General features: G+C 73.3%; 56 protein-coding genes (2 of these 56 running past the window's edge). 34 read left to right on the forward strand and 22 right to left on the reverse strand.

The genetic code is table 11. The features are described from left to right. A protein-coding gene (locus O7611_RS28620) for a DUF4240 domain-containing protein (protein WP_269697879.1) crosses the window boundary here: on the reverse strand, positions 1–362 show its 5' portion. 226 nt of this gene lie to the left of the window's left edge; only the first 362 of its 588 coding nucleotides appear in the window; its start codon is at positions 360–362; its stop codon lies off the left edge, out of view. Positions 363–565: 203 nt separating this feature from the next. Here O7611_RS28620 and O7611_RS28625 point away from each other — a divergent pair, with 203 nt between their 5' ends. After that, complete coding sequence (locus O7611_RS28625) at positions 566–958, forward strand: ester cyclase (protein ID WP_194800275.1); 393 nt, start codon at positions 566–568, stop codon at positions 956–958. 66 nt (positions 959–1024) lie between these two features. Here the strand turns inward: O7611_RS28625 and O7611_RS28630 are convergent, their stop codons facing one another. After that, positions 1025–1759 (reverse strand): LPXTG cell wall anchor domain-containing protein, encoded by a 735-nt coding sequence (locus O7611_RS28630; RefSeq protein ID WP_269697880.1) that lies wholly within the window; start codon positions 1757–1759, stop codon positions 1025–1027. Positions 1760–1838: 79 nt separating this feature from the next. Beyond that, positions 1839–2375, reverse strand: coding sequence for an ATP-binding protein (locus O7611_RS28635; RefSeq protein WP_269697881.1), 537 nt, complete (start codon positions 2373–2375; stop codon positions 1839–1841). Between the two features lie 51 nt (positions 2376–2426). Here O7611_RS28635 and O7611_RS28640 point away from each other — a divergent pair, with 51 nt between their 5' ends. The 4 genes from O7611_RS28640 to O7611_RS28655 are packed head-to-tail and all read left to right on the forward strand — an operon-like array spanning position 2427 to position 4415. Continuing rightward, positions 2427–2732: an ArsR/SmtB family transcription factor gene (locus O7611_RS28640; protein ID WP_194800272.1), complete on the forward strand. Its 306-nt coding sequence runs from the start codon at positions 2427–2429 to the stop codon at positions 2730–2732. Continuing rightward, positions 2729–3115 carry a VOC family protein gene (locus tag O7611_RS28645; protein WP_013283243.1) on the forward strand — a complete coding sequence of 129 codons (387 nt, stop codon included), beginning with the start codon at positions 2729–2731 and terminating at the stop codon, positions 3113–3115. The genes O7611_RS28640 and O7611_RS28645 overlap by 4 nt, the downstream gene beginning before the upstream one ends. Before the next feature lie 10 nt (positions 3116–3125). Then, the gene (locus O7611_RS28650) at positions 3126–3674 is read left to right on the forward strand and encodes a hypothetical protein (RefSeq protein WP_194800271.1); all 549 of its coding nucleotides are present in this window, start codon (positions 3126–3128) and stop codon (positions 3672–3674) included. A gap of 42 nt (positions 3675–3716) precedes the next feature. Further along, positions 3717–4415: a PH domain-containing protein gene (locus O7611_RS28655; protein ID WP_194800270.1), complete on the forward strand. Its 699-nt coding sequence runs from the start codon at positions 3717–3719 to the stop codon at positions 4413–4415. Positions 4416–4418: 3 nt separating this feature from the next. Here O7611_RS28655 and O7611_RS28660 read toward each other — a convergent pair whose 3' ends face one another. Beyond that, positions 4419–5009: a dienelactone hydrolase family protein gene (locus O7611_RS28660; RefSeq protein ID WP_194800269.1), complete on the reverse strand. Its 591-nt coding sequence runs from the start codon at positions 5007–5009 to the stop codon at positions 4419–4421. Positions 5010–5074: 65 nt separating this feature from the next. Between O7611_RS28660 and O7611_RS28665 the strand changes: the two genes are divergently transcribed. Then, the gene (locus tag O7611_RS28665) at positions 5075–5665 is read left to right on the forward strand and encodes a winged helix-turn-helix domain-containing protein (protein WP_269697882.1); all 591 of its coding nucleotides are present in this window, start codon (positions 5075–5077) and stop codon (positions 5663–5665) included. A gap of 89 nt (positions 5666–5754) precedes the next feature. Next, on the forward strand, positions 5755–6702 hold the full coding sequence (locus tag O7611_RS28670) for an L-threonylcarbamoyladenylate synthase (protein ID WP_269698177.1): 948 nt from the start codon (positions 5755–5757) through the stop codon (positions 6700–6702). On the opposite strand, the gene O7611_RS28675 is transcribed toward O7611_RS28670, so the two are convergent. Continuing rightward, entirely contained in the window at positions 6699–11168 is a 4470-nt protein-coding gene (locus O7611_RS28675) for a cation-translocating P-type ATPase (protein WP_269697883.1), read from the reverse strand. The two genes, O7611_RS28670 and O7611_RS28675, sit on opposite strands and share 4 nt — an antisense overlap. Positions 11169–11328: 160 nt before the next feature. Between O7611_RS28675 and O7611_RS28680 the strand changes: the two genes are divergently transcribed. The 4 genes from O7611_RS28680 to O7611_RS28695 all read left to right on the forward strand — a co-directional run bounded on the left by O7611_RS28680 (position 11329) and on the right by O7611_RS28695 (position 14685). Then, complete coding sequence (locus O7611_RS28680; RefSeq protein ID WP_269697884.1) at positions 11329–12705, forward strand: MFS transporter; 1377 nt, start codon at positions 11329–11331, stop codon at positions 12703–12705. Positions 12706–13063: 358 nt separating this feature from the next. After that, the gene (locus O7611_RS28685; RefSeq protein ID WP_269697885.1) at positions 13064–13843 is read left to right on the forward strand and encodes an SDR family oxidoreductase; all 780 of its coding nucleotides are present in this window, start codon (positions 13064–13066) and stop codon (positions 13841–13843) included. Positions 13844–13879: 36 nt separating this feature from the next. Continuing rightward, positions 13880–14077: a hypothetical protein gene (locus O7611_RS28690; protein WP_013283252.1), complete on the forward strand. Its 198-nt coding sequence runs from the start codon at positions 13880–13882 to the stop codon at positions 14075–14077. A gap of 59 nt (positions 14078–14136) precedes the next feature. After that, positions 14137–14685 (forward strand): YbaK/EbsC family protein, encoded by a 549-nt coding sequence (locus tag O7611_RS28695; RefSeq protein WP_194800427.1) that lies wholly within the window; start codon positions 14137–14139, stop codon positions 14683–14685. A 36-nt stretch (positions 14686–14721) separates the two neighbouring features. On the opposite strand, the gene O7611_RS28700 is transcribed toward O7611_RS28695, so the two are convergent. From O7611_RS28700 to O7611_RS28715, 4 genes are all read right to left on the reverse strand, one after another. After that, positions 14722–15354, reverse strand: coding sequence for a DsbA family oxidoreductase (locus tag O7611_RS28700; RefSeq protein ID WP_269697888.1), 633 nt, complete (start codon positions 15352–15354; stop codon positions 14722–14724). A 20-nt stretch (positions 15355–15374) separates the two neighbouring features. Further along, positions 15375–15800 carry a SufE family protein gene (locus O7611_RS28705; RefSeq protein WP_194800264.1) on the reverse strand — a complete coding sequence of 142 codons (426 nt, stop codon included), beginning with the start codon at positions 15798–15800 and terminating at the stop codon, positions 15375–15377. Between the two features lie 81 nt (positions 15801–15881). Continuing rightward, positions 15882–16301, reverse strand: a complete 420-nt coding sequence (locus O7611_RS28710) for a CBS domain-containing protein (protein ID WP_194800263.1) — start codon at positions 16299–16301, stop codon at positions 15882–15884. Positions 16302–16355: 54 nt separating this feature from the next. Next, positions 16356–18125 carry a proline--tRNA ligase gene (locus O7611_RS28715; RefSeq protein ID WP_269697889.1) on the reverse strand — a complete coding sequence of 590 codons (1770 nt, stop codon included), beginning with the start codon at positions 18123–18125 and terminating at the stop codon, positions 16356–16358. Positions 18126–18298: 173 nt separating this feature from the next. Between O7611_RS28715 and O7611_RS28720 the strand changes: the two genes are divergently transcribed. Together O7611_RS28720 and O7611_RS28725 are read left to right on the forward strand one after the other, a co-directional pair. Beyond that, positions 18299–18676 (forward strand): VOC family protein, encoded by a 378-nt coding sequence (locus tag O7611_RS28720; protein ID WP_194800261.1) that lies wholly within the window; start codon positions 18299–18301, stop codon positions 18674–18676. Next, positions 18673–19446, forward strand: a complete 774-nt coding sequence (locus O7611_RS28725) for a class I SAM-dependent methyltransferase (RefSeq protein WP_194800260.1) — start codon at positions 18673–18675, stop codon at positions 19444–19446. The genes O7611_RS28720 and O7611_RS28725 overlap by 4 nt, the downstream gene beginning before the upstream one ends. On the opposite strand, the gene O7611_RS31960 is transcribed toward O7611_RS28725, so the two are convergent. Then, positions 19421–19555, reverse strand: coding sequence for a DUF397 domain-containing protein (locus O7611_RS31960; RefSeq protein ID WP_194800259.1), 135 nt, complete (start codon positions 19553–19555; stop codon positions 19421–19423). The genes O7611_RS28725 and O7611_RS31960 overlap by 26 nt on opposite strands. Positions 19556–19587: 32 nt before the next feature. On the opposite strand from O7611_RS31960, the gene O7611_RS28730 reads away from it, so the two are divergent. Together O7611_RS28730 and O7611_RS28735 are read left to right on the forward strand one after the other, a co-directional pair. Further along, positions 19588–20145, forward strand: a complete 558-nt coding sequence (locus O7611_RS28730) for a putative immunity protein (RefSeq protein WP_194800258.1) — start codon at positions 19588–19590, stop codon at positions 20143–20145. After that, positions 20142–20657: a putative immunity protein gene (locus O7611_RS28735; protein ID WP_194800257.1), complete on the forward strand. Its 516-nt coding sequence runs from the start codon at positions 20142–20144 to the stop codon at positions 20655–20657. The genes O7611_RS28730 and O7611_RS28735 overlap by 4 nt, the downstream gene beginning before the upstream one ends. A 14-nt stretch (positions 20658–20671) precedes the next feature. Here O7611_RS28735 and O7611_RS28740 read toward each other — a convergent pair whose 3' ends face one another. Next, complete coding sequence (locus O7611_RS28740) at positions 20672–22072, reverse strand: PQQ-like beta-propeller repeat protein (protein ID WP_269697891.1); 1401 nt, start codon at positions 22070–22072, stop codon at positions 20672–20674. A gap of 18 nt (positions 22073–22090) precedes the next feature. Then, positions 22091–23554: a hypothetical protein gene (locus O7611_RS28745; RefSeq protein WP_269697893.1), complete on the reverse strand. Its 1464-nt coding sequence runs from the start codon at positions 23552–23554 to the stop codon at positions 22091–22093. 253 nt (positions 23555–23807) lie between these two features. Between O7611_RS28745 and O7611_RS28750 the strand changes: the two genes are divergently transcribed. From O7611_RS28750 to O7611_RS28760, 3 genes are read left to right on the forward strand one after another with little or no spacing between them, the layout of a single operon-like run. Then, positions 23808–24578, forward strand: a complete 771-nt coding sequence (locus tag O7611_RS28750; protein ID WP_194800254.1) for an SGNH/GDSL hydrolase family protein — start codon at positions 23808–23810, stop codon at positions 24576–24578. A gap of 2 nt (positions 24579–24580) precedes the next feature. Beyond that, the gene (locus tag O7611_RS28755) at positions 24581–25027 is read left to right on the forward strand and encodes a hypothetical protein (protein WP_194800253.1); all 447 of its coding nucleotides are present in this window, start codon (positions 24581–24583) and stop codon (positions 25025–25027) included. 40 nt (positions 25028–25067) lie between these two features. Continuing rightward, positions 25068–25970 carry a sulfurtransferase gene (locus tag O7611_RS28760; protein WP_194800252.1) on the forward strand — a complete coding sequence of 301 codons (903 nt, stop codon included), beginning with the start codon at positions 25068–25070 and terminating at the stop codon, positions 25968–25970. 55 nt (positions 25971–26025) lie between these two features. Here O7611_RS28760 and O7611_RS28765 read toward each other — a convergent pair whose 3' ends face one another. From O7611_RS28765 to O7611_RS28775, 3 genes are read right to left on the reverse strand one after another with little or no spacing between them, the layout of a single operon-like run. Continuing rightward, positions 26026–27219 carry a hypothetical protein gene (locus O7611_RS28765; protein ID WP_194800251.1) on the reverse strand — a complete coding sequence of 398 codons (1194 nt, stop codon included), beginning with the start codon at positions 27217–27219 and terminating at the stop codon, positions 26026–26028. Beyond that, positions 27216–27746, reverse strand: coding sequence for a SigE family RNA polymerase sigma factor (locus O7611_RS28770; protein ID WP_194800250.1), 531 nt, complete (start codon positions 27744–27746; stop codon positions 27216–27218). Before O7611_RS28770 ends, O7611_RS28765 begins: the two co-directional genes overlap by 4 nt. 15 nt (positions 27747–27761) lie before the next feature. Beyond that, positions 27762–28361, reverse strand: coding sequence for a TetR/AcrR family transcriptional regulator (locus O7611_RS28775; protein ID WP_194800249.1), 600 nt, complete (start codon positions 28359–28361; stop codon positions 27762–27764). Between the two features lie 91 nt (positions 28362–28452). Here O7611_RS28775 and O7611_RS28780 point away from each other — a divergent pair, with 91 nt between their 5' ends. Further along, positions 28453–29592 carry an FAD-dependent monooxygenase gene (locus O7611_RS28780; protein WP_269697894.1) on the forward strand — a complete coding sequence of 380 codons (1140 nt, stop codon included), beginning with the start codon at positions 28453–28455 and terminating at the stop codon, positions 29590–29592. 16 nt (positions 29593–29608) lie between these two features. Here the strand turns inward: O7611_RS28780 and O7611_RS28785 are convergent, their stop codons facing one another. After that, positions 29609–30688 (reverse strand): IS110 family transposase, encoded by a 1080-nt coding sequence (locus tag O7611_RS28785; protein WP_194802082.1) that lies wholly within the window; start codon positions 30686–30688, stop codon positions 29609–29611. A gap of 452 nt (positions 30689–31140) precedes the next feature. Here O7611_RS28785 and O7611_RS28790 point away from each other — a divergent pair, with 452 nt between their 5' ends. From O7611_RS28790 to O7611_RS28825, 8 genes are all read left to right on the forward strand, one after another. Further along, complete coding sequence (locus tag O7611_RS28790; RefSeq protein ID WP_269697895.1) at positions 31141–32934, forward strand: HSP90 family protein; 1794 nt, start codon at positions 31141–31143, stop codon at positions 32932–32934. Beyond that, positions 32927–35770 (forward strand): hypothetical protein, encoded by a 2844-nt coding sequence (locus O7611_RS28795; RefSeq protein ID WP_269697896.1) that lies wholly within the window; start codon positions 32927–32929, stop codon positions 35768–35770. Before O7611_RS28790 ends, O7611_RS28795 begins: the two co-directional genes overlap by 8 nt. A 71-nt stretch (positions 35771–35841) precedes the next feature. After that, positions 35842–36456: a TetR/AcrR family transcriptional regulator gene (locus O7611_RS28800; protein ID WP_135242640.1), complete on the forward strand. Its 615-nt coding sequence runs from the start codon at positions 35842–35844 to the stop codon at positions 36454–36456. A gap of 77 nt (positions 36457–36533) precedes the next feature. Then, entirely contained in the window at positions 36534–37871 is a 1338-nt protein-coding gene (locus tag O7611_RS28805) for an acetyl-CoA carboxylase biotin carboxylase subunit (protein WP_269698178.1), read from the forward strand. Between the two features lie 25 nt (positions 37872–37896). Beyond that, on the forward strand, positions 37897–38817 hold the full coding sequence (locus O7611_RS28810) for a hydroxymethylglutaryl-CoA lyase (protein WP_194800245.1): 921 nt from the start codon (positions 37897–37899) through the stop codon (positions 38815–38817). Positions 38818–39007: 190 nt separating this feature from the next. Continuing rightward, on the forward strand, positions 39008–40540 hold the full coding sequence (locus O7611_RS28815) for an acyl-CoA carboxylase subunit beta (protein WP_064448130.1): 1533 nt from the start codon (positions 39008–39010) through the stop codon (positions 40538–40540). 92 nt (positions 40541–40632) lie between these two features. After that, positions 40633–41781 carry an acyl-CoA dehydrogenase family protein gene (locus tag O7611_RS28820; RefSeq protein ID WP_194800244.1) on the forward strand — a complete coding sequence of 383 codons (1149 nt, stop codon included), beginning with the start codon at positions 40633–40635 and terminating at the stop codon, positions 41779–41781. A gap of 102 nt (positions 41782–41883) precedes the next feature. After that, the gene (locus O7611_RS28825) at positions 41884–44415 is read left to right on the forward strand and encodes an ATP-binding protein (protein WP_194800243.1); all 2532 of its coding nucleotides are present in this window, start codon (positions 41884–41886) and stop codon (positions 44413–44415) included. A 268-nt stretch (positions 44416–44683) separates the two neighbouring features. Here O7611_RS28825 and O7611_RS28830 read toward each other — a convergent pair whose 3' ends face one another. Beyond that, entirely contained in the window at positions 44684–45175 is a 492-nt protein-coding gene (locus tag O7611_RS28830) for a MarR family winged helix-turn-helix transcriptional regulator (protein ID WP_194800242.1), read from the reverse strand. A gap of 101 nt (positions 45176–45276) precedes the next feature. Here O7611_RS28830 and O7611_RS28835 point away from each other — a divergent pair, with 101 nt between their 5' ends. Next, positions 45277–45858, forward strand: a complete 582-nt coding sequence (locus O7611_RS28835; RefSeq protein ID WP_262012862.1) for a YceI family protein — start codon at positions 45277–45279, stop codon at positions 45856–45858. Positions 45859–46111: 253 nt separating this feature from the next. Beyond that, positions 46112–47590 carry a glutamate--cysteine ligase gene (locus tag O7611_RS28840; RefSeq protein ID WP_194800240.1) on the forward strand — a complete coding sequence of 493 codons (1479 nt, stop codon included), beginning with the start codon at positions 46112–46114 and terminating at the stop codon, positions 47588–47590. Positions 47591–47756: 166 nt separating this feature from the next. Here the strand turns inward: O7611_RS28840 and O7611_RS28845 are convergent, their stop codons facing one another. Next, positions 47757–49232, reverse strand: a complete 1476-nt coding sequence (locus O7611_RS28845) for a hypothetical protein (protein WP_269697897.1) — start codon at positions 49230–49232, stop codon at positions 47757–47759. A 103-nt stretch (positions 49233–49335) separates the two neighbouring features. Between O7611_RS28845 and O7611_RS28850 the strand changes: the two genes are divergently transcribed. Both O7611_RS28850 and O7611_RS28855 read left to right on the forward strand, forming a co-directional pair. Beyond that, on the forward strand, positions 49336–50007 hold the full coding sequence (locus O7611_RS28850) for a PASTA domain-containing protein (protein ID WP_228531852.1): 672 nt from the start codon (positions 49336–49338) through the stop codon (positions 50005–50007). Between the two features lie 97 nt (positions 50008–50104). Beyond that, the gene (locus tag O7611_RS28855; RefSeq protein ID WP_269697898.1) at positions 50105–51016 is read left to right on the forward strand and encodes a PASTA domain-containing protein; all 912 of its coding nucleotides are present in this window, start codon (positions 50105–50107) and stop codon (positions 51014–51016) included. Between the two features lie 35 nt (positions 51017–51051). On the opposite strand, the gene O7611_RS28860 is transcribed toward O7611_RS28855, so the two are convergent. Together O7611_RS28860 and O7611_RS28865 are read right to left on the reverse strand one after the other, a co-directional pair. Then, positions 51052–51531 carry a hypothetical protein gene (locus tag O7611_RS28860; protein ID WP_194800236.1) on the reverse strand — a complete coding sequence of 160 codons (480 nt, stop codon included), beginning with the start codon at positions 51529–51531 and terminating at the stop codon, positions 51052–51054. A gap of 98 nt (positions 51532–51629) precedes the next feature. Then, positions 51630–51917: a hypothetical protein gene (locus O7611_RS28865; protein ID WP_018785581.1), complete on the reverse strand. Its 288-nt coding sequence runs from the start codon at positions 51915–51917 to the stop codon at positions 51630–51632. Positions 51918–52534: 617 nt separating this feature from the next. On the opposite strand from O7611_RS28865, the gene O7611_RS28870 reads away from it, so the two are divergent. The 3 genes from O7611_RS28870 to O7611_RS28880 all read left to right on the forward strand — a co-directional run bounded on the left by O7611_RS28870 (position 52535) and on the right by O7611_RS28880 (position 54155). Next, positions 52535–53416 (forward strand): helix-turn-helix domain-containing protein, encoded by an 882-nt coding sequence (locus tag O7611_RS28870; RefSeq protein ID WP_194800235.1) that lies wholly within the window; start codon positions 52535–52537, stop codon positions 53414–53416. Beyond that, positions 53386–53607: a DUF397 domain-containing protein gene (locus O7611_RS28875; protein ID WP_194800234.1), complete on the forward strand. Its 222-nt coding sequence runs from the start codon at positions 53386–53388 to the stop codon at positions 53605–53607. The genes O7611_RS28870 and O7611_RS28875 overlap by 31 nt, the downstream gene beginning before the upstream one ends. A 149-nt stretch (positions 53608–53756) precedes the next feature. Continuing rightward, on the forward strand, positions 53757–54155 hold the full coding sequence (locus O7611_RS28880) for a hypothetical protein (protein WP_194800233.1): 399 nt from the start codon (positions 53757–53759) through the stop codon (positions 54153–54155). Here O7611_RS28880 and O7611_RS28885 read toward each other — a convergent pair. Both O7611_RS28885 and O7611_RS28890 read right to left on the reverse strand, forming a co-directional pair. Continuing rightward, positions 54123–54725: a hypothetical protein gene (locus tag O7611_RS28885; RefSeq protein WP_194800232.1), complete on the reverse strand. Its 603-nt coding sequence runs from the start codon at positions 54723–54725 to the stop codon at positions 54123–54125. The two genes, O7611_RS28880 and O7611_RS28885, sit on opposite strands and share 33 nt — an antisense overlap. Positions 54726–54815: 90 nt before the next feature. Further along, positions 54816–55384, reverse strand: the 3' portion of a protein-coding gene (locus O7611_RS28890; protein WP_194800231.1) for a WecB/TagA/CpsF family glycosyltransferase. The gene runs 238 nt beyond the window's last position; 569 of the gene's 807 nt are visible here — the last part of the coding sequence; the start codon falls outside the window, past its right edge — the gene reads right to left on this strand; the stop codon is at positions 54816–54818.

The following is a 55384-nucleotide window of genomic DNA, read 5'->3' on the forward strand; positions in this document are numbered from 1 at the left end:
TCCGCGTCTGCCCACTCGTCGTGACTGCGGCCGGCGAGCACACGAACGGCGGGCAGGTCGGCGAGGTTGTCCGGGTTCTGGGTGACGTGATGCCACAGGCGCTGCCCCTGGCCGATCAGCCACGGTTGGAAGTACCAGAACGTGTCGCTGCTGCAGAGGCCGTCCAGGATCTGGTTCGCCGCACCCCACATGGCGTACGTGTCGATCGGGCGGCGGGCGGCTTCCAGGTTGAGCTGGAAGTCCGCGATGTGTGCGAGGGAGAGCCGGCTGAGGTGGTGGGTCAACCAGGTCAGCCGGTAGTCCGGGTCGGTCGTCTCCTCGGCTGACCGCTCCAGGAGCGTCCAGAACTCCGCCTCGTCCACGGCGAGGACGGTAACGGAGGCGGTGCCCTACCGCTCGGTACAGAAAGTGACCCTGATCATGGACCGATCGGTACAGAAGTCTGTTACGGTCGTTGCAGAACCGAGCGGTACAAAAATTCGCTCCAGCGATCGGCCCGGGGAACGGGGCCGGCATCAACAGATGAGGAATACCGATCATGAGCTCCATCGCGACGGATGCAGGCATGTCCACCCAGGAACTGCGGGACTTCTACCTGCGGTACGTCGAGCTGGCCAACAAGCGGGAGTTCACCCGCATGGCCGACTTCGCCCACGAGGAAGTCATCATGAACGGCACCCCGGTCAAGATGGCGGACATGGTGGCGGAGTTCTACAAGCACGTGGAGGCGGTGCCGGACCTCCACTGGGAGATCCAGGACGTCGTCGTCGAAGGCGATCGGATCGCGGCCCGGCTCGTCGACACGGGTACCCCGGTCAAGGAGTGGAACGGCCTGACCCCCACCGGCAAGTCGGTGGCGTTCACGGAGACCGCCTTCTACCGGGTCCAGGACGGCAAGTTCAAGTTCATGTCGTACCTGATGGACACCGACTCGGTGCGGCGGCAGCTCGCCGGCTGACGGGGGATCCGGAAAACGCGGCGCGCCCAGCCCGATGAGGCATCGAGCTGGGCGCGCCCAGGGGAACTATGCGACGAAGCGGGAACGACGTCGGCGTCCGATGACGTAGCCGACACCGCCGAGGAGCAGAAGCGCCCCGCCGACGCCGGCCACGGTCGCGGTGTCGGCGCCGGTCACCGGCAGCCCGCCGCCCTCGCCGCCACCGGGCGCGCCGAGGCTGGCGGAGGGAGTGACGGGCGGTACGACTGTCGACGTGGCGCTGGGCGTCGCGGTCGGCGTGGTCGTGGGCTGAGACGGCGTCGGAGTCGCCGTCGGCTGGGACGCGCAGTCGAGCGCGCGAGCCTCGTACAGGCCGATGTTCAGGTAGGCGAGGTAGACCTCGACGGACGGGTCGTCGAGCACCTTCTGCGCGGCGGCCCGCACGTTGGGGCCGGCGCCCGTCATCGTCTGGCCGATCCTGACGCGCAGAGCCGTCGCCCAGCGATTCTCCAGGTTCTTGAGGTATGCGCGAAGGTCGTCAGAGGTGCCCTTCAGTCGCTCCTCGATCTCGCTCGGCAGAACGGGCAGCGATTCGGCCTGCGCTTCGTCCAGAATCCGGTAGGCCAGCAGCCGCAGCTCGGAAACGGGGGCGCTGTCGAGGTCGATTGTGACAAGTTCGCGGAAGTCCTTGTACACCTCGCGTTCGACAGTCTGGCAGGACTCGTTGAGCCCGGGCGCTGCGGTTTGCGCCGCCGCCGCCGGCGCCACCGGAATCAAAAAGGCCAGCGCCACCAGGGCACCGGCCGGAATCTTCCATTGCATGTGGACTTTCCTCCCCGTGGAGATCAAAACATGCAGATGTTACCGGCGTCGGTCCGAAAAGCAAGGGGCATTGATTGCGCTAACGACGCAGTCGATCAACTACCTCTTCTATCGATGCCACCCGGTTTGCCAGTGGGCCCGCCGGCACGTCGGTGAGGTCGAATCCGGCCTCGCGATAGGTCAGCTCGTGAATCCGTTCGAAGACGAGTGACTCCTTGAAGCTGATCCGACGCGCGGCCGTCGCCTCGACGAAGCCCTGATTCCGTACGAAGAAGACGGTTCGCTCCGCCGTCATGCGCTCGATCTCATCGAACAGCGCGGGTGGCGGCGTCAGCCCCAGGTGGCGGCACAACGCGAGCGTGCAGACGGGTGAGCGGTCGTGGAACACCACGTCGCCGCCGAACATCTCGGCTCGGCACCGACGCCTCCGCTGGAGATCCAGCACCCACTCGGCGAAGCCCGGCTCACGCCACGGCTCGGGCCGCCCGAGCGCCTGGTGCAGCGCGATCACGTCGGTCGCCGCCTCTTCCACGACGGGGTGGCCGTCGATCTCCAGGTGGCGCAGGATCGCTGTCTTACCGGAGCCGGGAGCGCCGGTGAGGATGTATCCGGGCATGACGTCCTCCGATTGCGGGCAACCCCTTGATAGGCAAGCTGTTACTTGCCTATGGTGGGTGACGTGGGCGATCTGTACCAGGCGCTGGCCGATCCCACCCGCCGCCTGATCCTCGACGAGCTGACCGAGCGCGACGGTCAGACCCTGTTCGAGATCTGCGGCCGGCTGGCCACGAAGCACCAGGTCGGTTCGTCCCGGCAGGCGATCTCCCAGCACCTCGACGTCCTGGAGGCCGCCGGCCTGATCGTCACGCGGCGGCAGGGCCGCTACAAGTTCCACCACCTCGACACCCGCCCGCTGCGGTCCATCACCGAGCGATGGCTCAGGCCCGACGCACCCACCCAGGAGAACCCATGAGAATCAACCTCACCAGCGTGTACGTCGACGACCAGGACAAGGCCCTGCGCTTCTACACCGAGGTGCTGGGCTTCGTGAAGAAGACGGACGTGCCGACCGGCGAGTACCGCTGGCTGACCGTGGTCTCGCCGGACGCCCCGGACGGCGTGGAGCTGCTGCTGGAACCCGACGCGCACCCGGCCGCCAAGGCGTTCAAGGAGGCGCTCGCGGGCGACGGGATCCCGCTGACGCAGTTCGCGGTGGACGACGTGGCCGCCGAGCACGACCGGCTGCGGGGCCTCGGCGTGCTGTTCACCCAGGAGCCGGTCGACATGGGCCCGGTGACCACCGCCGTGTTCGACGACACCTGCGGCAACCTGATCCAGATCGCACAGTACCGGTAGCGGGTCGACAATGGCCGGACCGTGGCGTAACCCGGCGCTTGCCGCCGCGGTGGCTCGCCTGGAGGACGAGATCCGGGACGCCTGGGCGCGGCTGCGCGGTGAGCTGGACGTGGCGCCGGGCTCGCCCGAGGAGAGCGAGCTGGCCTGGCTCGTCGTCGACGACCCCGGAGCGTACGACTGGCGGACCGTGGACGGCGCGGTGGACCGGCTGACCTGTCCGGACTGCGGGGCGCGGCTGACCGCCGGACCGGCGACGTGCGAGACGTGCGAGTTCCGCCACCGGATGCGGTTCGGCGCCCGGGAGCGCGACCGCCCGCACGTGCCGCCCGGCAACGAGCACGCGTTGCGCGTCGCCACGGCGGTGACCCGCAGCCGCCACCGCTACTCACCCCGGGCGCGGGTCGGCTACGAGCTGGTCCTGCCGGACCTGCTGGCCGGTGCCCTGCCCACGACTCCCCAGGCCCAGGCCGCCAAGGCACTCATCAACACGTTGACCGACGACGAGTGCGACCGGGTCGCGAGCCTCGCCGAGGTCGCGGAACTGGCGAGAGGGCGTTGACTCCGCGCGAACCCGCTGGACACGATCGGTCATCCTGGCGGCATGACGGTGTGGCGGCGCCCGTACTCGCTGGACCTGACCACCTCCGGCTTCATGGTCGTGGCGGGGCTGGCGGTCGGCTTCTTCGTGCTCATCGTGTTCGGGTTCCGCAGCGGCAGACTCCTGGAAGGGGAGGCGGTGGTCCTCGGAGTGTGGAACGCCGGCGTCCTCGCCGTCGCGGTCCGCCGCGCGATGCTCGGCGTCTGGGTGAGCCCCGTCGGCGTACGCTCGCGCTCGCTGCTCCGCACGACCACAGTGCCGTGGGCCTCGGTCGTGGAGATCCACAGCGGTACGGCTTCGATAGCGGGTCTGGACATGGGACGCGACGCGATCGTCATCGAGCGGATCGACGGCGAGCCGGTGCAGACGCCGATCCAGTCCGGCGCCATCGTCCGGCCGTTCCGCCTGGAGCTGACCCGGCTGGTCACCTGGCCGGAGCACTACGACGAGATCCTCGCGAACCTGCGGGAGTGCCACCGGAATGCCCGGCCCGCGGAGCAGCGCGGTCCGGCGAGGCCGGCGAGCCCGGCGCCGGATCCGGTCCGCGTCGGCCGTCCGGACCCGCCGGAGCAGATTCGGCGGCCCGCTCCGAGTGCCGCGCAGCGGCGTGACCTCCACGCGTTGACCAGGCAGTACGAGCGTGGGGTGCTGACCGACGCCGAGTACGCGGCCGCGTTGGCGCGTCTGCGCGGTGACGGGTAGGCGTCAGCCGAGCCGGTCGAGCAGCTCGCGGCTGCGGCTCACCACCAGCGCGGTGGCCTCGGCGTCGTACGAGGGCAGCGAACTGTCGGTGAACAGGTGCCGGTCGCCGGGGTAGACGTACAGCTCGCCGCGTTCGGGACCGACGATCGACACCAGCTCGCGCGCGGCGTCCACGTCGCCTTCGAGCCCGAAGAACGGGTCCTGTTCCATGCCGTGCACCTGCACCGCCACCCCGTCGGGCCAGGGGCCGATCGCCCACTCGCCGGTCACCGGCAGGCAGGCCTCGTAGAGCAGGGCGGCCCGGGCGCCGGCCCGGGTCTGGGCGAGCCGCTGGGCGATGGCGGCGCCCCAGGAGACGCCCGCGTAGACGAGGCCGGCGGGCAGGCCGGCGACGTACGCGTCGGCGCGCTGGTCGAGGACGTCGCCGCCGATCCGCTTGATCAGCGCGGCGCCGTCGGAGATGGTGGCCGGCCGTTCGCCGTCGAAGAAGTCGGGGACGTGGACGGTGTGCCCACCGGACCGCAGCGCGTCGGCGAGCGCGCGGACGCCGTCCGTGAGCCCTTGAATGTGGTGGAAGAGCACGATCTCGGCCATCACTACACTCCTGAGTTGTCAGACCAGAGTTATCGAACGAACCAGAATCTTAGAACGGTCGAGAAATGTCGGTCAATGAGCGAATCCCGGACTACGACCTCGACGACCTGCTCGTGGTCACCGCTCCGGAGCAGTTGCGCGCGCTCGCCGACCCGCTGCGGAGCACGCTGCTCGAACTGCTGCTGGAGCGCGCCGCCACCGTGAACGAGATGGCCCGCGCGGTCGACCGGCCGAAGAGCAGCGTGGCGTACCACGTGAACCAACTGGTGGACGCCGGTCTGCTGCGCGTGGTGCGGACCCGCCGCGTACGCGCCATCGAGGAGCGGTTCTACGGGCGGGTGGCCCGCACCTACTACGTCGGCGCGCTCAGCCGGGCCGAGGACAAACAGGTGGCGTCCCGGATCAACGGGCTCGCCGAGGCGGCAGCCGAAGCGGCTGCCGCACACGCCGCCGACGAGCTGCGGTGCACCCTCGTGCACGCGCGCATCCCGATCGAGGACGTCCGCGAGTTCTGGGCGGAGGTGCAGGCGCTGGCCCGGCGGTTCGCGCAGATCCCCCGCGCCGGCGACCAGGTGTACGGCTTTGCCGCCGGCCTCTACCCCACCGACGCGCCCACGCTCCCCGACACGGACCCCGCCACCGACAGGCGCGACTGACGGCCCCGCCACGCGACGGCAGGGTCTTGCCGGTGCGGCGAACCGGGCAGGCTAGCGTCGGAAGCGTGAGCACCGGATCCCCGCGCGTCCTGCCGGCCGAGCGCGGCATCGACGAGGCAGCCGCCGTCCTGCGCGTCGGCGGGCTGGTCGCCTTCCCCACCGAGACGGTCTACGGGCTGGGCGCCAACGCGCTCGACGCCCGGGCCGCCGCGCGGATCTTCGAGGCGAAGGCCCGGCCCGGCTTCGACCCGCTGATCAGCCACCTGGCCGACGCCGCCGACCTGGCCGCGCTGGTGGGCGAGGTACCCGCGGTGGTGGCTGAGCTGGCGAAGCGGTTCTGGCCGGGCCCGCTCACCCTGATCGTGGACCGCCCGGAGATCATCCCGCCGATCGTCACCTCCGGCCTGGACACGATGGCGGTACGCGTACCGGACGAGCCGTCGGCGCGGGCGCTGATCGCGGCGGCGGGCGTGCCGGTGGCGGCGCCGAGCGCGAACCGGTTCGGCCAGCTCAGCCCCACCCGGGCCGAGCACGTGGTGGCCGGGCTGGGCGGCGCCGTGGACGTGGTGCTCGACGGCGGGCCCACCCGGTGCGGCATCGAGTCGACGATCGTGGACGCGCGCGGCGACCGGCCGGTGGTGCTGCGGCTGGGCGCGCTGCCGGTGGAGGCGATCATCGAGGCGGTCGGCCCGGTCGAGGTGCGCCAGGGCAGCTCCGGTCAGCCGGTCGCGCCCGGGACGCTCGCCGCGCACTACGCGCCGCGTACCCCGTTGCGGTTGGGCGCGGCGGCCGAGCCCGGCGGCGGCCGACGGGGATTCCTGGCCTTCCGGGAGCCACCGGCGGACGGCGACTGGGCCGCGGTGGAGGTGCTGTCGCCCGACGGCGACGTGACGGCGGCGGCGGCGCGCCTGTTCGACGCGCTGCACCGGCTCGACGCAGCAGGGGTGACCGAGATCGTCGCCGAGCCGGTGCCGGAGACCGGCGTGGGCCGCGCGATAAACGACAGGCTGCGGCGGGCCGCCGCCACCTGGCACTAAGAACCGGGCTGCGGCAGGCGGTCGACCAGCTTGGTCAGCGCGCCGTTGGCGAACGTCGCGCCGAGCGCCGAGCCGGTGGCGATGGTCCAGCCCACCGGGCCGAGCGGGGTGCAGCCGAAGAAGTGGCTGACACCGGGCGTCTGCACCACCGCCACGAGCACGCCCACCGACGCGGCGGTGGCGGCGAGCACGCTGGGGCTGGTGCCGCCGGCCAGCACGGTCTGCCCGAGCTGGGTGCCGATCAGCGAGGCGAGCGCGACGGTGCTGGCGCGCCGCTGGGTTCCGGTCCACCTGGCGATCGTCCAACCGGCGGTCGCGCCCAGCGTGGTCGCCGCCGCGCGCAGCCCGATCTCCCGGGTCATGGTGACGCCGAGCGAGGAGTCCGGGCCTTCCCGCAGCAGGTGGTCGGCGCTGTCGTCGGCGGGCGGGCGGACCGCGATGGCGAGCGCCGGTGCCAGGTCGGTGAGCAGGTTGACCAGCAGGAGTTGCCGGCCCCCCAGGGCGGACCGGCCGGTCGCGGCGGCGCTGAGCACGCTGAACGCGATCTCGCCGAGGTTGCCGCCGACCAGGATGCTCAGCGCGTGCCGCACGGACGACCACATGGCGCGTCCCTCGACCAGCGTGGCGATGATCGTCTCCAGCCGGTCGTCGGTGACCACCAGGTCGGCGGCGGCGCGGGCGGCGGGAGTGCCCCGCTGACCGAGCGCGATGCCGACGTCTGCCAGCCGGATCGCCGGCGCGTCGTTCGCGCCGTCACCGGTCATCGCGACGGTGCGGTCCTGGCGCTGCAACGCCTGGATGATCCGTACCTTGTGCGCGGGCGTGCAGCGCGCCACCACGTCGGTGGCCATCAGGCGCTCGGCGAGCGCGGCGTCGTCCAGCCGGTCCAGGTCGGTGGCGGTGACGACGCGCTGACCGCCGTCGTCCGGGCTGATCGTGGCGGCGATCGCCTCGGCCGTGGCCGGATGGTCGCCGGTGATCATGACGGTGTGCACGCCCGCGGCCCGGATCCGGGCCACCGCCGGCCGGGCGCTGTCCCGCACCCCGTCGGCGAGCGTCAGGAAACCCACGAAGACAAGCCCGTTCACCTGCTCGTCGCTGACCTGCTCGGTGGAGACCCGGCACTCCGCCACGGCGAGGATGCGGTGCCCGGCACCGGCCCGCCCGGCCAGCATGGCCTGCACCTCCTCGCGCCCAGCCTCATCGAGCGGCCGGTCCCCCTCGGCGGTGCGCCGGGACGCACAGCGCGGCAGCACCGACTCGGGGGCGCCCTTCACGCTCAGCAGCAGCCCGCCGGTGCCACGGCCGACTGTGGCGCTGTAGCCCCGGGACGGCTCGAACGGCAGCCCGGCGGTGGCGGTCCACTCCGGCGCGCCGGTCCGCTCGGTCACCCCGGCGGCGTCGGCGCCGTGGCGTACCGCCCGGTCGGTCTGCTGCGGCAACTCGTCCGGGTCGTCCGCGGCCGGGGTGGCCCGCACGGCGGCGGCCAGCGTCGACCGGAGTGGTTCGTCCAGTTCGTCCAGCACGGCGTACCGGCCGTCACCGGTACCCACCCCCGCCAGCAGCAACTTCCCCTCGGTGAGCGTGCCGGTCTTGTCGAAGCAGAGCACGTCGACCCGGCCCAGTGCCTCGATGGTCCGGGGGTTGCGGACCAGGGCGCCGTGCTCGGCCAGCCGCCGCGCCGCCGCCAGCTGCGCGGCACTGACCAGGAACGGCAACCCCTCCGGCACCGACGCCACGGCCAGGTTCGCGGCGGTCGCCGCCGTCTCGGCAAGGGGTACGCCCCGAAGCAGCCCCGCCCCGGCGACAGCGATCGCCGAGGCGGCCGCCAGCGGTACGGCGCTGCTCGTCAGCTTGCCGAGCCGCGCCTCCACGCCACTGGCCGGCGGGGCCTGCCGGGCCATCGCGAGACTCCGCCCGGCCTCGGTCTCCGCACCGGTCGCCACCACCACCGCGGTGCCGTGCCCGGCGGCCACTGTGGTGCCCTCGAACAGCATCGAGTGCCGTTCGGCGACGGCCGCCGCGACCACCGGTTCCGGACTCTTCGCCACCGGCAGCGACTCGCCGGTCAACGACGACTCGTCCGCCTCCAGCCCGTCGCTCGTCAGCACCCGGCAGTCGGCCGGTACGGCGTCCCCGGAGCTGACCGTGATCACGTCGCCGCGTACCAGTTCCTCGGCGGGCACCACCCGCTCGGCGCCGTCGCGCAGCACCCGGGCGGTGACCGCCGAGCGGGACAGCAGCTCGGCCAGGGAGCGTTCGGTGTTGCGCTGGTGCACCGCCCCGACCAGCGCGGACCCGCCCACCACACCGCCGACCAGTGCCGCGTCGACGAGCGAGCCGAACGCGGCGGAGAGCACCGCACCGGCGGCCAGCACCGGGGTGAGCGGGTTGGACAGCTCCTCCACGAACGCGCGGAGCAGCCCGGCCGGGCCGTGCTCGTCGCCGACCTCGACGCGCCGGCGGCGGGCCGCCTCCTCCTCGGCCAGCCCGGACGGGCCGGTGGCGAGCTGGTCCAGGACGGTCTGCGCCGGCATCAGGTGCCAGGCGGTGAGCGCGGGCATCGGTGCGCCGGTCCGGTCCGGCAGCCGGTGCGCCCGGACCACGCCGTGCGCGAACGCGAGCGCCGCCGCGCCGTTCACCGCCGCCAGGGTCGGGCGGGGCAGCCGCCGCCGGTCGGCGGTGAACGCGGCGAGTGCGCCGAGCCCGCTGCCGGCCATCGAGATCCGGACATTCTGCTCGGTCATCCGGCGGGCCACCCCGGCGGCGTCGACGAGCAGGGCCGGTACCCGCAGGTCGTCACCGACCAGCAGGTGCGCGCCCCACGGCGGCAGGTCGTCCGGGCCGTACACGCCGAGGCCGCAGTCCGAGGCGGCCAGCGCCGACCGCTCACCGGAGACCACCATCACCACCGCGCCCTCGCGTTGCAGGTCGTGCACCGCGTCGGCGAGCCGGGCCCCACCGGGTACGAGCAGGTCGGCGAAGTCGTACCGGCCGTCGTCCGCGCCGCCGACCACGAGCCGCAGTCCCGCCTGCCGGGCGGCCGACGCCAGCGCGTCCACGCCCGGCGCGGGCTCCGGCTCGACCCTCAGGACGGCGGCGAGCCGGCCGTTCTCGGCGAGCCCGAGCAGCCGTCCACCGTCGGCGCGCAGCCGGGCGCTGTCCGGGGTGTCACCGGGATCGTCGGCGCCGAGGCGGTCCAGCGGGCCGATCCGCCAGCCCTCGGCGGCGCGTACCGCGTCCGGCTCGGCCGGGTCGAACAACGCGAACGCCCGGGCGGCGACCTGCCCGGTGTCGGCGTCGGCCAGCGGCGCGAGGTCGGCCAGGACGCCCCGGTCCGATCCGAGCACCGCCGCGTCGAGCACCACCGTGTCGATCCGGTCCAGCTCCCGCAGCACACTGCGGTCCATCGCGATCACGCCGCGCCGGGCGAGCATCCGGCCGAGCTGGGCGCCGTACCCCTCGCGGCCGGAACCGGGCGCCTTCGGCAGCGACGACAGCGCCAGCGCGGCGGCCCGCTTCGGTCCCAGCACCGGCAGCGCCGCCGCCCCGGCGACCGCGCCGGCCGGGAGCACCCGCTTGGCGTACCGCTCGGGCTGGCCGTCGGGCACCGGGCAGGGCCGCTCGCCGTCGGGCACCCGGGCCACAGCCCGCTCCGGGTCACCGGTCAGGTGCGGTTCGGCTCGCCGCCACGCGGCCAGTTGCGCGGCGCCCTCGCCCCACTGCACCACGCGCTGCGCGCCGTCGAGCACGATGCCGGCCCAGCCGCCGGTGAGACCCTGCACCACGGCCTCGGCCAGCGGGAACAGCACCTCCGCGCGCGGGTCGGCGCGGATGCCCAGGCCGGCCAGCGCGTGCAGCTTCGGGTGCAGGTCGACGGCGCCGAGCAGCCCGGCCACCTCGGCCGGGATGGGGGTGAGCGGCAGGACCCGGGTAGCAGCGGAGATGCTCAACCCGAGCACGTCGGACAGCAGCGCGCCGAACGTCCGCGCGGTACGCGGTCCGTCCTCGGGCGGCTGCGGCGGCTCGATCTCCGGGTCCGGCTCGTACGGGCAGGTCTGCTCCACGCGCGCCACAGTGGCGATCAGGTCGCGCAGCTTCGGCGCCGGATCCCCGGTCGCCACCACCACCCGGCCCGACGGCGCGTTGACCCGCGCCCAGGTCACGCCCGGCATCGACTCCAGCGCCGCCTCGACCTGGCGGGCCAGCCGGTCGCCGCCGTCCTGGCAGACGCCGTGCACCTCGATGTGGTGGCGGCCGTCCTGCGACCACACGCGGCGGCTGGTCAGCCCGGTGAGTCGGGCCAGCCGGGCCGCCGCCGTACCGACGCTGCCCGCCACCTCGCTGACCCGGGCCGGCACGGCATCAGTGGGCAGGGCCGAACCGACGGTACGCGCGACACGCGCGGCGGTCTCCGGCACGACAGTCGGAGACAGCAGGAGGCCGGCGAACCGTCCCAGCGCCATCTCGCCTCCCGGTCTCGTCCCGGCGGCCCGACTTCCCGGCGCGGCGTCCGTCATGCCACCCCGACGGCAGAAGTTTCCGGGCGTCACCCCGCTGTTCCCGCCGGACGAGACGCGCGCCACAGTTGACCTCAACCGGGGGTGAGGTCCGAGGCTGAACGCCATGACCAGCACCACTGCCGTACCGGCTGACCCACCCGTCGACCTCTGGTCTCCGCGCCTGCGGGCGATGACGGTGGGCATTGTCGCCCTGGTGTCCCTGCTCGCGTTCGAGGCGCTGGCGGTGGGCACCGCCATGCCGACAGTGGCGCGCAGCCTCGACGGGCTCGGCCTGTACGCGCTGGCGTTCGGCGGCTCGTTCGCCTCCGGCGTGGTGGCGATGGTCGCCTCCGGCATCTGGTGCGACACGCGTGGGCCGCGCCCGGCCCTGTGGCACGGGGTCGTCTGGTTCGTCGCCGGGCTGGTGGTGGCCGGTGCCGCGACGACGATGGAGGTGCTGGTCGTCGGGCGGGTGGTGCAGGGCTTCGGCTCCGGACTGGTCTCGGTGGCGCTCTACGTGGTCGTCGGTCAGGCGTACCCGGAGCAGTTGCGGCGCCGGATCTTCGCCGCGTTCGCCGCGGCCTGGGTGGTGCCGTCGCTGGTCGGCCCGGCGCTGGCCGGACTGATCGTGGAACATCTGGGCTGGCGGTGGGTGTTCCTCGCGGTGCCGGCGGTGGCGATCCCGGCGGCGTTGCTGGTCCAGCCGGGTCTGCGGGCGCTGACCGCCACCGTGGCGACCCGCCCGCCGGCGGGTGCCCTGGCCCGGATCGGCTGGGCCTGCGGGGCGGGGGCGAGCGCCGCACTGCTGCACTACGGGGGGCAGCAGCGCGGCGTGCTCGCCGTCGCCCTGATCGCCGGGGCGCTGGCCGGGCTGTTCGTCTGCGTGCCACACCTGCTGCCGGCCGGGTTCCTGCGCGCGGCGCGGGGGCTGCCGACGGTGATCGGCCTGCGCGCGCTGGCGTCGGCGGCGTTCGTGGCCGCCGAGGTGGTGATCCCGCTGATGCTGTCCCGGGAGCGCGGCTTCTCGCCCACCGGCGCCGGCCTGGTGCTGACCGTGGGGGCGCTGTCCTGGTCGGTGGGCTCGTGGATCCAGGGGCGGATCGGCTCACCCCGTTCGGCGGCCACGCTGCCCCGGGCCGGGCTGGCCTGCATCACCATCGGTACGGCGGGCGTGGCGTCGGCGCTGGTGCCCGGGCTGCCGGTGCTGCCGGCGGTGTTCTCCTGGGCTGTGGCCGGGCTCGGCATGGGCCTGCTCTATCCGTCGCTGTCGGTGCTCACGCTGGAGCAGTCCGCCCCGGCCGAGCAGGGCCGCAACAGTTCGGCGCTGCAACTGGGCGACTCGCTCGCCGCCGCGACAGTGCTGGCGCTCACCGGCGCGGTACTGGCCGCCGGCGCGTCCCCCGGCCCGGCCGGCTTCGCGACCACGCTGGCGGTGGCAGCCGCCTGCGGCCTGCTGGGCCTGCTGCTGGCCGGCCGGGTGGTGCCACGCCCTGTCGGCTGAGCGGCATAGGCTCTGCCGTCCGTCACGTTCGGTGATGCCGCCGATCGAAGGCATCACCGGAGATCGGTATGACTCCTGGTCATATTTATGACTCAGAGGTATGTCGATCGAGGTGGATGTTGTTCGCGTGGACCTCACGCATCGTCACGGGCGAGCCGAATCCGCCCTCCGCCGTCCTCCTCGTGCCGCAGGATCGGTGTGATCACGGCGACCCGCCGCGCGGTCACGATCCGCGCCCGGCCCCCGTCCTTGGGAATGCAGCCGGACGAATCGGCTACGGCGCGAACCCACTGCGGCGTCGGTGGAGTCGGCAGGAACTACGCGCACGGCGGTTGCGGTGTGAGCGGGAGGAGCGACGATGCGGGTGCTGGTGACCGGGGCGACCGGGCGGCTCGGACGGGTGGCGGTGCCCCGGCTGCGGGACGAGGGTTTCACGCTGCGCGCGATGAGCCGCGGGCCGCGTACCGGGGACGGGGTCGAGTGGGTGACCGCCGACCTGGCCACCGGCGCCGGGCTGGCGGAGGCGGTCGCCGGGGTGGACGCGGTGCTGCACCTGGCCTCGTCGCCGCGGCGGCGCACCCACGACATCGACGTGCTCGGCACCCGCCGGCTCGCGGTGGCCGCGGGTCACGCCGGGGTGCGTCACCTGGTCTTCGTTTCGATCGTCGGCGTCGACCGGGTGCCGCTGGGCTACTACCGGCACAAGCTCGCGGCCGAGCAGGTGGTGGCCGCCGGGCCGGTGCCGTGGAGCGTGTTGCGGGCGACCCAGTTCCCGGAGTTCCTGGACGGGCTGCTGCGCGGCGCGAGCCGGCTCGGCTCGGTGATCGGGGACCGGGCGGTGCTCGCCCAGCCGGTCGACCCGGGTGAGGTGGCGGACCGGCTCGCGGTCCTGCTGCTGGCCGGACCGTCGAACCGGGTGGAGGACTTCGGCGGACCGGAGGTGCTGCGCTTCGACGACGCGGCCCGCGCCTGGCTGACGGCCCGGCGGGTACGCCGTCCGCTGCTGCCGGTCCGGATCCCGGGTCGGCTCGGGCGGGAGCTGCGGGCGGGTGGTCTCACCACGACCGCCACGCCGACCGGCGTGCGGACCTGGGCCGACCACCTCGCTGACACGTACGGGGGAACCGGCGGAAGATGAGAAACGGTCGGGTCCGCACCGGCCTACGGTGACCGCATGCTGGTCTTCGTCGCCACCGTGGTCCTGTACGTCTTCGGTTTCGTCTTCCTCTACGGCGTGATCCGGGTCGGCGTCCGGCACGGCATCGAGGACGCCGAGGCGAACCGTCCCGAGGTGCTCCGCCGCCGGCAGCTCACCACGACCGAGAGCCGGGACTTCGCGCAGGAGAACGCGTTCCTCACCAATCCCAACTGAAGGGCGGGAGCGGGGTCCGGCCGGTCGATCCGTCCGACGGGTGCGAGGATCGCGGCATGATGGGGACGCTGAAGACGGAGCCGGCCCGGACCCGGCTCGACCTGCTGGCCCCGCCGGTCGCCGCGGCCCTGCGGGAGTGGCCGGCCGAGGCCCCGGTGGACGTGGACGACGTACTGGTCGCCCCGATCGACGCCGACCTGGCCGACACCGCCGCGTTCTGCGAGGCGTACGAGGTGGGGCTGGAGGAGTCGGCCAACTGCGTGGTGGTCGCCGGTAAGCGCGGCGGCGAGATCCGGTACGCGGCCTGCGTCGTGCTCGCCACCACCCGCGCCGACGTGAACGGCGTGGTCCGCAAGCTGCTCGACGTGCGCAAGGCGAGCTTCGCGCCGATGGCCGAGGCGGTCGAGTCGAGCGGCATGGAGTACGGCGGGATCACGCCGATCGGCCTGCCGGCGGACTGGCCGATCCTCGTCGACTCGCGGGTGATCGCCACGCCGCACGTCATCATCGGCTCGGGCGTACGGCACAGCAAGATCGCCCTGCCCGGGCCGGCGCTCGGCGCGCTGCCCGGGGCGAGGGTGGTGGAGGACCTGGCCAAGCCGGCCTAGGTCCTCATCCGCATCGATCTTGTTCCACGTGAAACATCAGGCTGCCGCTTCGCGCTGCGCCACCTCGCGCAGCGCGGCGAGCAGCGTCTCCGGCTCCTGCGCGCCGGTGACCGCGTACTTCCCGGCCAGCACGAACGTCGGCACGCTGGAGACGCCGAGCTGGTGGGCGGTGCTCAGGTCGGCGGCGACCTCCCGGCGGCCCAGGTTCGACTCCAGGTACTGCCGCGCCTCGGTCTCGTCCAGCCCGGCCTCGCCGGCCAGCGTGACGAGCGCGTCGGTCGAGCCGACGTCGACGCCGTCGTGGAAGTGCGCCCGGTAGAGCCGCTCGACCATCTCGGCGGAACGCCCGTGCTCGGTGGCGAAGCGCACCAGGCGGTGCGCGTCGAACGTGTTCGCGGCCACCGCCCGGTCGAACCGCAGGTCGAGGCCCGCACCCGCGGCGACGCCGGTGACGTGCGCGGCCATGCCCTCGGCCTTGTCCCGCCCGCCGAACTTGTCGCCGAGCGCCTCCAGTAGCGGCTTCGGCTCGGTGACCGGCGTCGGGTCCAGCTGGAACGGCCGGAACCGGACGTTCACCTCGCCGTCGTACGACTCCAGAGCCTGTTCCAGCCGGCGCTTGCCGATCCAGCACCAGGGGCAGACCACGTCGGCGTAGATCTCGATGTCCATGACCAGCGACAACCCACGGGTCAGGAGATCTGTTCCCGGACCTGGCGCTTGAGCCGGGCCAGGATGGCGGTGCCGCCGCGTACGCGCAGGGGGCTGATCGCCTGCGCCAGGCCCATCCGCTGGTAGAGGTCGTCCGGTACGGCCAGCACCTCCTCGGCGCTCGCCCCGGTCAGCCCTTCGGCGAGGATGCCGGCGAACGCCCGGGTGGTGGGTGCCTCCGGCGGGCAGTCGAAGACGGTGCTCACGGTCTTGTCCGCGTTCACCTCGGCGCGCAGGAAGAACGCGGTCTGGCACTCGGGGACCTGCTCCAGCTCCTCCCGGTTCACGCCTTCGGGCAGGGGCGGGATCACGTCGGCGAACTCCAGCAGCATCTCCAGGACGACGTCGCGGGGCGCGGCGGCGAACTCGTCGACGATCTCGGCCAGCTTGGTCGGCATCTCGGGCATGGGTCGAGGCTATCCGTCGCCGAGCTCCACCACCCGGCGGTGCCGGGCGGGGCCCCGCGTCACGCGAGCGGGGCCCGCCCGTCACACGTTCGGTGCGGCCTCGCTGATGTCGCTGAGCGCCGACTGGGGGTCGAGCTGCATGGCGAGGTCACCGAGGGAGACGATGCCGACGAGCTTGCGCTCGTTGTCGCACACGAGCACCCGGCGGATGTTGCGTTCGCGCATCAGCGCCGCCGCCTCGTTCGCCGTGCAGTGCTGCTCGATCATCACCACCTCGCGGGTGATGATCGAACCGATCGTGGTGGTGCCGGGGTCGGCGCGCTCGGCCACCGCCCGGACCACGATGTCGCGGTCGGTCAGCATGCCGGCGAGCGTGGCGCCGTCGGTCACCACGACGTCGCCGATGTCCGACTCCTTCATCACCCGGGCCGCCTCGTCCAACGGGGTCTCCGCCGGGAGGTAGACCACCTGTCTGGTCATGACGTCACTGACGCGGAACATGAGAGCCTCCGAACGCTTCGGTCGATCCGTCTGCGGTACCCGGTGGCGCGATCGCTACACCCCGTCGCGGCGCGTCGCGCCCACCTCGTCCCGCAGGCGCTCCACGATGGCCTCCACCGGCAGTTCGGTGCGCTCGCCGGTGGCCCGGTCGCGCAGTTCCACGTACCCGTCGGCCAGGCGGCGGCCGACCACGACGGCGCGCGGGATGCCGATCAGCTCGGCATCGGTGAACTTCACCCCGGCGGACACGTGCGTGCGGTCGTCGACAAGCACCCGCAGGCCGGCAGCGGCGAGGCGCCCGCCGAGGTCGAGCGCCGCGTCGAGCTGCGGCCCCTTCCCGGCGGCGATCAGGTGTACGTCGCACGGCGCGACCGCCGCGGGCCAGACCAGCCCTCGGTCGTCGTGGTGCTGCTCGGCCACTGCGGCGACCGCCCGGGAAACGCCGATTCCGTAGCAGCCCATCGTGGGCCGGACCGGCTTGCCCTGGGGGCCGAGCACGTCGACCGCGAACGCGTCGGTGTACCGGCGTCCGAGCTGGAAGATGTGCCCGACCTCGATGCCACGCCGGATGGTCAGCTCACCGTCGGCGCAGGCCGGGCAGGGGTCCCCGGGCCGCACCTCGGCCGCCTCGATCGTGCCGTCCGGTACGAAGTCGCGCCCGCACACCACGTCGGTGGCGTGCCGGCCCGGCTCGTTCGCGCCGGTCAGCCAGGCGGTGCCGGGCACCACGCGGGGGTCGACCAGGTAGCGGATGCCGTGCTTGGCGAGGATCTGCGGCCCGATGTAGCCGCGGACCAGCTCGGGGTGGGCGTCCCAGTCCTCGAAGACCGCCACCGTGGCCGGGGCGAGCACCGCCTCGACCCGCTTGAGGTCCACCTCGCGGTCGCCGGGCAGGCCGATCACCAGCGGCTCGCCCTGTTCGGCGCCGGGCCGGCGGACGGTGAGGACCACGTTCTTCAGCGTGTCGGCGGCGGTCCAGCCGGTGCGCCCGCCCAGCTTCCGGGCCTCGGCCAGCTCGACCAGGGCGGCGATGGTCGGCGTCTCCGGGGTGTCGTGCACCTCGGCGGGCGGATGCGCGTCGGGGTCACCGGCGGCCGGGGGGCGGGTCACCACCGCCTCGGTGTTCGCCGCGTAGGCGCAGGCGGTGCAGCCGACGAACGTGTCCTCGCCGACCGGCGTGGCGGCCAGGAACTCCTCCGACGCGGACCCACCCATCGCGCCGGACATCGCGTGGACAGTGGTGAAGTCCAGGCCGAGCCGGGTGAAGACGCGTTCGTAGGCGGCCCGGTGCCGGTCGTACGCCGCCTGGAGCCCGGCCTCGTCCAGGTCGAACGAGTAGGCGTCCTTCATCAGGAACTCGCGCCCGCGCAGCAGACCGGCCCGGGGGCGGGCCTCGTCGCGGAACTTGGTCTGGATCTGGAACAGCGTCACCGGGAAGTCCCGGTACGAGGTGAACAGGTCCTTCACCAGCAGCGCGGCCAACTCCTCGTGGGTCGGCGCGAGCAGGTGGTCGGCGCCCTTGCGGTCGGCGAGCGTGAAGATGTCGTCCCCGTACTCGGTCCACCGCCCGCTGGTCCGGTACGGCTCGGCCGGGAGCAGCGCCGGGAAGTGCACCTCCTGGTCACCGATCGCGGTCATCTCGTCCCGCACGATCGCGGTGATCCGGTCCAGCACGAGCTTGCCCAGCGGCAGCCACGTGTAGCCGCCCGGCGCGGCCCGGCGGACGTATCCGGCGCGCAGCAGCAGCCGGTGGCTCGGCACCTCCGCGTCCGCCGGGTCCTCGCGCAGGGTCCGGAGCAGCAGGGTCGACATGCGCAGCAGCATTGGCGCAGCCTATGGTGCGAGCGGAGGGCCGGGCGACCCCTTTCGGTGTCCGCGCGGACCGATCGTCGCCGGCTCGGCGGGGTGGCGGCATCCGACTGGTGTCGATGCCGCCACCCCGCCGAGATGGTGCGGACGGGCCGGTAAATGTCGCGGGTGCCGGGTAGGAATGCGGCATGGCTGAGCGACCGCTGATGAAGCTGACGACAACGGTGCTGGACGCGCCGTCCGCAGAGGACCTGGCCGCGTTCTACGAGCGGCTGCTCGGCTGGACCCGGCGCGAGAAGGAAGCCGATTGGGTCCTCCTCGCCCCGCCGGAGGGTGGCCACTGGCTGGCCTTCCAGGACGAGCCGGCCTACGTGCGGCCGGTATGGCCGGCCGGTCCCGGCGACCAGCAGATGTCTGTCCACCTGGACATCAAGGTCGGCGACCTGGAGGCAGCCGTGGCGTACGCGGTGTCCGTGGGCGCGACACTGCCCGACTTCCAGCCGCAGGACGACGTCCGGGTGCTCCTCGACCCGGACGGTCACCCGTTCTGCTTCTACCTCTCGTGACCGGCGGCGCCAGCGCGGCGGCTCGGGCGACCAGCCAGTACGCGACGACGACCGGCAACCTGATCGCCCGCATGGCGCTGCACTCGTACGGCACCAATCCGCAGAGCTGGTTCGCCTGGCTGGGCGAGCGGCTGCCGCTGTCCGGCGACGTGCTGGAGGTGGGCGCCGGCACCGGCGAGCTGTGGCACCGGGTCGGCCACCGACCCCGGCTGACTCTCACCGACTTCTCGCCCGCCATGTGCGCGCGACTGCGCGAGGTGCCCGGCGCGCGGGTGCTGCGCTGCGACGCCACGCACCTGCCGTTCGGTGCCGGCGTAGCCGACGCGGTGATCGCCAACAGCATGCTCTACCACCTGGACGACCCGGATGCCGCGCTGCGCGGGTTCGCCCGGGTGCTACGCCCCGGCGGCCGGCTCACCGTCGCGGTGAACGGCCGCGACCACATGGCCGAGCTGAACGCGCTCGGCCCGGTGATCGGGTGTCCCGACCTGGCCGTCCGGTTCCACGACAAGAACGACGTCACCGCCGAGGCGACACCCGCACGGGTCGCCGCCCACTTCGACGACGTGACGGTCGAGCGCTACCCGGACGAGCTGGTGGTGCCCGCCGCCGAGCCGATCCTTGCGTACGTCGCCAGCATGATCGGGCCGCTCACCGCCGCACAGGAGGCGGCGGCCCGCGCCGCGATCGAGGCCCGCATCGACGCCGAGGGCGCCTTTCGGGTACGCAAGCACACGGTGCTGATCAGCGCGACGCGCGGCTCCCGCTGACCCGGACGAAGGCCCGCCAGGCGTCGGGTGTGAAGGTGAGCACCGGCCCGGCCGGGTCCTGCTGTCCCGCACCCGACCACCCCGGCCAGATCGCTCCGGTCAGCTCCACGAGGTCACCATCACCGATACGATGCCCGCGACATGACTGCGCCCGGGGACTTCGACCTGACGATGGACGAGTTGCGCGAGGTGGCGCGGTACGCGGTCCGCCACGCGGAGGACGTCCTCCCGGTCTACGAGCGGGCGGTCCCCGATGACCCGCGTCCCCGCGCGGCTGTCGACGCGGCCTGGACGTTCGCGCGCGGTGCCGCCCGGACGAGACTCCAGCGGGTCACGTCCCTCGACGCGCACCGGGCCGCCCGGTCCGCGCCCACCGAGGCCGCCCGCCTGGCCGCCCGGGCCGCCGGTGACGCCGCGGCGGCCGCGTACCTGCACCCGATCGCGAAGGCCACCCAGGTCGGCCACATCCTGCGGGCCGCCGCCAACGCCGCGCGTGTCGCCGAACTGGAGGCCGGCGGCGACGAGACCGTGGGCACGGCGGCGCTGGACGGGTACCGGCGCCTCGCCACCCCCGTGCTCGTCGACGTGCTGCGCCGCTATCCGCAGCTGACCGGCGGTGGCAGCCGGGTCGCCCGGCTGATGAGCAAACTGGACCACGACCTGCGCCAGGGCGCCGCCGGGCCGGAGGCCGCGTCGTGATCCTGCCGAAGGTCCGCGATCCCCGGTTCACCACGATCCGCCGGGGCGGCACGCTCACCGACGAGCACCACCACCTGCTGGCGCTCTGGGCCGCCACCTGCGCGGAGCACGTCCTCGGCCTGTTCGAGGCGGTCCGGCCGGACGACAGCCGCCCACGCGAGGCGATCGAGCACGCCCGCGCCTGGGTGCGGGGCGAGGTCAGGATGATGGAGGCGCGTGCGGCGGGTGGGCACGCCATGGGCGCGGCCCGGGACCTGCGCGGCGCGGCCCGCGACGCCGCGTACGCCGCCGGTCAGGCCGCCGTCGTGGCCCACGTGGCCGCCCACGAACTCGGCGCCGCCGCGTACGCGATCAAGGCGGTACGCGCGGCGGCGCCCGCCGGTCTCGCCGAGGCGGCCGGGCGGGCCGAGTGCCGGTGGCAGCGCGACCAGCTCCCGGCCGAGATCCGCGAGCTGGTCCTGGACGACCAGCGGCTGCGCAACGACATCTGCTGGTCGGTCTTCGACTGCTGACGCCGCTGCGCCGGTCAGCGCAGCACGGTGATCGCCGCGTCCGCCGTGACCTGCTTCCACGGCACCAGCACCACAGTGCCGTCGCGTTCCAGCACCTTCGCGTCGCTGCCCTCGGTGCCGGCCGACAGCGGCGCCTCGGCCACCACGCTCACCTTTCCGGTGGCCGGGTCGATCCGGACCAGCCGCGGGGCGAGGTCACGCCGGTCGCCCACCTCCCACGCCAGCACGCCCTGCTCGTCGAGGCGCACGAGTTCCACCTCGCTGTCGGTGTGCCCGGACGACACCCAACGCCGCTTCCCGGTGGTCAGGTCGATCGCCACCACCTGGTTGGCCTGGCGCATCTTGTCGCCGACCGGAGCGGACTCGGTGGGCAGGTACAGCGTGTCCGCGTCGGCCAGGTACGGCCGGACCTCCGGCCCGCTCACCGTGTTGGAGCGGTTGATCGGAAGGTCGCTGAACCGCGTACCGTCGACGGGGTTGCCGAACGTGGCCCGCGCCTTGCCGGCGGCGTCGCGCGCGACGAACGTCTCGCTGACGAGGCCGGGCAGGCTGACCAGCGGGTCGACGCTCAGCACCCCGGCGCTCTGCTGCGCGGCGGGCAGTTTCTGCTGCCAGCGCGGCTTGCCGGTGGACGGGTCCAGGCCGAGCAGCGCGCCTTGGTCGCCGTCGCAACGCGCGGTGACCACCGCCTGGTCCCCGGCGGCCTGCGCCTGGGTCAGACGGCAGTCCCGGCCGGGCAGCAGGCGGTCCGCGTCGGTCTGCCACAGCCGCTTGCCGTCGGCCAGCGCGTAGCCGAGCACGCTCTCGCCACTGCGGACGACCACCTGCCCGGCGGTCACCGACAGGTCCGGGGCGACGATCTCGGAGCGGCCCGTCCGGCGTTCGACGGGGAACGTCGCCCGCCACGTCTGCGTGCCCCCGGCAGCGTCGAACCCGACGAGCGTGTCGCACGAGTCGGCGGAACCGAGCGCCACCACGCCCCGCCCCTCGGCGAGCGTCTGCGCGGCCGCGCACAGCGAGGACGCCTGCGGCGCGGGCACGCCCCACGCCTGGCCGCCGTCGCCGAGCCGGTAGGCGATGACGCCGTCCGGCTGCGCCCGCACCACCGCGTCGCCGATCAGCCAGGCGCCGAACATGTCCTGCCCGTCGTACGTCTTCAGCCCGTTGCGCTGGAGTTCCGGGAAGTCGAGCACCCACGCGGTACGCAGCTTCTTCCCGTCGTCACCGCCGCCGACCAGCCGGGACACGCCGTAGGCGGTGCCGGCCGCGACCGCGAGCACCGCCACCAGGCCACCGGCGACCAGCAACGCCACGCGTCCGCGCCGCTTCGGCGCCACCGGCGGCGCACCGGCCGCACCCGGCCGGCCCGCCGGTGGGTACGCGGGCGGCTGCTGGTGCTGATGCTGGTACGTCATCGGTCGTCTCCGTTCCCGTCAGCGCGCCTGCGCGCGGACGTAGTCGGCCCAGCCGGCCTGGAACTCGTCGAGCGACACGCCCAGCACGTCCCGGGCGGCGCGGTCGGTCGGGGTGCCGGCGTAGACGGCCTCGACGAAGCGGAACAGTTTCGGCTCACCGTGCTTCTCGGCGAGGTGGTTCATCGCGGCGTGCCCGAGCCAGTAGTGGAAGCTCAGCCGGCCGGGGTCGTCCCAGTCGCCGTTGCCGGGCAGCGTGCCGTTCCACCCGTCGCGGACCAGCTTCCGGGCCTGCGCGGTGCGTTCGCTGGCACCGAGCGGGCGGCCGTGGAAGGCGACGTACTCGGCGAAGCCCTCGACCACCCACTCGTCGAGCTTGCTGAACTCGTCCACAGCGGTCAGGTCGGTGCGGGGCGTCATCAGGGAGTGCGCGATCTCGTGACGCAACACCATGCGGGCGTCGTTGTCCCCGCCGGAGCGGGTGAAGTAACTGTCGCTGGTGTCCACCACGATGCGGGTGCCGCCGATCGTGGCCTTGCCGTCCTTCCGCTCGGCCGCGACCATGCCCAGCGAGATGCCCGCCTCGGTGGCCTTCTCGGTGCCGATCCGGTAGAGCGAGATCATCTCGTCCTTGCCGTCGGCGAGCGTGACGACGAACTTGTCCGTCATCGGCTCGGGCGGCGCGTTGGCCCGCCACACGGCCAGGTTGCTCGTCACCGCCTTGTCGACGGCCGGGGCGTACCGCCTCGCCAGGTCGCCCCGGGCCGCGTCGGTGATGATCAGGGCGTACGGGGTCCGCTCGACGTGGATGTCCCGCCACTTGTCCCACGGCCCGGGGTAGTAGACGGTCTTCGAGTCGCCGTTGCCACCGGCCGGCGCTCCGGTCACAGCGACGACCCGGATCGGCGCGTCCTTGCCGGCGCGGACGATCGTCCACCGGTACCACTCGGAGACCGGGGCCCGGTCGAAGCCGTCCAACTGGTGCACGAACGAGACGTCGAGCTGGAACGTGACGCCCTGCCCGAAGGCGTCGCTCACGCGGCCCTGCTGCTCGACCGTCTCGTAGCGGGCCACCGACAGCGGCAACTTCATGAGGTTGCGGAAGAGCTGGGTCTGCCCGGCGATCAGATCCTTGCGGGCCGGATCGAACGCGGCCAGGTAGCCGTCCAGATCCTTGGCCGCGAGCGCCTTGCTGTGCCGGTCGAGCAGTCCGGCCAACTCGGCGTTCGTGACGGTGACGCCGTTCGCGCCGGCTGCCGCCTTCGGCGCGGGGGCGTCCTCGTCGTTGCCGCGCAGGCCCAGCCCGACGCCGACCGCCGTGCCGGCGCAGACCGCCAGCGCGAGTGCACCCGCCGCGAGCCCGATCCAGAGCCCACGGCGGGACTTCGGCGCCGGGGGCGGCGGCGCCCACGGCACCGGCTGCGCGGGCGGCGACACGCCGTACCGGGGGTCGGCGTGGCCGGGCGGTGGGTGCCCCTGCGTCATGTGGTTCCTCGCTCGTGCCGGGTGCGGGACCGGCCGGACGGTTCGCCCGGCCGGATGACGGCAGACATCATCCCCGGTCCGGGCGACGGATTCTGCCCCGCCGGTCGTGTCCGGTGGATTTGTCCCCTCGGGTGGCTGTCGTGAACAGGACGTCGAGACATCCGCCACGTCCGGGGTTCAGGGCCAGCGGGACCGGCCCGCGCGGTGACAGACTGTGCGACGCACTTCTGCCGGGACGTCTGAGGGAGGCGCCGTGCGCTGGCGCAGCTACGTGGCGGTGGGCGACAGCTTCACCGAGGGCATGGACGACGCGTATCCGGACGGCAGCTACCGGGGCTGGGCCGATCTGGTCGCCACCCGCCTCGCCGCCGAGGCCGGGCCCGACTTCGGTTACGCCAACCTGGCCATCCGCGGCCGGCTGTTCCCCAACGTGGTGGCCGAGCAGGTGCCGTCCGCGCTGGCCATGAAGCCCGACCTGATCAGCTTCGCGGCCGGTGGCAACGACGTGCTGCGCCGCAGCTTCGACCCGGACGCGTTCGTCCCCCGCTTCGACGCGGTCGTGCAGCGGCTGCGGTCCGGCGGCAGCGACGTGATCCTGTTCCGGTTCGCCGACGTGATGTCCCGGCTGCCCGGCCAGCGGCTGATGGCCCCGCGCGTGACGCTGCTCAACCGGGTCGTCGGCGAGGTGGCCGAGCGGCACGGCGCGATCCTGGTCGACCTGTACGCCGACGACACCTACCTCAACCCGCTGCTCTGGAGCACCGACCGGATCCACCTGTCGGCGGAGGGGCACCGCCGGGTCGCCGCGCAGGTGCTCACCGCGCTCGGCGTCGGCTGCGACGAGGAGTGGCTGCTGGTGCCGCCGCACCCGGCGCCCAGCCCGTGGCTCGCCGCGCGCGCCGCCGACCTGCGCTGGGCCGGCAAGCACCTGGCGCCGTGGATCAGGCGCCGGCTGACCGGGCGGTCCTCCGGCGACTTCATCACTGCGAAACGGCCGGTGCTCGGGCCGGTCGAGCGCGACTGAGCGTGCGTACCGTCCACGCCGCCGACCTGCTGCGGCTGACACCCGGCGACCCACCCCGCGCCGGGCTCGCCGTCGTGATCGCCGGTGACCGGGTCGAGGCGATCGTGCCCACGGCCGAGCTGTCCGGCGCGTACCCCCGGGTGCGGGTGCGGCGGTGGGCCGGCACGCTCGGGCCGGCGCTGGTGCACGACGGACCGCTACCAGCGGCGCCCACGCCCCGCGAGCGGGTGCACGCGCTGTTCCGGCTCGGTGTGGCCGCCGTGCTCGACGAACACGTCACCGATCCGGCGTTGCGGGCTGCCGCGGCCCGCAACGAGGTGTCGGTGCTGCCCGCTGCCCGGCCGCCCGCGCTCGTGACCGGCGGGCGCGCCGACCTCGCCGTGTTCGACGCGGACGGGTCCTGCCTGGCGACTGTGGTCGCCGGCCGCCTGGTGCACCGCCGCGCCTGACCGGCACCGCGCTCCGCGGATCCGGCGTACCTTGGGGATCATGCCTGTGCCGAGCGATCCGCATCCCCGCCTCCAGTCGTACGCCGACCCGCAGCGCCTGGTCACCACCGAGTGGCTGGCCGAGCACCTGGGCGACGAAGGGCTCGTGGTGGTCGAGTCCGACGAGGACGTGCTCCTCTACGACACCGGCCACATCCCCGGCGCCGTCAAGGTCGACTGGCACACCGAACTCAACGACCAGGTCACCCGCGACTACCTGGACGCCGCGAGCTTCGCCGAGCTGTGCGCCGCAAAGGGCATCGGGCGGGACGACACGGTCGTCTTCTACGGCGACAACTTCAACTGGTGGGCCGCGTACGCCCTCTGGGTCTTCTCCCTCTTCGGTCACCAGGACGTACGGCTGCTCGACGGCGGCCGGCAGAAGTGGATCGCCGAGGGGCGCGAGCTGACCCGGGACAAGGTGAGCCGGCCCCGCGCCTCGTACCCGGTGCCGGAGCGCAACGACGCGCCGATCCGGGCGTACCGGGAGCAGGTCATGGCGCACGTGGCGGCCGGCCGTCCGCTGGTGGACGTGCGGTCGCCCGGCGAGTACACCGGCGAGATGCTGCACATGCCGGACTACCCGCAGGAGGGCGCGCTGCGCGGCGGGCACATCCCGGGCGCGGTGAGCAAGCCGTGGAAGTCCGCCGCGAACGACGACGGCACGTTCAAGTCCGCCGACGAACTGCGCGCCATCTACGCCGACCAGCTCGGGCTGAGCCCGTCCGACGACGTGGTGGCGTACTGCCGGATCGGTGAGCGGTCCAGCCACACCTGGTTCGTGCTCCACCACCTGCTCGGGTTCCCGCAGGTGCGCAACTACGACGGCTCGTGGACCGAGTGGGGCAACCTGGTCCGGGCGCCCGTCGTGAAGGGCGACCAGCCCGGCGGCCTGACCCGCTGAACGTCCCGGCCGGTCCCGCCGTCACCGCGGCGGGGCCGGCCGCGTTCCAGGCCGGTCAGCGGGCGGCTATCGACAGCCGGCCGGGGACGTTGCTCGCCACCCAGTCGACGGCGCCGGTCTCCGGACGCCACCGGGCCAGCCCGGCGTCGTAGCGGAACAGCAGGTCACCGTCGGTGGTCCAGGCGTACACCTCGCAGCACCCCTTGGCCCGGCCCTCGCGTCCCAGGTCGAGCAGGCGGGTCACCGCCCCGGTGCGGGCGTCCAGGACCGCCACGCCCTCGGCGCCGCTCATCGTGCCGGCGGCACCTGCGGTGGTGGTCCACCCGGCCTGGCCGATCCGGTCGCCGCGCTGCCAGCCCCGCCCGTAGACCTCGTTCAGCTGGTAACCGGAGGGAAGCTCCCCGGTGGTCACCGGCCGTCGCTCCGGCGCGCCACCGGAGGCGGGGAACCGGCGTACGGCCAGACCGCCGTCCCCGGACCAGCCGCCCACTGTGAACAGATCACCGGGCCGGGCCGGCTCGGGCACGACGAGCGTCCACGGGTCGACCGGGAGCTTCCGCGTCTCCCCGGTGCGCCGGTCCAGCTCGTACGTGGTGTCGTTGTCCCCGACCAGCAGCCGGTCCCCGGCCCAGACCACGTGTTCCAGGTGGCCGGTGAGCGGATAGCGGCGGACCGCGCCGTCGGTCAGGCCGACCACGACGACCTCACCGGTCTGCGCGAACGCGGCGGTCCGGCCGTCCGGCGACAGGCTGCCCGGCTTGAGCGGAGTGGCCTCGTTGCCCTCGGCGTCGCGGGTGGGCGCGAGCGTCACCACGTCGAGTTCGCGGACCATACCGTCGTCACCCAGCACCCGGACCGGGCCGGCGTCGCCGGTCTCCGGGTCGACCGGCTGGTACAGCGCCAGCGCCCGGCTCACCGGCCGGTCGGAGAGGCGGTAGGCGACCCGGTCGCCGAGCCGGCCCAGCGGGTCGCCCGCCTGTCCGAGCCGGTCCGGGGGCCGCTGCACCACCGGGGCGCTCGGCGCCGACGTCACAGTCGGGCGGGGCGGTGCCGCAGGGGGCGGGCCGGAGCGGTGCAGCAGTGCCGTCGTACCGCCGCCGAGCAGGAGCACGGCGACGGCTGCTGCACCGGCGGCCCGGCGGGCGCGGCGGACCCGCCCGGCCCGGTCCCATCCGGCCTCGGCCGGCCGGGTCGGGCGGATCTCCTCGGCGGCCCGGGTCAGCAGCCGGGTCAGCTCGGGTTCGTTCACGGGTTCGCCTCCATCCCGGTCACCAGGCCGTCTCCGGACGTGCCGGGGGCGGGTACGACATCGCGCAGCTTGCGCAGCGCGTCGTGGCACTGGCTCTTGACGGTGCCGACGGTGACGCCGAGCGCCTCGGCGGTGGCGACCTCGGTCAGGTCCTCGAAGTAGCGCAGGACCACCACGGCCCGCTGGCGTGGTGGCAGCCGGTCCAGCGCCGCGCGCACGGTGAGCCGCAGCGCGGCGTCGGCGTCACTGCCCGGCCGGTCCGGTGGGTACGCACTGAGCCACTCGCGTCGCCGCCGTCGCCACCAGGAGACGGCGTCGCGGTAGAGGATGGCGCGCACGTACGCGGCCGGGTCGCCGTCGCGCACCGACGGCCAGCGCAGCGCCAGCTTGAGCAGCGCGTCCTGGAGCAGGTCCTCGGCCTGGTGGCGGTTCCCGCAGATCAGGTACGCGGCGCGCAGCAGCCGGTGCTGGTGCGACTCGACGAAGGCGAGGTAGTCCGCCCGCCCGTCGTCCGCGTTCCGCCCCATCCGGCTCCTCCTCCGTCACCGGCCAGACGCGCGGGACGGGGGCAAAGGTTGGGTCAGGTAGCGCTGAATCGTCGGGCCGACCCAGTCGGCCAGTTCCTCGGGGTCGAGGTCTGCCACCGGTGGCAGCCGGACGACGTACCGGGTGAGCGCGAGACCGAGGATCTGGCTGGCCACCAGACCGGCCCGGCGGTCGGCGGTCGCCGGGTCGGCACCGGACCGGGCCACCGCGGTGGCGAGCTGGCCGGCGAAGATGCCGCGCATCCGTTCGGCCGCGCCGGGGTTGGTGGCGGCGGCCCGGAGCAGGGCGACGAGTGTCCCGTCCGCCTCCCAGCGGCGGACGAAGTGCCGGGTCAGTGTCTCGCCGAGCCGGTCCGGCGGCACCTCGGCCAGGTCGGGCAGGCGCAGGTCGAACTCGGCCGCCGCCGCGAACAGCCCCTCCTTGCTGCCGTAGTAGCGCATCACCATCGACGGGTCGATGCGGGCGTCGGCGGCGATGGCCCGGATGGTGGCCCGGTCGTAGCCGTCGGCGGCGAAGCGTTCCCGGGCGGCGCGCAGGATGGCCGCCCGGGTGGCGTCCGAGCGGCGGGTGCGGGTGGCGGGTTCGGTCACGTCCACGACTGTAGGCCAACATGTGTTGACATCGGCTCTACAGTGAAGTCAACACGCGTTGGCAAACAGTTGTTGACCGAACCCGGAGGTGGAAGCGATGCTGCCCGAACGCACCGATGTCCTCGTGGTGGGAGCCGGGCCGACCGGCCTGGCGGTGGCGGTGACACTGGCCGGGCACGGGATCGCCGCGACGGTTGTCGACCGGCTCGCCGAGCCGCCCGTCACGTCGCGCGCCGCCGTCGTGCACGCCGGCACCCTCGAGGTGCTCGACCGGATCGGGGTCGCCGACCCGCTGGCCGCCCGCGGGCTGCGCTCGGCCCGGTTCAGCGTCCGCGACCGGGACCGGGTGCTGGTCACCGTCCCGTTCGACAGGTTGCCGTCGCGTTACCAGTACGCGCTGCTGATCTCGCAGGCCGACACCGAGGCGGTACTCACCGACCGGCTCGCCGCGCTCGGCGGGCGCGTGCTGCGGCCGTACGAGATGACCGGCCTGGACCTCGACGGCGACGGCGCCGTCGCGCGCTTCGACGGCGACCGCGCGGTCCGGGCGCGCTGGGTCGTCGGCGCGGACGGGATGCACAGCCGGGTCCGCGAACTCGCCGGCATCGGTTTCGGCGGCCCGGCCGACCCCGGTGAGTCGTTCCTGCTCGCCGACGTCCACGTGGACAGCGCGCTCCCGCGCGACCAGGTGAGCCTCTTCCTCTCCCGCCGGGGCCCGCTGGTCTGGGCGCCACTGCCCGACGGCACGGTCCGGCTGGTCGCCACAGTGGACGACGCACCGCGCGACCCGCAGGCGCACCACTTCCAGGCGCTGCTCGACGAGCGCGGCCCGGCGCGCCGGCCGGACCGGGTCACCGGCATGGCCTGGTCGTCGCGGTTCCGGATCCACCACCGGATCGCGAGCACCTACCGGTCCGGGCCGGTGCTGCTCGCCGGGGACGCCGCGCACGTGCACAGTCCGGCCGGTGGGCAGGGGATGAACCTCGGCCTGCGGGACGCGGTCGCGCTCGGCGACGCGCTCGCCGCGGGCGGGCAGGCTCTCGACGGGTACGCCGCCGACCGCCGCCCCCGCGCCGAGGAGGTGCTCGGCTTCGCCGCCGGCCTGACCCGCCTGGCCGCCGCCCCACCGCCCCTCCGCCCGCTGAGAAACCTCCTGCTCCGCCTGGTCTCCACAGTCCCCCCGGCCCGACGCCAAATCGCCACCCGCCTCGCGGGCTTCGAGCCACCACCCCGCTGATCTGTGAGTGGGGTTGTCAAGTGGTGCGGTGGTGGTTGGTGATGGTGCGGTAGATCTGTCGGGCGATGTAGCGCTTGAGGCAGCGGGTGATTTCTTTGGTGGTGCGGCCTTCGGTGCGGCGGCGGGTGATGTAGTCGCGGGTTTCGGGGTGGATGCGGCGGCGGGTGAGGGCGATGGTGTGTAGGGCGCTGTTGAGGGTTCTGTCGCCGCCGCGGTTGAGGCGGTGTCGGTTGGTGCGGCCGCTGGCCACGGGGATGGGGGCGGTGCCGGCGAGGGTGGCGTAGGCGGCTTCTGATCGGACGCGGCCGGGGTGGGACCAGGCGGTGAGGGCGATCGCGGCGGTGACGGGTCCGATGCCGGGTTGGTCGAGCAGGGGTGGGCACAGTTCGGTGACGAGGGTGCGTAGGCGTTGGTGGTTGTCGGCGAGGGTGGCGTCGAGGGTCTGGATGTGCCGGGCGAGGGTGGTCAGTTCGCGGCGGCGGGTGTGTTCCTCGCAGGGCAGGTCGGTGTGCTCGGGTAGGTCGAGGGCGGCCAGGCGGGCGATCTGGGTGGTGGTGGATAGTCCGCGTAGCGCCTCGCGCAGGGTGTCGTCGGCGGTCAGGATCAACGCTTTGACCAGGTTGACTGCTGCGGTGCGGGCATCGGTGTGGTGTCGGCGGCAGATCAGCAGCAGACGCAGTGCCTCGCGTGGTCCGTCGCTTCGGGGCACGGCGATGCGCTCAGCGGGCAGGGCAAGCACCGTATGGGCGGCGGCGACCGCATCCAGGTGGTCGGACTTGCCGCCCCGACGACGGGACGCGGCGGGGGGTTTGGGTGCCTCGCAGACCGCTTCACCGGCAGCGTCCAGCACCCGGCACAGCCCTTGCCCGTGCGATCGGGTGCCTTCCACCGCCCACAACCGGCGCCCCTGCGGTGGGGTGTGCGCGACGGCGAAGGTCAGCAACCGGGCCAACCCGTCCGGGTCGGTGGGCACGGTGACCTGCGCCAACACGGCGCCGAGACGGTCGACCACGGCGGCGGTGTGCGTGTCGGTGTGGGTGTCGACCCCTACCACCACGTCGTAGCGATCCGCGACTCGCTCTACGATCCTTGTCATCTCGGATTGTTGCTCCTTTGCCAGCGACGACCGGGACAGTCGGCGTCGGCTCGGGAAGCAGTCACCTCGGCGGCAGATCTGTGATGGGCCACGTGTGCTCGCACGGGCAGGCTTCTGATCAGGCCAGCAGGGTGGGCCGGGCCGGCGCCGACGATCACCCGGGGACAGGTCTTGCACAAGGCACACCCACACCACGGGCAGCCGGATCAACGGAGAGTCACCCGAGTGATCACCAACGCCGAACCCTAACGGCAACCAGCCGAACCGATCACCACACACATAGAAGCGTCTTGCAGTTGCGGTCCCTGAGGGGTCCACTTTGTGCGTTTTCGTCCGGGCGGGAAGTGCAAGATCGACGAGGAGGTGGGCGGAAGGGGGAGGGATGGAACGGGACGGACACTGTCGGCGCTGACCGGTACGGTGAGCGCCGAAAATCCGAACCGGGAGCGCGATTGGACCGCACCTTCCAGGTGGACCTCCGTGGCGTGGTCGACCTGCTCAGTCATCACCTCTACGGCAGCCCGCGGGTCTACGTGCGCGAGCTGCTCCAGAACGCCGTCGACGCGATCACCGCGCGGCGGTCCGCCGACCCGAAGGCCCCGGCGCGGGTCCGCATCGAACCGCCGGAGCTGACCGGCGACGGGACGCTCCGCGTGCACGACACCGGCATCGGCCTGACCGAGGCGCAGGTGCACGAGCTGCTCGCCACCATCGGCCGCAGCTCCAAGCGCGACGAGCTGGGCTTCTCCCGGCACGAGTTCCTCGGCCAGTTCGGCATCGGCCTGCTCTCCTGCTTCCTGGTCGCGGACGAGATCCGGGTGGTCACCCGGCACGCCGACGAGCCCACAGTGCTCTGGACGGGCTGGTCCGACGGGCGGTACGCGGTCCGGCTCGCCGAGCCGGACCAGGCCCGCGACGAGCCCGGCACCACAGTCACGCTGGTGCCCCGGCGCGACGCCGACCAGTGGCTCGGCGTACCCACAGTCACCGAACTGGCTCGCCTGTACGGCAGCCTGCTGCCGGTCGACGTCCGGGTCGGTGACACGCCGACCACGTCCGGCCCGCCGCCGTGGCCGACCACGCCCGGGGCGCCCGTCGACCGGGCCGCCCTCCAGCGGTACGCGCAGGAACTGCTCGGATTCGCCCCGTTCGACGTGGTGCCGCTGTCCGTGCCCGAGGCCGGCCTGACCGGCGTCGCGTTCATCCTGCCCGCCGCGGTGAACCCGGCGGCCCGGGCCGGGCACCGGGTCTACCTCAAGCGGATGCTGCTCAGCGAGCACGCCGACGGGCTGCTGCCCGAGTGGGCCTTCTTCGCCCACTGCGTGGTCGACGCCAGTGAGCTGCGCCCCACCGCCAGCCGCGAGGCGCTCTACGAGGACACGCTGCTCACCTCCGTCCGGGACGCGCTCGGCGACCAGATCCGCGGCTGGCTGGTCCGGCTCGCCAAGCACGACCCGCGCCGGCTCGGCGAGTTCCTCCAGGTGCACCACCTCGGCGTCAAGGCGCTCGCGATGCACGACGACGAGATGCTGCGCCTGGTCGACCAGTGGTGGCCGATGGACACCAACGTCGGCACGATGACGCTCGCCGAGTTCCGGCAGCGGCACGGCGTGCTCCGGTACGCCGCCAGCCTGGACGAGTTCCGCCAGCTCGCCGCCGTCGCCGCCGCGCAGGAACTGGCAGTCGTCAACGGCGGCTACACGTACGACACCGAGCTGATCGAGCGACTGCCCGCAGTGGACCGCTCGGTGCTGATCGAGCGGCTGGAGCCGAGCGACCTGACCACCCGGTTCGAGATCCTCGACCCGGCGACCGAGCTGGCCCTGCGGCCGTTCCTCACCGCCGCGCAGCGGGCCCTGGAACGGCTCGGCTGCGAGGTCGTGATCCGCGCGTACGATCCGGTCTCGCTGCCGGCGCTCTACCTGGTGTCCCGCTCGGCCGCGTTCCACGACCAGCTCGCCGCCAGCCGGGACAAGGCCGACGAGCTGTGGGGCGGCGTGCTCGACGCGCTCGCCGCCTCCGCCCCGCCGGACCGCCCGCAACTCGTGCTCAACCACCGCAACCCGCTGGTCCGCCGGGTCACCACGCTCGCCGACCCGGAGCTGGTCGGGCTGGCCGTCGAGGCGCTCTACGGGCAGGCCCTGCTGCTCGGGCACCACCCGATCCGGGCGGCCGACGCCGCACTGCTGAACAGTTCCTTCCTCGGCCTGCTCGGCCGGGCCGTACCGGGAGAGACCCGTGACTGACGACGACCTCTGGCGGATGCACCACGAGATCGAATCCATGCCGTACGGCCCGGGGCAGATCGCCGCGCTGGAACAACTGCTGCGCCGCGCCGACGCGGGCGACGACAGGCACCTCGCCTTCGCCGCCCGGGTCACCGGCACCACCGCGTACGTCTACGGCGGCGAACCGGCGAAGTCCTTCGTCACGTTCTCCTGGTGCCTGGCCGAGTACGACAAGGATCCGCAGCCCTACCACCAGCGCTACACGCACCAGCTGCTCTGGTTCTTCAAGTACATGGTCAACGCGATGGTGAAGTTCCCGGAGCTGCCGCTGGACCGGACGTACGCGGTCCTCGACGACATGGAACGGCGCTACCGCGACTCCGGGCACTCGCTCCAGGCCGTCTACAAGCACCGCTACCTGGTGGCCGCGCACCTGGGCGACGAGGAGGCGGCCGAGCAGTGGTACCGCAAGTGGATGACCACCCCGCGCGACACGCTCTCCGACTGCGCCGGCTGCGACCCGACCACGCAGGTCGCGCACCTGGTGCGGCACGGCCGGCACGAGGAGGCGGTGGCACTCGCCGAGCCGGTGCTCGCCGGGCGCCTCACCTGTAGCGAGCAGCCGCAGGGGATCCTCACCGCGCTGCTCACGCCCTACCGTGAGACCGGCCGTACCGACGCGGCGCGGGACGCGCACCGGGAGGCGTACCGGCGGGTGCGCGGGCACCTCGCCGACCTGTGGGACATCGCCGACCACGTCGAGTTCTGCACCGTGACCGGCAACGAGGCGCGGGCGCTGGAACTGGTCGAGCGGCACCTGGACTGGCTGGACCGGGCACCCACCCCTGCTGCCGCGATGCACTTCGCGGCCGCCGCCTCGGCGGCGCTGCGCCAGGTGCCGGCCGAGCTGACCGTGCACCGCCGCGCCTCCGGCGAGCGGCCGGCCGCCGACGTACCGGTGGGCGCGCTCGCCGACGAGCTGGCCGGTACGGCGACCGCGCTGGCCGAGCGCTTCGACGCGCGCAACGGCACCACGCACCAGTCCGGGTTGATCGCCCGCAAGCTGGCGGCCGGGCCGGTCGGTGAGCACCTGCCGCTGTCGGCGAGCCTGCGCCGCCCGGCGGTGCCCGCGCCGCGTACCGGCTCGGACGCGCCGGTGGCCTCTCCGCAGCCGGTGACGGTGCCCGCCGACGCCGGTGCCGACGAGCTGCTCGCGCTGGCCGAGGAGTGCTGGCGCACCAACCGCCGGGACGGCCTGGTCGCCGCGTTGCGCGCGTACGACGAGCGGTTCGGTGACGCCGACGTGCCGGCGACCACCCGGGCCTGGCGGCTGGAGCTGCGGGCCGGTGAGCTGTCCCAGGACGACGACGGCGTACCGGCGGCGATCGCTGTCAACCGGGAGGCGCTGGCCGCCTGGCGGGAGGTGCCGGATCCGCTGCGCGCCCAGGTGGTGGCCGGGCGGCTCGGTGTGCTGCTCAGCATGGTCGAGGAGAGCGCGGACGAGGGGATGACCCTGGCCCGCGAGTCGGCCGGATACCTGACCGAGCACGGTGAGCCGCGTGACCGGGCCGCCGGTTGGGACCGGCTCGCCCTGGCCCACGTGCACCGCGAGGAGTGGGCGGAGGCGCTCGACGCGCTCGACCGGGCCGAGGCGGAGGCGGACGCCGATCCGTGGCTGGCCGGACGGGTCGCGCTGCACCGCACGCACGTGCTGGAGCAGTTGGAGCGGGCCGAGGAGTTCCGGGACGCGGCGGTGCGGTCCCGCCGGCTGGCGAGTGAGCTGGGCGACGCCGAGATGCTCACCGGCGCCTGCCTGGCGTACGCCCGCTCCACCGACGACCCGGCCGAGGCGGTGGCCGCCTGCGACGAGGCGCTGTCCGTCGCACCGGCCGGCGCGTACCTGCCGCTGCGGGTGACCCGGGGCCGGGCGCTGATGGCCGCCGACCGGGCCGGCGAGGCGGTGGAGGATATGGCCGAGGCGGTCACCCTCTGCGTCGAACAGGGGCTGGACGGCGACGCGCTGCTGCGCTGGGAGCTGGCCGAGGCGTACCGGGTGGCCGGGCGGCTGGCCGAGGCCGCCGAGGTGGCCGAGGAGGCGGTGCTCGGGCTCGACCGGGCGGGCGCGCAGGCCGAGGCGGACCGCTGCCGGCACATGCTGGCGGGCATCTACGCCGGTCTCGGCGAGACGGATCTGGCCCTCACGGTGCTCGACACGCTGGCCGAGAACCTGGACGGGCCGGACAATCTCCCGCACCGGGCGCAGGTGCTGGAGGAGTCCGGTGGCCTGCTCTACGACGCCGACCGGGACGCCCTCGCCGCGCAGCGGTTCGCGGCGGCGGCGACCGCCTGGCGGCTGGCCGGTTTCCAGGTGGACGAGCTGCGGGCCCGGCGGCGGGAACTGCTCGCCCTGCACTGGTCCGGCGACCTGCCGGCCGCGGTCGCCGCGATCGAGCGGGTGGACGAGGCGGCGGCCGTGCTCCCGGCCGAAGCAGACGAGGCGCCGGTGGTGACGTACGAGCGGGCGATGGCCGCCGACGCGGTGGCCCGGGTGCTGATCGGCGAGGACCGGCTGACCGCCGCGCTGGACCGGGTCGACGGCGTCCCGGAGCGCCTGCGGTCGATCGAGGCGTTCGGCGAGGCGGCGCAGGTCGAAGTGCTGACCGGCGAGCTGCTGCTGCGCGACGGGCGGCCGGAGCAGGCCGAAGGGCTGCTGCGCCCGGTCCTCGCCGGGCTGCCCACCGGTTCCCGCCCGGCCACGCAGGCCGCCTGGCTGCTGGCCCGCGCGCTCGACGAGCAGGGCCGGGAGGCCGAGGCGGCGAAGGTGCGCGCCGACCACGGCATCGAGGAGGACTGACACGACGGGCTGGGGCAACCGTTGGGTAACCGCGGCTGCCCCAGCTCGAACGCGAGGTCTAGGCTGGTCCGGTGGCGGTGGAACAGCAGGCACGGGGTGCGGCGGGTGCGGCCCGGCGCCGGTCCCGGCGGGACGAGATCCTGGAGATCGCGGTCGGCCTCTTCGCGGCGCGCGGCTACCACGGTGTGTCGATGGACGACATCGGCGCGGCGGCCGGTGTCACCGGTCCGGCGCTCTACCACCACTTCGCCGGCAAGGAGGCGATGCTCGCCGCCGCATTGATCCCGGTGAGCGAGGGGTTGCTCGCGGGCGGGCGGGACCGCGCCGCCGGCCATCCGGGTGACCCGCGTGCGGCGCTGGAGTCGCTGATCGACTTCCACGTCGACTTCGCGCTCGCCAACCCGGCGGTGATCGCGTTGCACCTGCACGAACTGGACCGCCTCCCGGACGAGCCGCGCCGCCGGATCCGCCGGCTCCAGCGGATGTACGTCGAGGAATGGGTCACCGTGCTGACCGCGCTGCATCCCGGCCTGCCCGACGGCGCGGCCCGGGTGCTCGCCCACGCGGCGTTCGGCCTGATGAACTCGACGCCGTTCCTCGGCGGCGAGGTGGACCGCCGGCGCCGTGCCGAACTGCTGCGCGGCGCGACCCTCGCGGCCCTGCTCGCGCCCACCGACCCGACCTGACACGCCGCGCGTACCTTAACGCGTGTTAAGAAGAGACCCCGGCTTTGCGTCGAGAAGGGGTCACGTCCGTGCAGAAGATGATCGAATCGTTGTTGGTCGCGAATCGGGGGGAGATCGCGCGGCGGATCATTCGCACCGGTAGGCGGCTCGGGATCCGGACGATCGCGGTGCACTCGGAGGCCGACGCCGCGCTGCCGTTCGTGACCGAGGCCGACGAGGCGGTCTGCGTGGGCCCGGCGAACCCGGCCCAGAGCTACCGGAACGTCGAGGCGATCCTCGACGCCGCCCGCAGCACCGGCGCGGAGGCGATCCACCCCGGCTACGGCTTCCTGTCCGAGAACGCGGACTTCGCCCGTACCGTCGAAGGGGCCGGCCTGATCTGGGTCGGGCCCGGCGCCGATGCGATCAGCGCGATGGGCGACAAGATCAACGCCCGGAACCTGATGGCGGCGGCCGGCGTGCCGGTCGCGCCCGGCACCACCGAACCGGCGAGCGACCTGGACGCTGCGGTCGCGGCCGCCGCGGAGATCGGCTACCCGGTGATGGTCAAGGCCGCGGCGGGCGGCGGCGGCATGGGCATGGGCGTGGCCGCCGACGAGGCGGCGCTGCGCACCGAGTACGACAAGGTCCGCGCGTTCGCCGAGCGGATGTTCGGCGACGGGTCGGTGCTGATCGAGCGGTACTTCCCCCGGGTGCGCCACGTCGAGGTGCAGATCCTCGGCCTGGCCGACGGCCGGGTGGTGGCCCTCGGCGAGCGGGAGTGCTCGGTGCAGCGGCGCAACCAGAAGCTGGTCGAGGAGTCGCCGTCCCCGGCGGTCTCGCCCGAGCTGCGCGAGCGGTTCCTGGCCGCGGCGGTACGAGCGGGCGAGGCGGTGAACTACCGCAACGCGGGCACCGTCGAGTGCTTGCTCGATCCTTCGACGCAGGAGTTCTTCTTCCTGGAGATGAACACGCGGCTGCAGGTCGAGCACCCGGTCACCGAGTACGTCTACGGCGTCGACCTGGTCGAGGAGCAGTTGCGGGTGGCGTCCGGCCTGGCGCCGACGTTCGACCCGGACGCGCTCACCCCGCGCGGTCACGCCATCGAGCTGCGGATCAACGCCGAGGACCCGAAGCGCTTCATGCCCGGCCCGGGCGCGATCGCCACCTGGAACGAGCCGTCCGGCACCGGCGTGCGGGTCGACTCCGGCTACGTCGCCGGCAACACCGTCACGCCGTTCTACGACAGCCTGATGGCCAAGCTGATCCTCACCGGCGACACCCGCGAGGAGGCGGTCGAGCGGGCGCGGGCGGCGGTCGCCCAGTTCGAGATCGTCGGCCCGAAGTGCAACCTGCCGTTCTTCGCCGAGCTGCTGGAGAACCCGGAGTTCCTCTCCGGCGACTACGACACCGGCATCGTCTCCCGGATGCGCTGACCTTCGACCCAGTGAGGTGAATCTGATGGCGGAACTTCCAGACTCGGTGAGCATCCGTGAGGTCGGTCCCCGCGACGGCCTCCAGAACGAGGAGCCCATCCCCACCGACGCGAAGGTGCGGCTGCTCGACGCGTTGTCCCGCACCGGGGTACGGCGCGTCGAGGCGGTCTCCTTCGTCCACCCGAAGGCGATCCCGCAGATGGCCGACGCCGACGAGGTGTGGCAGCGGGCGGAGAGGGTCGACGGCGTGCGCTACTCCGCCCTGGTGCCGAACACCCGTGGCGCGCAGCGGGCGCTGGCTGCGGGCTTCACCGAGATCGAGGTGGTGGTCTCGGCCAGCGACACGCACAACCGCCGCAACGTCAACCGCTCCACCGACGAGTCGCTGGACGACATCGCCGAGCTGATCGACCTGCTGCACGGCGCGGGCGCCACCGCCGAGGTGATCGTGGCGACGAGCTTCGGCTGCCCCTACGAGGGCGACGTGGACCCCCGCCGGGTGGCCGCGATCGTCGACCGCGTCGCCCGCGACGGCGCGGACCGCGTCGCCTTCGGCGACACCACAGGCATGGGTACGCCCCGGCGCGTCCGCGAACTGGTCACGGCGGTCCGGGACCGTAACGCCCACCTGCCGGTGCTGCTGCACTTCCACAACACCCGGGGTACCGCCCTGGCGAACATGCTCACCGCGATGGAGTTGGGCGTCACCGAGTTCGACGCCAGCGTCGGCGGCCTCGGCGGCTGCCCGTACGCGCCGGGTGCCAGCGGCAACCTGGCCACCGAGGAGGCGGTGCACATGCTGCACGACATGGGCATCGACACCGGCATCGACCTGGACGCCCTGATCGCTGCCGCCGAGCTGGCCGAGACCCTGGTGGGCAAGAAGCTCCCGTCCGGAGTCCTCCGGGCCGGCCCCCGTACCCGCCTGACCCCCCTCCCCTCCTGACCGTTTCCGCGTTGATCAAGGAGTTTGTGTCCTCATTCGGCCGCGTGGAGGACGCAAACTCCTTGATCACGGGAGTGAATGGGTGGGGGGGGCGAGGAGCGGGTCGCCGGAGAGGGCGGCGGTGGGGTAGCCTAACGATCGTTCAGGTCGGTGGGCGCCCTGTGCGGGGGCCGTGGCAACGGGAGTCGGCGTGACGCTCGACGGTGAGGCTCTGGAGCAGCTACGCAAGCGCGCCCGCGCCGGAGGTGCGGACAAGTACCACGCGGCGAACGCCGCGAAGGGGAAGCTGTTCGCCCGCGAGCGCGTGGCCTACCTGGTCGACGAGGGCTCCTTCGTCGAGGACGGGCTCTACGCCAACGCGATGGCCGACGGGCTGCCCGCCGACGGCGTCGTCACCGGCACCGCGACCATCGACGGCCGCCAGGTCTGCCTGATGGCGAACGACTCCACGGTCAAGGCCGGCAGCTGGGGCGCGCGTACCGTCGAGAAGATCATCCGGATCATCGAGCGGGCGTACGCGACCGGCGTGCCGATGGTCTACCTGGTCGACTCGGCCGGGGCCCGGATCACCGACCAGGTCGACCTGTTCCCCGGTCGGCGCGGCGCCGGGAAGATCTTCTGGAACCAGGTCCGCGCCTCCGGCTCGATCCCGCAGGTGTGCGCGCTGTTCGGGCCGAGCGCGGCGGGCGGGGCGTACATCCCGGCGTTCTGCGACGTGGTCGCCATGGTGGACGGCAACGCCAGCATGTACCTCGGCTCCGACCGGATGGTCGAGATGGTCACCGGCGAGAAGACCACGCTGGAGGCGATGGGCGGCGCCAAGGTGCACTGCGCCGAGTCCGGCGTCGGTCACTTCCTCTGCAAGACCGAGAACGACGCGCTCGACGTGGTACGGACCTACCTGTCGTACCTGCCGTCGAACTGGAAGCAGGACCCGCCCGCCGCCGAAGCGGTGGACGCGCCGGAGAAGGCCGACCTGGCCGCGCTGGTGCCGGCCAGCGAGCGGCAGGCGTTCGACATGCGCCGGTACGTCAAGGGTCTGCTCGACTCCGGCAGCTTCTTCGAGATCCAGGCGCTGTGGGCCAAGGAGCTGACCATCGGGTTCGGCCGGCTGAACGGCGAGGTCGTCGGCGTGGTCGGCAACAACTCGATGTTCAAGGGTGGCGTGCTCTTCGTCGACTCGGCCGACAAGGCGACCCGGTTCGTGCAGCTCTGCGACGCGTTCAACGTGCCGCTGCTGTTCCTCAGCGACGTGCCCGGCTTCATGGTCGGCAGCGCGGTGGAGAAGCAGGGCATCATCCGGCACGGCGCCAAGATGATCACGGCGATCTCCGAGGCGACCGTACCCAAGATCTGTGTGGTGGTCCGCAAGGCGTACGGCGCCGGTCTCTACGCGATGGCCGGTCCCGGCTTCGAGCCGGACGCCACGATCGCGTTGCCCACCGCGAAGATCGCGGTGATGGGCGCGGAGGCCGCCGTCAACGCGGTCTACGCCAACAAGATCGCCGCCATCTCCGACGAGGCCGAGCGGGCCGCGTTCGTGGCCGCGAAGCGCGAGGAGTACGAGCGCGACATCGACGTCGTCCGGCTCGCCAGCGAGCTGGTGGTGGACGCCATCGTCGAGCCGCACGAGCTGCGCGCCGAGCTGGTCCGCCGGTTCGCCGCCGCGCGCGGCAAGGAGCGGCACTTCTCCCGGCGCCGACACGGCGTCACCCCGGTCTGACCGACCCACGCCCGCCCCGGGTCCGACCGACCCACGCACCGGCGTCACGAGCGCCCGGCCCGTCCGTACCGCCGTCCCACCAGGAGGATCAGATGGACTTCCGGCTCAGCGACGAACAGGAGGCGCTGCGCTCCAGCGTGCGGGAGTTCGCCCGCGAGGTGGTCGCGCCCACCATCGCCGAGCACTACGAGCAGCACACCTTCCCGTACGAGATCGTCCGTCAGATGGGCAAGATGGGCCTGTTCGGGCTGCCCTTCGCGGAGGAGCACGGCGGCATGGGCGGCGACTACTTCGCGCTCTGCCTCGCACTGGAGGAGCTGGCCCGGGTGGACTCCAGCGTGGCCATCACGCTGGAGGCGGCGGTGTCGCTCGGCGCGATGCCGATCTACCGCTTCGGTACCGAGGAGCAGAAGGTGCAGTGGCTGCCGAAGCTGCTCAGCGGTGAGGCGCTGGCCGGGTTCGGGCTCACCGAGCCGGGCACCGGCTCGGACGCGGGCGGCACCCGGACGCGCGCGGTCCTGGACGGCGACGAGTGGGTCATCAACGGCTCGAAGGCGTTCATCACAAACTCCGGTACCGACATCACCGCGCTGGTCACCGTCACCGCCGTCACCGGTACGCGGCCGGACGGCGGCAAGGAGCTGTCCACGATCATCGTGCCGTCGGGTACGCCCGGCTTCACCGTCGCGCCCGGCTACTCGAAGGTGGGCTGGAACGCGTCGGACACCCACGAGCTGACGTTCGACGACTGCCGGGTGCCGGCGGCCAACCTGCTCGGCGAGCGCGGCCGGGGCTTCGCCCAGTTCCTGCGCATCCTGGACGAGGGCCGGATCGCCATCGCGGCGCTCGCCGTCGGCCTGGCCCAGGGCTGCGTCGACGAGTCGATCAAGTACGCCAAGGAGCGTCAGGCGTTCGGCCAGCCGATCGGCAACTACCAGGCCATCCAGTTCAAGATCGCGGACATGGAGATGAAGGCGCACACGGCCCGGCTTGCCTACTACGACGCGGCTGCCCGGATGCTCGCCGGTGAGCCGTTCAAGCGTCAGGCGGCGATCGCGAAGCTGCACGCCAGTACGGTGGCGGTGGACAACGCCCGCGAGGCGACGCAGATCCACGGCGGGTACGGCTTCATGAACGAGTACCCGGTGGCCCGCTTCTGGCGGGACTCCAAGATCCTGGAGATCGGAGAGGGCACCAGCGAGGTGCAGCGCATGATCATCGCGCGCGACCTCGGCATGTGAGGACGGCCCCCGGACCGTGTCCTGTCGGATATCGGCAGTGGACGGTCGGGTGGTTGACGATGGGCTGTGGAGCGTCGGAGTCCATCCGTAATCTTCGTGCCCATGACTCCGGATCATGACCGTGCGCGGGGCACAGGCGGTCGTACCGGTCTGTCCGATCTGCTGCGCGGGCACCGGCTCGCCGTCGGCCTGACCCAGGCCGAGCTGGCGGGCCGGGCCGGCGTTGGCGTACGGACGGTCCGCGATCTGGAACGAGGACGGGCCGTACGGCCCCAGCGCACCACTGTCGACCTGCTGGCCGACGCGCTCGGCCTGAGCGGGGACGAGCGGCGGGAGTTCGTCGACACCGCCCGGCCGGCGGCGTCCCGCCCTTCCGGCCCCGGCACCGAGGATCCGCCGGTGGCGCTGCCGCAGCCCGTACCGCTGGTCGGCCGCGAGCGGGACGTGGCGGAGGTGTCCGGCCTGCTCGACGCGTACCCGGTGGTCAGCCTGGTGGGACTCGCGGGCGTGGGGAAGACCGCGCTCGCCGTCACCGTCGCGCACGCGGTGGCGGCCCGGCACCCGGCGGGCGTGGCCGGGGTGCTCGTGGGTGAGGGCTCGGACACCCCGGACGTGCTCGCCGCGTCGGCGTCGATGTTCGGCGTGAACCGGCTGGCCGACCTGTCCTGCCGGATCGGCGACCGGCGGGCGCTGCTGCTCGTCGACGCCGTCGACCGGGCGCCGGGGGCGGTGGCCGAGGCGCTGCGCGTCCTGACCGCCGCCGTGCCGACGCTGCGGGTGCTTGTCACCGGCCGCCGTCCGGTCGGCCTGCCCGGCGAGCTGGTCCGGCCGGTCGCGCCGCTCGACGTACCGCCCCCCGGCGTCGTACCCGCCGACCGGGCCGACCTGGACCGCTGGCCGGCGGCGGCGTTGTTCGCCGCGCGGCTCGCCCAGGTCCGCCCGGAACCGCCGGCCCCGGTCGAGCTGCCGGCGCTCGCCGCGCTCGTGCGCCGGCTCGGCGGACTGCCGCTCGCCATCGAGCTGATGGCGGCACGGGGACGCATCCTCGACGTCACCGAGCTGCTCGACCGCTACGGCGACCGTGTCCTGGACCTGACCGGCGGACGCCCCGGCTGGGAACCCGCCGGTCCGTCCGCCGGTACGGTGACGTTGCGCGACGCGGTGGCGACCAGCTACCGCCTGCTCGCGCCCGCCGACCGGGCGGCGCTGCGGCGGCTGTCCGCGTTCCGTAACCGCTGGTCGGTCGAGCTGGCCGAGGATCTGCTCGCCGACGGCGGCCGGCGGTGGGACGCCGCGCCGATGCTGGACCGGCTGCGCGAGCTGGGCCTGCTGAGTGTCCGGGGCACCGGCCCGTTCCGGTTCCGCCTGCTCGACGCGGTCCGTGACTTCGCCGCGGAGCAGGCCGACGCCGACGGCGAGACCGCCCGTATCCGGATGCGGCACGCCGCGGTGGTCGCCGGGCTGGTCCACCGCACCGCGCCGGGGCTTGTGGGTCCGCGGATGGCCGACGCGGTGCGCGTGCTCGACGAGGCGACGAGCGACATCACCGCGGCGCTGGCGTACGCCGCCGAGCACGCGCCCGAGACGGCGCTCCTGCTCGCCGCCTCCCTGCCCCGCTGGTGGCGGCTGCGCGGGCGGGACGTCTCCGGCCGGCGCCGGCTGCGGGAACTGCTGGCCGATCCGCGTACCGCCGGTGCCCGGCCCACGCTGCGCGCCTGGGCGATGCTCGGCGCGGCCCGGCTCGCCGCCGAGCACGGCGCGGGCGCGGAGGAACTTCCGGGCGTGCGGGCCGCCCTGGTCGTCTTCACCGAGGCGGGCGACGTGACAGGCGAACTGTCCGCCCGGTCCGTGCTCTGCGCGCTCCTGCCCGGGCTCGGCGCGCACGACGAGGCCCGCGAGCAGGCCGAGGCCGCGCTCGCGGCGGCCACCCGGCACCACCGGGTACGCGAGATGGCCGTCGCCCAGGCGCACCTGACCTGGCACGACGTACGGGAAGCTCGGCTGGCCGGCGCCCGGCGGCGGCTGGCCACCGTCGATCGCCTGGCGGCGCAGTGCGGTGACCAGCGTCTGCGTGTGCTGGCGCGGGCCGATCAGGCCGAGCTGACCCGCCTGGAGGGCCGGTACGCCGAGGCGGCCGAGCAGGGGCGCCGGGTGGCGGCCGCGCTCGCGGAGCTGGGCGATCCGGGGCGGCGGCGCCGGACGATCGGCGCGGTCGGGCTGGCCCTCGCCCACGCCGGGCGTACGGACGAGGCGCTGGCCACGGTGGCCGAGCTGTGGCCGTCGGGCGCGGTGCCGGGCCGGCGCCGGCCACCGGCTGTGGAGATGCTCGACCTGCCCGGCTCGGGTGGGGACGTGCGCACCGAGGACGCGTTGCGCGGGTTGATCGAGGGGCACGTGGCGCTGCGCCGGGGAGACCGGGAGGTGGCGGCGGAGTGGTTCGCCGCGACCGCCGACGCGGCGGAGGGTGTCGCCGACCGGCGGGATCTGGTGGAGGCGCTGGTGGGGCTGGCGGTCAGTACCGCCGACCCGGCCGTGCTGGACCGGCTGGACACGGCGCGGCAGGTGACAGGCGTCAGCCTGCTGCCGCAGGAGGAGGAGTTGCTGTTCTCCCTTTCGGCCCGACGGCGGCGATGAACGTCGACGACGCCGCGGCGGTCGCCGGCCTGTCGGCGGGGCACTGGGAGGCGGAGGGCGCGGGGGTGGCGCGAGCGAAGTAGCCCCCTGGTGCTGCCCCTCGCTCCACGCTCGCGCCAGCACCCCCCGGTGCCCCCCGCTGCCGGAAGACTACCGAGGCCGAACGATCGATTCGTGAGTATGTAGACCGCTTTGTCCGGCCGTTGGGGCGGTTCTGCCGGTCATTCTGCCGGTGACCGGTGGGTAGTCGGCGGCTGAGCACGTCCGGTCAGGCGGCGTCCTCGGCCGGTTCGGTGCTGCCGGCGGTGGCACCCGGATGAACCGCGTCGCGTACCCGGCGCAGCCCGTCCAGCAGCCCGTCGAGCTGTGCCGGGTCGAGCTGGCTGGTGAACCACTGCTCGATGATCTTCAGGTGACCGGGCAGGACGTCGTCCAGGCGGCCGAGTCCGGCAGTGGTGACCACCGCGAAGGAGCTGCGCCGGTCGGACGGGCAGGCACGCCGGCAGATCAGCCCGTCCCGTTCCATCCGGTCCACCACGCGGGTCACGCCGCTGGTGGAGAGTGAGGTCTGCGCGGCCAGGTCGGTCATCCGCAGCTGGTTGTTGGGTGAGCGGGCGAGCCGGGTCAGCACCTCGAACTCGACCGGGGAGAGGCCGTGCTCCTCGAACTGGGCGGCGAACCGGGCGGCGAGCCCGGCGTGCGCCTCGACGAGCAGGCCGACGGCAGTGATCCGGGGGTCGTCGAACACGTTCTGGTCCACGCCACCATCCTAGCAACACTTGACACGGGGAATATTGCTATGACTATAGTTGCTCAGTCAGTCGTTGGGCTCCTAAACATTCTTCTCCGGAGGAGAGCATCATGACCAGCAGCACCGAGCCGACTACCCGCGACTGGGAGGGTCTCACCATCCCCGCTCCCGGCACCTACGTGCTGGACGCCGCGCACAAGCGTGTCGGCTTCGTCGCGCGGCACATGATGGTCAGCAAGGTACGCGGTGAGTTCGCCGACGCGACCGCCACCATCACCGTCGCCGACGACCCGATGCAGTCCACGGTCACCGCCAGCATCCAGGCGGCCAGCATCAACACCGCCCAGGCGGACCGCGACGCGCACCTGCGCAGCCCCGAGTTCCTCGACGCGGAGCAGTTCCCGACGCTGGAGTTCCGCAGCACCGAGGTGAAGTCCCGCGACGGCAACGAGTTCGTGCTCGTCGGCGAGCTGACCATCAAGGGCGTGACCCGCCAGGTCGAGCTCGAGGTGGAGTTCGAGGGCGTCGGCCGCAGCCCGTTCGGCCAGGACATCTTCGGCTTCTCCGCCTCCACCGAGATCGACCGGGAGGACTTCGGTCTGACCTGGAACGTGGCGCTGGAGACCGGCGGCGTCCTGGTCGGCCGCAAGGTCAAGATCGAGATCGAGGGTGAGGCCATCCGCCAGGGCTGAGCCCGGCACCGGCCCGTGGGGCCCGCACCGTCCGCCGACGGTGCGGGCCCTTCTCGCGTACGCCTGGCGGTGCGAATCGTCACGCGAAGTTCTCCGCACTGACGCGCTGGTGACGGCCGCGACGGGGTACAGGTGCAGACCTGTCGCCCGTCCAGCCGGGTGGCGGGGCGGGCGCACTTACGCCCACCACGCGAATGGTTCACAATGCGTTGCGGAACGGTACGGTTCCGTCGCACCAGCGCCGGGAGGACACATGGGCACAGACGTCGAGCAGGGCGCCTTCTCCCGCGAGGATCGGGTCCGCTACCGGCAGAAGGTCCGACGGTGCCTGGACGTCTTCGCGCTGATGCTCGACGACTTCGGCTTCGACGCCGACCGCCCGATGACCGGGCTGGAGATCGAGCTGAACCTGATCGACGCCGCCGCCGAACCGGCCATGCGCAACGACCAGATCCTCGCCGACATCGCCGACCCGCTGTTCCAGACCGAGCTGGGGCAGTTCAACCTCGAACTGAACGCCTCGCCCCGGCTCATCGAGGGCAGCGGCTTCGCCGACTACGAGCAGGACCTGCGCAGCAGCCTCAGCCGCGCCGACGAGCGGGCCGCCAAGTCCGACGCGACGATCATGATGGTCGGCATCCTGCCCACGCTCACCGAACGCCACCTGGTCGCGGACAACCTTTCCACCAACGAGCGGTACCGCGTCCTCAACGACCAGATCGTCGGCGCCCGCGGCGAGGACATCGAGCTGGACATCAACGGCGTCGAGCGGCTGCGTACGCACACCGACTCGATCGCGCCGGAGGCCGCATGCACCAGCCTCCAGTTCCACCTCCAGGTCGCGCCGGACAGCTTCGCCGACTACTGGAACGCCTCCCAGGCCATCGCCGGCGTGCAGGTCGCCGTCGGCGCCAACTCGCCGTTCCTCTACGGCCGGCAACTCTGGGCGGAGACCCGGATCGCGCTGTTCCAGCAGGCCACCGACACCCGCCCGGACGAGCTGAAGGCCCAGGGCGTACGCCCCCGCGTGTGGTTCGGCGAGCGCTGGATCACCTCGATCTTCGACCTGTTCGAGGAGAACGTCCGCTACTTCCCCCCGCTGCTGCCCATCTGCGAGGAGGAGGACCCGGTCGAGGTGCTGCACGCCGGTGGTGTGCCCAAACTCGGTGAGCTGCGGCTGCACAACGGCACCGTCTACCGCTGGAACCGACCGGTCTACGACATCATGAACGACCGCCCGCACCTGCGGGTGGAGAACCGCGTGCTGCCCGCCGGCCCGACGGTGGTGGACATGCTCGCAAACGCGGCGTTCTACTTCGGGCTGGCCCGCGGCCTCGCCGAGTCGGACCGTCCGATCTGGAGCCAGCTGACGTTCAGCTCCGCGGAGGAGAACTTCCACGCCGCCGCCCGGCGCGGCATCGAGGCGGTCCTGCACTGGCCCCGGCTCGGCGACGTGCCGGTGACCACGCTCGTGCTCGACACGCTGCTGCCGGTGGCCGCGCAGGGGCTGGACCGGTTCGGTGTCGCCCCGGCCGAACGGGACCGCCTGCTCGGCGTGATCGAGGGCCGCTGCCGTACCGGCCGCAACGGCGCGGTCTGGCAGACCGAGACGGTGTGGACGGCCGAGCGGAACCGGGGGCTGGACCGGGAGGCCGCGCTGCACCACATGGTCCAGCGGTACGCCGAACTCCAGCGCGGCAACGAGCCCGTCCACACCTGGCCGGTCGACTAGTCCCCTGCCGCCCTCACCCCGGCCCTCCGCGCCTCGTCGATCTTGGAGTTGCGGCGCCTTGAATATCCCGAATGGGAGTTTTGTGAGGTGCCACAACTCCAAGATCGATGCGGGCGTGCGGGTGGCTCAGCGGCCGAGGTGACGTGCGGGCTGGGCGGGTGGGGTCTCAGCGACCACGGCGGCGGGTGGTCTCGGTGGGCGGCGGCGGGTCGGCCTGGTCCGTCGAACCGGTCTGGCCTGACGAACCGGTCGGGGACGAGGAACCGGTCTGGCCTGACGAACCGGTTGGGGACGAGGAACCGGTCCGGCCCGACGAGCGGGTCGAGGACGAGGAGTCGTCCTGCGACGCGGCCGTCGTGCTTCGCGGGTTCGGGTCGTCGGCGGGTGAGCCCTTGTCGTGCGAGCCGGCCTGCGTGGGTGACTCGGGTTGCCGCTGCGGTGGCACGGCCCGGCCTCGGCGGCCGGCGGTCGACCGGGTGGCACGTCCCCGATCCGTCTCCGTCCGGACGGACGCCACGCCTGGCTCGTCGTCCACTGCCGCATCCCGGAGCGCGCCGGCCGACGCGTCCGACGAGGCCGAATCCGACACGCTTGCCGTCGACGTGCCCGCCCGCTTCGATGGCGCCGCGCCTGATCGGCCCGACGTCGAGCTGCCCGGCAACGGCCCGTCCGGCCCGTCCGGTTCAGCGGTGGTGGGCGAGGCATCCCCGCTGATCTCGTCCGGCTCGCCGGTGCGCTGGCGGGGCAGTGTCACCCGCTCGGCGCTCCGGCGCTCGGCACGCTGGGCCAGCGCGGCCATCACCATCGAGCCGCCGACACCGGCGATCACCGCGTACGGGGCGATCAGGTGGGCCGACAACTGCTCCGCGGCGATCCCGGCCAGGCGCGGCACGGCGAGCAGGTACGCCAGCGCGACGAGCAGCGGTCCGGCCGCCCCGGAGGCTGCCGCGCCGACCCGGATCTCCGGTGCGCGGGCGGCTCGACGGGCCGCCACCAGGCCGATCACCAGTGCGGAGAGCACCGACAGCAGCGCCCCGGGCCAGTAGAAGTAGTCGCGGATCCAGAACGCGCCACGGTCCGCGCTGATCTGCCAGATCCCGAGCTGAGCGGTGGTCAGGCCACGGCCGGCGACCACCCCGTCGACCACCGACACCACCGCGAGCAGCCAGAGCCAGCCGGTGGTGGCGATCAGGTTGGTGGCGGCGGCGCGGGTGTGCAGCGCCCAGACGGCGAGCAGTACGCCGAGCACCAGCCCCGCGCCCGCGTACGCGGCGGCGACAGCCTGCGGCGAGGAGACGTCCGGCACCCGGGCCGCCCGCGCGGGTACCGCCACCAGCAGGACGGTGACGATCGCGCCGACACCCGCGGCGAGCGCCAGGCCGAGCCGGGGCAGCGTGCCCGGCGACTCGTCGGTGCCACCACGCAGGCGCTGGGCGCAGACCGCACCGACGATGACCGATGTCGCCGCGATCCAGGTCGCCCAGGCGAGGCTCGCCACCCAGGCCGCCTCGGCCCGTACCGCGCCGTCCGGCACCCAGTTGATGATGCCCAGCCCGTACCCGAAACCGAGCTGCGCGGCGCCCGCGCCGGCGGCGACGCCGAGCGCGGCGGCTGTCGATCCTCCCCAGCCCCGTCTGACCATGCCGGGGAGCGTAACGTCCCGTGGTCGGCGCGGCGAGTCGTAACGACTGGCCGTGACCGTCAGTGAGCAAGGGATACGGTCGTCGATGATCGGGCGGGGGAGCATGACGGACGAGCGGCAACCGGCGGGCGACGGCACCGGGCCGGGGCGGGGCAGGCTGCTCCTCGGTGGTGGTGTGGCAGTGGTCCTGCTGGCCGTGATCGGCGCCAGCGTCGGGTGGATCCTCGCCGGTGAGCCGGAGCGCTCGGCCGCGCCCGGCGACTCCGCTCCGCCCGCCGCCGCGTCCACATCGGCCTCCCCGACCACGGCGCCGCCGACCACCGCCGCCCCATCATCCGGTACGCGCACCAGCGCCCCGGCCGGGCTCACCGTGCCCGAGGTGGTGGGCGTCGACTTCGAGCAGGCCCGCCGGGACCTGCGCGAGCGCCGCCTCGGTTGGCGACTGGTCTTCGGTACGGGCAGCGGACGCACCGTGGAGCGCGCCTCACCGGCTCCGGGCACTCCGGTGAAGCGCGGCACCACTGTCACCGTGTGGGTCTCCGGGCCGGCGCCGGCCGTGAGCGTGCCGGACGTGGGCATGCTGTCCTGCTCCGACGCGGCAGACGATCTGGTGGAGGCGGGCCTCTATCCCCGGTACGCCACCGGCCGGCAGGGTCCGGTCACGGCACAGGTGCCGGTGGCCGGCAGTACCGCCCGGTGGAACGACCAGGTGACCCTCACCTGCGGGGACCGGGCGTCCACGCCGCCGACGGTCTCCCCGTCGCCGACTCTCTGACCGGCGCGGCGCGCTGATCCCGGCCGGTGTCGCCGTGGCCCGCTACGGTGGACGATCGAGGGCCGTGCGCCCCGTCCCGGTGGGGAAAGGACGTGCCATGAGCGACGACCGTCAGGAACCACCCGCCGGTGACGCGGACGCGACCCGGGCGCTGCCTCCCGAGCCGGACGCGGATGCCACGCGGGCGATGCCGAGGAACGCCGCCGGGGAGGACGCCGACGTCACCCGCGCGATGCCCCGGGACGCGGCCGGGCACGACGCGGACGCGACCCGGGCGCTGCCGAGGAACGCAGGCGAGGAGGACGTGGAGGCGACCCGCGCGATGCCGCGGAACGCGGGCGACGCCGCCCGTCCGTTGCCCGGCGGCCCGGCAGGACAGGCGGGCCCGGAAGGGCCGGGTGGCCCGCGCCGCCCGCTCGACGCGACCGCCGCGCAGGAACCGGTGGGTGCCTGGTCCGGGCGGGCCGGCGTACCTCCACCGCGTCCGGCGGGCTACCCCGAGCCCGGCGGCGAGTACTACGGCGACGAGCAGGCCGGGCGCCGCTGGTGGATGCCGATCCTGCTGGGCATCCTGGCGCTGCTCCTGCTCGGGTTGATCGGGGTGGGGGTGTGGCTGGCGTTGCGTGCCGCCGACCGGAACTCCGATCCGGGCCCGCCGGTGCCGAGCATCTCGGCGCAGACGAGCGCCGCCCCGACCAGCGCCGCGCCGAGCAGTTCACCGCCGAGTACGGCGCCGGCCACGACCGCCCCGGCCGAGGTGCCGATGCCACCGCTGGTGGGGCTGCCGGAGGCCGCCGCCCGGGCGGCGCTCGACCGGCTGGACCTGGACTACCGGGTGCAGCGGCGGGCGTCGGATCGCCCGGCCGGCACGGTGATCTCCACCGATCCCGAGGCCGGTTACCCGGTGGGCGAGGACGAACGGGTCACGATCGTGGTGGCCGTACCCGCGCCACCGACGAGCGGCCCGAGCACCCCGGGCTCCGCCCCGGCGACGACCACGACGCCCTGACGATCACCGAGACGCCCTGGCCGGCGCCGCCACGATCACCACTGGCGTCTGCGGGTGCCGACCAGGCCCAGTCCGGCCAGTGAGATGGCGAGCCCGAGCAGCCCGGAGTAGAACAGCGACCGGCTGAGGTCGTCGGTGACAGCGGTGGGCCGCTCGGCGAGCGTGCCCTCCCCGCCCCCGGTACCCGAGGCCCGGTCGTCGTCGTCCTCCGGCGGGTCGGCGGCCTCGCCGTCCTCGTCGTCGATCGCATCGGACCCGGCGGCATCCGAGTGGGCCGTATCGGAATCGGTCGTATCGGTCGTGGCCGCGTCGGAGTCCGTCCGGCCGTCCTCGCCGGCCACGGTGATCTCCGGTGCCGGTACGGGCTCGGCGAGCTGCTGGGTGGCGGAGAAGGCGGGGTGACGGACCGCGAGCGCGAGGGCGGTCGCGGTGACGAGGAAGAGGAAGAGCCCGAGGGCATAGCCGATACGGGACCGGTGGTGCCGGCGCGCGGCGGGCAAGTTGACCATGACCATCCCAGGTTCAGGGTCCGTGGCGCGCGGGGTGGAACGTGCCGGGGTGGGCGTACCGATTCTATGGCGACGGCACGCCCTCCCGGCCGGGAATCGTCAGGTCAGCCGACCCGGACCGGAGTCCGGACCACCGGGCGGCGGGCCGTCCGCACGGTGTGCTGACGCGGAGCCGGCGCGGCTTGGAGCTGCCGCAACCCCTCCTGGAGTACGAAGATCGACCTCCGGTTGACCGCGTCCCCCGCCGCGTTCAACTCGTAGCCGTCGAGCCAGAGCCAACCGTCGTAGGTCGGCCAGTCGAGCACCCGGATCACTCGGAACATGATCGGTCGGAGGAACTGGACACTCGCCGCGCGAGTCACGTGCAGTACGTCACCGGAGCGGGGAAGCACATGGGCTCCTGGGAAGGTCGGCCGGCGGGACCGGCGAGGCTGAAACGGGGGTCGGGTGCGGTCCGGTGACGGGGGGTCTGCCTCGTGGACCGGCGGTCGGTGGGTCGGTGCTGGTCGGGCCGTACCCACGGTGGCGGACCGCCACCCGACCATCACCCGGCTGCTCCCGGTTACCGCTCCCGCCGCCGCAGCCAAACTGGCGTGCAGCGACGGGGTCTTCATTCCGGGGCAGGTCGCACGGCGCGGGACGGCTCCCCTCCGGCCGTCCCACGGACCGTGGTGTCACCACGCCCGGAGATCAAGCGAAGACGGTGAGTAACCCGTGCCATACGGACAGACTGCATCAGGGACGTGCGACATGCAAGTTGCACGTCGACTTTTGCCGATAGGTGAGTCGGACACGCAAACGGCGAAACTTGAAGCGTCAGGTATCTGAGCGGCACACTGGACGCCGGTTTCGCCCGTCGCGGCCGGTCGACGACCGGCACCACCCCCTGCCGCGAACGACACCCGCCGCTCGCCGGTCGCGCCCGCGGTGGGAGCCGCACCGGGGCGCGACCGACCGGAGGTAGCCGGGTGACTGTGAAGCGTGGTCCCGCAATCCGATGGACGGCACCGTGAGTGAACGGCGCAGCCCCACCATCCGGCGGCGCCGGCTGGGTGCGGAACTCCGCCGGCAGCGGGAGGCGGCGGGCATCACCATCGAAGTCGTCGCCGAGCAGCTGGAGTGCTCGGCGTCGAAGATCTCCCGGATCGAGACCGGCCACACCACGGCGACCCCGCGCGACGTCCGCGACATGCTGCGCATCTACGGTGTCGTCGGCGCGGAGAGCGACGAGCTGGTGCAGATCGCCCGGGAGGCCCGGCAGAAGGGCTGGTGGCATCCGTACAGCACGGTTCTCGTCGGCGCGTACGTCGGCCTGGAGGCGGCGGCCAGCTCCATCCGGGCGTACGAGCAGCAGGTGGTGCCCGGCCTGCTGGAGACCGAGGAGTACGCGAGCGCGATGATCCGGGCGGCCCGGCCGGACTTCACCGACGAACAGGTCGACCAACGGGTGCGTGTCCGTCTGGGCCGTCAGTCGTTGTTGACGCAGGACGATCCGGTCGATCTGTGGGTGGTGCTCGATGAGGCGGTGCTGAGCCGGCCGGTTGGCGGCGACGCGGTGATGCGTGGTCAGCTCAAGCGGTTGGTGGAGGTGGCCGAACTGCCGAACGTGACAGTGCAGGTCCTGCCCTTCGAGGTGGGAGCGCACGCCGGCATGGACGGGACCTTCACGATCCTCAGCTTCCCCGAGCCGAGTGATCCCGATGTCGTGTACGCGGAGAACGCCACGGGTGGGCTCTTCCTGGAGAAGAGTGACGAACTGCAGAAGTACAGCTTCATCTTCGATCACATTCGAGCAGCGGCCATGCGCCCGGAGGAGTCCGTCGCACACATCGCGAAACTGGCAGAGGAGCCACTGTGGAAATGGCGACCAAGGAGTTCCCCGTGGACCTGACGCAGGCGACGTGGTTCAAGAGCTCGAAGAGCGGGCCGAACTGCGACAACTGCGTCGAGGTCGCGTACGTGACCGGGGTGGTCGGAGTGCGGGACTCGAAGGACAAGACCGGCCCGGCCCTGGTCTTCGCTCCGGGTGACTGGCACGCCTTCGTCGCCCGCGCCCGGAACGGCGTGTTCGGCCGGAGCTGACCGGCACCGAGATGTGGTCCCGCCCGGCAGCGCCGCCGGGCGGGACCATTCGCGTCCGCGTACCCGCGCCGCGGCGGGCACCCGTCGCCAGTTCCGATCCGCCTCGTTGAACCGCACGGATCGGCAACCGAACAAGGCAGGCGAGACGGATGACGACGATCGGTTCAGAGAACCTCACCAGCGGCCCGGGCAAGCCCGAGCGGTTCGGTGGCAAGTACCGGGGTGCCCGCCGGGACACCGTCCTCACCGAGGTGGTCTCCGGTGACGGCGACGACACCCGCGAGGGTGGCGTCCCCGAGCAGGCAGCGGCGCCGCTGTCCCTGCCGTCGCTGGACCCCAACCCGCTGACCGAGCCGTCCTTCCCGCCGAGCGGCTGGCCGCTCGAGCAGCAGGAGTCCCTGGTGGACCACCCGCTGCTGCGCGGCCTGCTGATGGAGCTGCCCCCGAAGGGCAGCGTGCCTCCGCCCGGCTGGCTGGATCGCTGGTTCGAGGCGACCCGCGCGATCCTGGAGCTGCTATACGTGCAGGGCGCGAGCCGGTCGCGCTGACACCGCCTCGGCGGCCGGCATGGCCCGCTCGGCGAGCCGGTTGTGCCGCAGCGCGTGGCGTACCCCGATCGCGCACACGCCGAGCACCCCGACGGTGATCGCCGGGCCGGCGACGCCCGGCGCGGCGAACAGGTCGACCCCGGCCGCCGGCAGCACCGCCACCAGCACCGCGATCGCCGTCGCCTGGAGCGGCAGCGCGATCAGCGGGTGCGCCGCCGCCGCGCGCAGTCCGTGCGGGGCGGGGGTGCCCGGCGCCGCCGCGAACGCGCCCGCACCGGACCGCAGCCGCCGGACCCGCCGTACCGTGCAGACCGCCACCACCGCTGCCGGCACGGCCGCGAGGCCGAGCGCGGCGGCGGCCCGGTCCACAGTGGTGTCGCCGGCGCTCTGCAGGCCCACGGCGAGGACCGCCGCGGTGAGCGCGAGGCCGGTCAGCACCAGGGCGGACAACCATCCGGTACGCCGGCGCAGCGCGCAGGCGCGGTCGAGCCCGGGCAGGCCCTCCGCGACCAGTCCGGCGGCGAGCCAGACGGCGGCGACGGGAAGCAGTACGGCGAGACGGTCATCCATGCCCCCTAGCCTTGCCCGTTTCGACGTTCGGCGAATCCGGGACGGCACCCCGGTTCGCCCCGTACCCGGGCCCGTAGGGGTAGGGGCGGCTCAGATGTCGAACGTGGCGGGACGCCCGGTGGCCGGAGCCGGCGGGGTGGCCTTCCACAGGCCGGTCTTCTGGGCGGCGAGCCGGGCCAGGTAGGCCGGGTTGAGGATGACGTACCGGCGCCACAGGCGCTTGGGTTCCAGGCCGAGCCGCCAGAACCACTCCAGCCCGGCGCGCTGCATCCACGGTGGTGGGTTGCGCAGCAGGCCGGCGTGGTAGTCGAAGGCCGCGCCGACGGCCATCAGCGGCATGTCGAGCAGCGGGCGCATGGCGTACGCGAAGACCTCCTGGCGCGGGCAGCCGAGCCCGACCAGGACGAGGCGGGCACCGCTGGCCCGGATCCGGTCGGCGATCTCGGCGTCCTCGCCGGGGGTGGCGGCGCGGAACTTGGACGGCTCGACCCCGGCGATCTTCAGCGCGGGGAACTTCTGCTCCAGCGCCGGTACCAGCCGGGACAGGGTCTCCTCGGTGGAGCCGTAGAGGTAGACCGGCAGCCCTTCCTCGGCGAACCGGGCGAGCACCCGCAGGGTCAGCTCCGGCCCGTAGACGCGGTCGGTGAGCCCGGCGCCGT

This window comes from Micromonospora sp. WMMC273 (assembly GCF_027460285.1).
Classification (GTDB): domain Bacteria; phylum Actinomycetota; class Actinomycetes; order Mycobacteriales; family Micromonosporaceae; genus Micromonospora; species Micromonospora aurantiaca.

Coding starts and splice junctions, on each gene's coding strand:
- O7611_RS28655 (WP_194800270.1), top strand. CDS start 3,717: ATGACGGTGTGGCGGCGCCCGTACTCGCTGGACCTGACCACCTCCGGC.
- O7611_RS28835 (WP_262012862.1), top strand. CDS start 45,277: ATGACCAGCAGCACCGAGCCGACTACCCGCGACTGGGAGGGTCTCACC.
- O7611_RS28630 (WP_269697880.1), bottom strand. CDS start 1,759: ATGCAATGGAAGATTCCGGCCGGTGCCCTGGTGGCGCTGGCCTTTTTG.
- O7611_RS28860 (WP_194800236.1), bottom strand. CDS start 51,531: ATGGTCATGGTCAACTTGCCCGCCGCGCGCCGGCACCACCGGTCCCGT.
- O7611_RS28820 (WP_194800244.1), top strand. CDS start 40,633: ATGGACTTCCGGCTCAGCGACGAACAGGAGGCGCTGCGCTCCAGCGTG.
- O7611_RS28665 (WP_269697882.1), top strand. CDS start 5,075: ATGTCGGTCAATGAGCGAATCCCGGACTACGACCTCGACGACCTGCTC.
- O7611_RS28770 (WP_194800250.1), bottom strand. CDS start 27,746: ATGGGGCGGAACGCGGACGACGGGCGGGCGGACTACCTCGCCTTCGTC.
- O7611_RS28640 (WP_194800272.1), top strand. CDS start 2,427: ATGGTGGGTGACGTGGGCGATCTGTACCAGGCGCTGGCCGATCCCACC.
- O7611_RS28685 (WP_269697885.1), top strand. CDS start 13,064: ATGCGGGTGCTGGTGACCGGGGCGACCGGGCGGCTCGGACGGGTGGCG.
- O7611_RS28745 (WP_269697893.1), bottom strand. CDS start 23,554: ATGACGCAGGGGCACCCACCGCCCGGCCACGCCGACCCCCGGTACGGC.
- O7611_RS28730 (WP_194800258.1), top strand. CDS start 19,588: ATGACTGCGCCCGGGGACTTCGACCTGACGATGGACGAGTTGCGCGAG.
- O7611_RS28785 (WP_194802082.1), bottom strand. CDS start 30,688: ATGACAAGGATCGTAGAGCGAGTCGCGGATCGCTACGACGTGGTGGTA.
- O7611_RS28675 (WP_269697883.1), bottom strand. CDS start 11,168: ATGGCGCTGGGACGGTTCGCCGGCCTCCTGCTGTCTCCGACTGTCGTG.
- O7611_RS28690 (WP_013283252.1), top strand. CDS start 13,880: ATGCTGGTCTTCGTCGCCACCGTGGTCCTGTACGTCTTCGGTTTCGTC.
- O7611_RS28780 (WP_269697894.1), top strand. CDS start 28,453: ATGCTGCCCGAACGCACCGATGTCCTCGTGGTGGGAGCCGGGCCGACC.
- O7611_RS28845 (WP_269697897.1), bottom strand. CDS start 49,232: ATGGTCAGACGGGGCTGGGGAGGATCGACAGCCGCCGCGCTCGGCGTC.
- O7611_RS28850 (WP_228531852.1), top strand. CDS start 49,336: ATGACGGACGAGCGGCAACCGGCGGGCGACGGCACCGGGCCGGGGCGG.
- O7611_RS28805 (WP_269698178.1), top strand. CDS start 36,534: ATGATCGAATCGTTGTTGGTCGCGAATCGGGGGGAGATCGCGCGGCGG.
- O7611_RS28760 (WP_194800252.1), top strand. CDS start 25,068: ATGCCTGTGCCGAGCGATCCGCATCCCCGCCTCCAGTCGTACGCCGAC.
- O7611_RS28635 (WP_269697881.1), bottom strand. CDS start 2,375: ATGCCCGGATACATCCTCACCGGCGCTCCCGGCTCCGGTAAGACAGCG.
- O7611_RS28840 (WP_194800240.1), top strand. CDS start 46,112: ATGGGCACAGACGTCGAGCAGGGCGCCTTCTCCCGCGAGGATCGGGTC.
- O7611_RS28660 (WP_194800269.1), bottom strand. CDS start 5,009: ATGGCCGAGATCGTGCTCTTCCACCACATTCAAGGGCTCACGGACGGC.
- O7611_RS28720 (WP_194800261.1), top strand. CDS start 18,299: ATGGCTGAGCGACCGCTGATGAAGCTGACGACAACGGTGCTGGACGCG.
- O7611_RS28810 (WP_194800245.1), top strand. CDS start 37,897: ATGGCGGAACTTCCAGACTCGGTGAGCATCCGTGAGGTCGGTCCCCGC.
- O7611_RS28700 (WP_269697888.1), bottom strand. CDS start 15,354: ATGGACATCGAGATCTACGCCGACGTGGTCTGCCCCTGGTGCTGGATC.
- O7611_RS28740 (WP_269697891.1), bottom strand. CDS start 22,072: ATGACGTACCAGCATCAGCACCAGCAGCCGCCCGCGTACCCACCGGCG.
- O7611_RS28880 (WP_194800233.1), top strand. CDS start 53,757: ATGACGACGATCGGTTCAGAGAACCTCACCAGCGGCCCGGGCAAGCCC.
- O7611_RS28650 (WP_194800271.1), top strand. CDS start 3,126: ATGGCCGGACCGTGGCGTAACCCGGCGCTTGCCGCCGCGGTGGCTCGC.
- O7611_RS28680 (WP_269697884.1), top strand. CDS start 11,329: ATGACCAGCACCACTGCCGTACCGGCTGACCCACCCGTCGACCTCTGG.
- O7611_RS28625 (WP_194800275.1), top strand. CDS start 566: ATGTCCACCCAGGAACTGCGGGACTTCTACCTGCGGTACGTCGAGCTG.
- O7611_RS28705 (WP_194800264.1), bottom strand. CDS start 15,800: ATGCCCGAGATGCCGACCAAGCTGGCCGAGATCGTCGACGAGTTCGCC.
- O7611_RS28825 (WP_194800243.1), top strand. CDS start 41,884: ATGACTCCGGATCATGACCGTGCGCGGGGCACAGGCGGTCGTACCGGT.
- O7611_RS28715 (WP_269697889.1), bottom strand. CDS start 18,125: ATGCTGCTGCGCATGTCGACCCTGCTGCTCCGGACCCTGCGCGAGGAC.
- O7611_RS28885 (WP_194800232.1), bottom strand. CDS start 54,725: ATGGATGACCGTCTCGCCGTACTGCTTCCCGTCGCCGCCGTCTGGCTC.
- O7611_RS28710 (WP_194800263.1), bottom strand. CDS start 16,301: ATGTTCCGCGTCAGTGACGTCATGACCAGACAGGTGGTCTACCTCCCG.
- O7611_RS28855 (WP_269697898.1), top strand. CDS start 50,105: ATGAGCGACGACCGTCAGGAACCACCCGCCGGTGACGCGGACGCGACC.
- O7611_RS28875 (WP_194800234.1), top strand. CDS start 53,386: ATGGCGACCAAGGAGTTCCCCGTGGACCTGACGCAGGCGACGTGGTTC.
- O7611_RS28645 (WP_013283243.1), top strand. CDS start 2,729: ATGAGAATCAACCTCACCAGCGTGTACGTCGACGACCAGGACAAGGCC.
- O7611_RS28695 (WP_194800427.1), top strand. CDS start 14,137: ATGGGGACGCTGAAGACGGAGCCGGCCCGGACCCGGCTCGACCTGCTG.